General features: G+C 72.0%; 53 protein-coding genes (2 of these 53 running past the window's edge). 26 read left to right on the top strand and 27 right to left on the bottom strand.

Annotated features, from left to right (window positions below; translation table 11 throughout):
- The 7 genes in view from SPOPO_RS35045 to SPOPO_RS0106155 are tightly spaced (at most 28 nt apart) and all read left to right on the top strand, a layout consistent with a single transcriptional unit that may run on beyond the window.
- A protein-coding gene (locus SPOPO_RS35045) for a hypothetical protein (RefSeq protein WP_028984558.1) crosses the window boundary here: on the top strand, positions 1-290 show its 3' portion. The gene continues 76 nt to the left of window position 1, outside the view; 290 of the gene's 366 nt are visible here — the last part of the coding sequence; the start codon falls outside the window, past its left edge; the stop codon is at positions 288-290.
- Positions 287-553, top strand: a complete 267-nt coding sequence (locus SPOPO_RS0106180) for a hypothetical protein (protein ID WP_019873921.1) — start codon at positions 287-289, stop codon at positions 551-553. The genes SPOPO_RS35045 and SPOPO_RS0106180 overlap by 4 nt, the downstream gene beginning before the upstream one ends.
- Complete coding sequence (locus tag SPOPO_RS28045) at positions 550-2,532, top strand: branched-chain amino acid ABC transporter permease (protein WP_051098286.1); 1,983 nt, start codon at positions 550-552, stop codon at positions 2,530-2,532. Before SPOPO_RS0106180 ends, SPOPO_RS28045 begins: the two co-directional genes overlap by 4 nt.
- A gap of 25 nt (positions 2,533-2,557) precedes the next feature.
- A complete protein-coding gene (locus SPOPO_RS0106170) occupies positions 2,558-4,012 on the top strand; it encodes an ABC transporter substrate-binding protein (RefSeq protein WP_019873920.1) in 1,455 nt (484 codons plus the stop codon).
- A gap of 28 nt (positions 4,013-4,040) precedes the next feature.
- Positions 4,041-4,595 (top strand): hypothetical protein, encoded by a 555-nt coding sequence (locus SPOPO_RS0106165; RefSeq protein ID WP_019873919.1) that lies wholly within the window; start codon positions 4,041-4,043, stop codon positions 4,593-4,595.
- Positions 4,571-6,283: a nitric oxide reductase activation protein NorD gene (locus SPOPO_RS0106160; RefSeq protein WP_019873918.1), complete on the top strand. Its 1,713-nt coding sequence runs from the start codon at positions 4,571-4,573 to the stop codon at positions 6,281-6,283. Before SPOPO_RS0106165 ends, SPOPO_RS0106160 begins: the two co-directional genes overlap by 25 nt.
- The gene (locus SPOPO_RS0106155) at positions 6,280-7,107 is read left to right on the top strand and encodes a CbbQ/NirQ/NorQ/GpvN family protein (protein ID WP_019873917.1); all 828 of its coding nucleotides are present in this window, start codon (positions 6,280-6,282) and stop codon (positions 7,105-7,107) included. Before SPOPO_RS0106160 ends, SPOPO_RS0106155 begins: the two co-directional genes overlap by 4 nt.
- Here SPOPO_RS0106155 and SPOPO_RS35040 read toward each other — a convergent pair.
- The 4 genes from SPOPO_RS35040 to SPOPO_RS0106135 are packed head-to-tail and all read right to left on the bottom strand — an operon-like array spanning position 7,089 to position 11,039.
- A complete protein-coding gene (locus tag SPOPO_RS35040) occupies positions 7,089-7,757 on the bottom strand; it encodes a TetR/AcrR family transcriptional regulator (RefSeq protein WP_084670904.1) in 669 nt (222 codons plus the stop codon). The two genes, SPOPO_RS0106155 and SPOPO_RS35040, sit on opposite strands and share 19 nt — an antisense overlap.
- The gene (locus tag SPOPO_RS32445; RefSeq protein WP_019873915.1) at positions 7,754-8,389 is read right to left on the bottom strand and encodes a TetR/AcrR family transcriptional regulator; all 636 of its coding nucleotides are present in this window, start codon (positions 8,387-8,389) and stop codon (positions 7,754-7,756) included. The genes SPOPO_RS35040 and SPOPO_RS32445 overlap by 4 nt, the downstream gene beginning before the upstream one ends.
- The gene (locus tag SPOPO_RS0106140; RefSeq protein ID WP_019873914.1) at positions 8,386-9,432 is read right to left on the bottom strand and encodes a spirocyclase AveC family protein; all 1,047 of its coding nucleotides are present in this window, start codon (positions 9,430-9,432) and stop codon (positions 8,386-8,388) included. Before SPOPO_RS0106140 ends, SPOPO_RS32445 begins: the two co-directional genes overlap by 4 nt.
- Complete coding sequence (locus SPOPO_RS0106135; protein ID WP_019873913.1) at positions 9,429-11,039, bottom strand: phytoene desaturase family protein; 1,611 nt, start codon at positions 11,037-11,039, stop codon at positions 9,429-9,431. The genes SPOPO_RS0106140 and SPOPO_RS0106135 overlap by 4 nt, the downstream gene beginning before the upstream one ends.
- Positions 11,040-11,085: 46 nt before the next feature.
- Between SPOPO_RS0106135 and SPOPO_RS0106130 the strand changes: the two genes are divergently transcribed.
- The 7 genes from SPOPO_RS0106130 to SPOPO_RS0106100 all read left to right on the top strand — a co-directional run bounded on the left by SPOPO_RS0106130 (position 11,086) and on the right by SPOPO_RS0106100 (position 16,926).
- Entirely contained in the window at positions 11,086-11,904 is an 819-nt protein-coding gene (locus SPOPO_RS0106130; protein ID WP_019873912.1) for an ABC transporter ATP-binding protein, read from the top strand.
- On the top strand, positions 11,904-12,650 hold the full coding sequence (locus SPOPO_RS0106125) for an ABC transporter ATP-binding protein (RefSeq protein ID WP_019873911.1): 747 nt from the start codon (positions 11,904-11,906) through the stop codon (positions 12,648-12,650). The genes SPOPO_RS0106130 and SPOPO_RS0106125 overlap by 1 nt, the downstream gene beginning before the upstream one ends.
- 161 nt (positions 12,651-12,811) lie before the next feature.
- A complete protein-coding gene (locus tag SPOPO_RS0106120; RefSeq protein ID WP_019873910.1) occupies positions 12,812-14,530 on the top strand; it encodes a class I adenylate-forming enzyme family protein in 1,719 nt (572 codons plus the stop codon).
- Between the two features lie 119 nt (positions 14,531-14,649).
- Positions 14,650-15,456, top strand: a complete 807-nt coding sequence (locus tag SPOPO_RS0106115) for a class I SAM-dependent methyltransferase (protein WP_019873909.1) — start codon at positions 14,650-14,652, stop codon at positions 15,454-15,456.
- A 123-nt stretch (positions 15,457-15,579) separates the two neighbouring features.
- On the top strand, positions 15,580-15,888 hold the full coding sequence (locus SPOPO_RS0106110) for a hypothetical protein (protein WP_019873908.1): 309 nt from the start codon (positions 15,580-15,582) through the stop codon (positions 15,886-15,888).
- A gap of 28 nt (positions 15,889-15,916) precedes the next feature.
- Complete coding sequence (locus SPOPO_RS0106105) at positions 15,917-16,378, top strand: PPOX class F420-dependent oxidoreductase (RefSeq protein WP_019873907.1); 462 nt, start codon at positions 15,917-15,919, stop codon at positions 16,376-16,378.
- Positions 16,379-16,518: 140 nt separating this feature from the next.
- A complete protein-coding gene (locus SPOPO_RS0106100; protein WP_156869613.1) occupies positions 16,519-16,926 on the top strand; it encodes a hypothetical protein in 408 nt (135 codons plus the stop codon).
- Here SPOPO_RS0106100 and SPOPO_RS28030 read toward each other — a convergent pair.
- The 6 genes from SPOPO_RS28030 to SPOPO_RS0106070 are packed head-to-tail and all read right to left on the bottom strand — an operon-like array spanning position 16,841 to position 21,883.
- Entirely contained in the window at positions 16,841-18,271 is a 1,431-nt protein-coding gene (locus SPOPO_RS28030; protein ID WP_019873905.1) for a glycosyltransferase 87 family protein, read from the bottom strand. The two genes, SPOPO_RS0106100 and SPOPO_RS28030, sit on opposite strands and share 86 nt — an antisense overlap.
- A complete protein-coding gene (locus SPOPO_RS28025) occupies positions 18,268-18,723 on the bottom strand; it encodes a hypothetical protein (RefSeq protein WP_019873904.1) in 456 nt (151 codons plus the stop codon). Before SPOPO_RS28025 ends, SPOPO_RS28030 begins: the two co-directional genes overlap by 4 nt.
- On the bottom strand, positions 18,720-19,958 hold the full coding sequence (locus SPOPO_RS0106085) for a molybdopterin-dependent oxidoreductase (RefSeq protein ID WP_019873903.1): 1,239 nt from the start codon (positions 19,956-19,958) through the stop codon (positions 18,720-18,722). Before SPOPO_RS0106085 ends, SPOPO_RS28025 begins: the two co-directional genes overlap by 4 nt.
- Complete coding sequence (locus tag SPOPO_RS28020) at positions 19,955-20,623, bottom strand: methyltransferase domain-containing protein (RefSeq protein WP_156869611.1); 669 nt, start codon at positions 20,621-20,623, stop codon at positions 19,955-19,957. Before SPOPO_RS28020 ends, SPOPO_RS0106085 begins: the two co-directional genes overlap by 4 nt.
- On the bottom strand, positions 20,616-21,230 hold the full coding sequence (locus SPOPO_RS0106075; RefSeq protein ID WP_019873901.1) for a TIGR04282 family arsenosugar biosynthesis glycosyltransferase: 615 nt from the start codon (positions 21,228-21,230) through the stop codon (positions 20,616-20,618). Before SPOPO_RS0106075 ends, SPOPO_RS28020 begins: the two co-directional genes overlap by 8 nt.
- Positions 21,227-21,883, bottom strand: coding sequence for a glycosyltransferase family 2 protein (locus SPOPO_RS0106070; protein ID WP_019873900.1), 657 nt, complete (start codon positions 21,881-21,883; stop codon positions 21,227-21,229). The genes SPOPO_RS0106075 and SPOPO_RS0106070 overlap by 4 nt, the downstream gene beginning before the upstream one ends.
- 116 nt (positions 21,884-21,999) lie before the next feature.
- On the opposite strand from SPOPO_RS0106070, the gene SPOPO_RS0106065 reads away from it, so the two are divergent.
- Both SPOPO_RS0106065 and SPOPO_RS0106060 read left to right on the top strand, forming a co-directional pair.
- On the top strand, positions 22,000-22,728 hold the full coding sequence (locus SPOPO_RS0106065) for a response regulator transcription factor (RefSeq protein ID WP_019873899.1): 729 nt from the start codon (positions 22,000-22,002) through the stop codon (positions 22,726-22,728).
- Positions 22,725-23,858, top strand: coding sequence for a sensor histidine kinase (locus SPOPO_RS0106060; RefSeq protein ID WP_019873898.1), 1,134 nt, complete (start codon positions 22,725-22,727; stop codon positions 23,856-23,858). The genes SPOPO_RS0106065 and SPOPO_RS0106060 overlap by 4 nt, the downstream gene beginning before the upstream one ends.
- A 107-nt stretch (positions 23,859-23,965) precedes the next feature.
- Here the strand turns inward: SPOPO_RS0106060 and SPOPO_RS0106055 are convergent, their stop codons facing one another.
- Entirely contained in the window at positions 23,966-25,024 is a 1,059-nt protein-coding gene (locus tag SPOPO_RS0106055; protein WP_019873897.1) for an NAD-dependent epimerase/dehydratase family protein, read from the bottom strand.
- A gap of 168 nt (positions 25,025-25,192) precedes the next feature.
- Here SPOPO_RS0106055 and SPOPO_RS0106050 point away from each other — a divergent pair, with 168 nt between their 5' ends.
- From SPOPO_RS0106050 to SPOPO_RS0106040, 3 genes are all read left to right on the top strand, one after another.
- Positions 25,193-26,242 (top strand): class I SAM-dependent methyltransferase, encoded by a 1,050-nt coding sequence (locus SPOPO_RS0106050; RefSeq protein WP_019873896.1) that lies wholly within the window; start codon positions 25,193-25,195, stop codon positions 26,240-26,242.
- Between the two features lie 180 nt (positions 26,243-26,422).
- Positions 26,423-27,421, top strand: coding sequence for a fatty acid desaturase family protein (locus tag SPOPO_RS0106045; protein WP_019873895.1), 999 nt, complete (start codon positions 26,423-26,425; stop codon positions 27,419-27,421).
- A gap of 217 nt (positions 27,422-27,638) precedes the next feature.
- Positions 27,639-29,777, top strand: a complete 2,139-nt coding sequence (locus SPOPO_RS0106040) for a DEAD/DEAH box helicase (protein ID WP_028984555.1) — start codon at positions 27,639-27,641, stop codon at positions 29,775-29,777.
- A gap of 12 nt (positions 29,778-29,789) precedes the next feature.
- Here SPOPO_RS0106040 and mnhG read toward each other — a convergent pair whose 3' ends face one another.
- From mnhG to SPOPO_RS0106010, 6 genes are read right to left on the bottom strand one after another with little or no spacing between them, the layout of a single operon-like run.
- On the bottom strand, positions 29,790-30,161 hold the full coding sequence (gene mnhG, locus SPOPO_RS0106035) for a monovalent cation/H(+) antiporter subunit G (protein WP_019873893.1): 372 nt from the start codon (positions 30,159-30,161) through the stop codon (positions 29,790-29,792).
- Positions 30,158-30,436 carry an MrpF/PhaF family protein gene (locus SPOPO_RS0106030; RefSeq protein WP_019873892.1) on the bottom strand — a complete coding sequence of 93 codons (279 nt, stop codon included), beginning with the start codon at positions 30,434-30,436 and terminating at the stop codon, positions 30,158-30,160. The genes mnhG and SPOPO_RS0106030 overlap by 4 nt, the downstream gene beginning before the upstream one ends.
- On the bottom strand, positions 30,433-31,062 hold the full coding sequence (locus tag SPOPO_RS28015; RefSeq protein WP_019873891.1) for a Na+/H+ antiporter subunit E: 630 nt from the start codon (positions 31,060-31,062) through the stop codon (positions 30,433-30,435). Before SPOPO_RS28015 ends, SPOPO_RS0106030 begins: the two co-directional genes overlap by 4 nt.
- Positions 31,062-32,801: a Na+/H+ antiporter subunit D gene (locus SPOPO_RS28010; protein ID WP_019873890.1), complete on the bottom strand. Its 1,740-nt coding sequence runs from the start codon at positions 32,799-32,801 to the stop codon at positions 31,062-31,064. Before SPOPO_RS28010 ends, SPOPO_RS28015 begins: the two co-directional genes overlap by 1 nt.
- Complete coding sequence (locus SPOPO_RS0106015) at positions 32,798-33,250, bottom strand: Na(+)/H(+) antiporter subunit C (protein ID WP_019873889.1); 453 nt, start codon at positions 33,248-33,250, stop codon at positions 32,798-32,800. Before SPOPO_RS0106015 ends, SPOPO_RS28010 begins: the two co-directional genes overlap by 4 nt.
- Positions 33,247-36,117, bottom strand: a complete 2,871-nt coding sequence (locus SPOPO_RS0106010) for a Na+/H+ antiporter subunit A (RefSeq protein ID WP_019873888.1) — start codon at positions 36,115-36,117, stop codon at positions 33,247-33,249. Before SPOPO_RS0106010 ends, SPOPO_RS0106015 begins: the two co-directional genes overlap by 4 nt.
- 60 nt (positions 36,118-36,177) lie before the next feature.
- On the opposite strand from SPOPO_RS0106010, the gene SPOPO_RS0106005 reads away from it, so the two are divergent.
- On the top strand, positions 36,178-37,023 hold the full coding sequence (locus SPOPO_RS0106005) for a universal stress protein (RefSeq protein WP_028984554.1): 846 nt from the start codon (positions 36,178-36,180) through the stop codon (positions 37,021-37,023).
- 73 nt (positions 37,024-37,096) lie between these two features.
- Positions 37,097-38,452, top strand: a complete 1,356-nt coding sequence (gene gdhA / locus SPOPO_RS0106000; RefSeq protein ID WP_019873886.1) for an NADP-specific glutamate dehydrogenase — start codon at positions 37,097-37,099, stop codon at positions 38,450-38,452.
- Positions 38,453-38,530: 78 nt separating this feature from the next.
- Here gdhA and SPOPO_RS0105995 read toward each other — a convergent pair whose 3' ends face one another.
- Positions 38,531-39,409, bottom strand: a complete 879-nt coding sequence (locus SPOPO_RS0105995) for a TrmB family transcriptional regulator (protein WP_019873885.1) — start codon at positions 39,407-39,409, stop codon at positions 38,531-38,533.
- A gap of 77 nt (positions 39,410-39,486) precedes the next feature.
- On the bottom strand, positions 39,487-40,278 hold the full coding sequence (locus SPOPO_RS0105990; protein ID WP_019873884.1) for an SDR family NAD(P)-dependent oxidoreductase: 792 nt from the start codon (positions 40,276-40,278) through the stop codon (positions 39,487-39,489).
- A 291-nt stretch (positions 40,279-40,569) separates the two neighbouring features.
- Between SPOPO_RS0105990 and SPOPO_RS0105985 the strand changes: the two genes are divergently transcribed.
- Positions 40,570-40,800, top strand: coding sequence for a ferredoxin (locus SPOPO_RS0105985; RefSeq protein WP_019873883.1), 231 nt, complete (start codon positions 40,570-40,572; stop codon positions 40,798-40,800).
- A gap of 4 nt (positions 40,801-40,804) precedes the next feature.
- A complete protein-coding gene (locus SPOPO_RS0105980) occupies positions 40,805-41,554 on the top strand; it encodes an SDR family oxidoreductase (RefSeq protein ID WP_019873882.1) in 750 nt (249 codons plus the stop codon).
- Between the two features lie 465 nt (positions 41,555-42,019).
- On the opposite strand, the gene SPOPO_RS0105975 is transcribed toward SPOPO_RS0105980, so the two are convergent.
- From SPOPO_RS0105975 to SPOPO_RS0105960, 4 genes are read right to left on the bottom strand one after another with little or no spacing between them, the layout of a single operon-like run.
- A complete protein-coding gene (locus tag SPOPO_RS0105975; RefSeq protein ID WP_084670903.1) occupies positions 42,020-43,039 on the bottom strand; it encodes an amidohydrolase family protein in 1,020 nt (339 codons plus the stop codon).
- Positions 43,032-44,414 (bottom strand): metal-dependent hydrolase family protein, encoded by a 1,383-nt coding sequence (locus SPOPO_RS0105970; protein ID WP_019873880.1) that lies wholly within the window; start codon positions 44,412-44,414, stop codon positions 43,032-43,034. Before SPOPO_RS0105970 ends, SPOPO_RS0105975 begins: the two co-directional genes overlap by 8 nt.
- Positions 44,411-44,878, bottom strand: coding sequence for a (2Fe-2S)-binding protein (locus SPOPO_RS0105965; RefSeq protein WP_019873879.1), 468 nt, complete (start codon positions 44,876-44,878; stop codon positions 44,411-44,413). The genes SPOPO_RS0105970 and SPOPO_RS0105965 overlap by 4 nt, the downstream gene beginning before the upstream one ends.
- A 14-nt stretch (positions 44,879-44,892) precedes the next feature.
- Positions 44,893-47,226, bottom strand: coding sequence for a xanthine dehydrogenase family protein molybdopterin-binding subunit (locus SPOPO_RS0105960; RefSeq protein WP_019873878.1), 2,334 nt, complete (start codon positions 47,224-47,226; stop codon positions 44,893-44,895).
- Positions 47,227-47,422: 196 nt separating this feature from the next.
- Here SPOPO_RS0105960 and SPOPO_RS28005 point away from each other — a divergent pair, with 196 nt between their 5' ends.
- The gene (locus SPOPO_RS28005) at positions 47,423-47,857 is read left to right on the top strand and encodes a nuclear transport factor 2 family protein (protein ID WP_051098285.1); all 435 of its coding nucleotides are present in this window, start codon (positions 47,423-47,425) and stop codon (positions 47,855-47,857) included.
- Here SPOPO_RS28005 and SPOPO_RS0105945 read toward each other — a convergent pair.
- On the bottom strand, positions 47,776-51,234 hold the full coding sequence (locus tag SPOPO_RS0105945; RefSeq protein WP_019873875.1) for an indolepyruvate ferredoxin oxidoreductase family protein: 3,459 nt from the start codon (positions 51,232-51,234) through the stop codon (positions 47,776-47,778). The genes SPOPO_RS28005 and SPOPO_RS0105945 overlap by 82 nt on opposite strands.
- A 112-nt stretch (positions 51,235-51,346) precedes the next feature.
- Here SPOPO_RS0105945 and SPOPO_RS0105940 point away from each other — a divergent pair, with 112 nt between their 5' ends.
- Positions 51,347-51,868 (top strand): Lrp/AsnC family transcriptional regulator, encoded by a 522-nt coding sequence (locus SPOPO_RS0105940; protein WP_019873874.1) that lies wholly within the window; start codon positions 51,347-51,349, stop codon positions 51,866-51,868.
- Here SPOPO_RS0105940 and SPOPO_RS0105935 read toward each other — a convergent pair.
- Genes SPOPO_RS0105935 through SPOPO_RS0105925 form a run of 3 tightly spaced genes read right to left on the bottom strand, consistent with a single transcriptional unit; the run spans position 51,831 to position 54,594 of the window.
- The gene (locus tag SPOPO_RS0105935; protein ID WP_019873873.1) at positions 51,831-52,130 is read right to left on the bottom strand and encodes a Dabb family protein; all 300 of its coding nucleotides are present in this window, start codon (positions 52,128-52,130) and stop codon (positions 51,831-51,833) included. The two genes, SPOPO_RS0105940 and SPOPO_RS0105935, sit on opposite strands and share 38 nt — an antisense overlap.
- A complete protein-coding gene (locus tag SPOPO_RS0105930) occupies positions 52,127-53,374 on the bottom strand; it encodes a cytochrome P450 (RefSeq protein WP_019873872.1) in 1,248 nt (415 codons plus the stop codon). Before SPOPO_RS0105930 ends, SPOPO_RS0105935 begins: the two co-directional genes overlap by 4 nt.
- Positions 53,371-54,594: a cytochrome P450 gene (locus tag SPOPO_RS0105925; RefSeq protein ID WP_019873871.1), complete on the bottom strand. Its 1,224-nt coding sequence runs from the start codon at positions 54,592-54,594 to the stop codon at positions 53,371-53,373. The genes SPOPO_RS0105930 and SPOPO_RS0105925 overlap by 4 nt, the downstream gene beginning before the upstream one ends.
- Positions 54,595-54,807: 213 nt before the next feature.
- On the opposite strand from SPOPO_RS0105925, the gene SPOPO_RS0105920 reads away from it, so the two are divergent.
- Positions 54,808-55,339, top strand: the 5' portion of a protein-coding gene (locus SPOPO_RS0105920; protein WP_019873870.1) for a ThuA domain-containing protein. Its footprint extends 167 nt past the window's final position; only the first 532 of its 699 coding nucleotides appear in the window; it begins with the start codon at positions 54,808-54,810; its stop codon lies off the right edge, out of view.

Here is a 55,339-nt window from a genome sequence, read left to right as displayed (position 1 = left end):
TCCTGATCGCCGGGTGGATCGGCGCCAGCGGCGAGGTCTACATCGCCAACCAGTTGCCCTACTTGCTCTCCGGCGGGCTGGGCGGCCTCGCCCTGATCGGCGTCGGCGCCACGCTCTGGTTGTCCGCCGACCTCAGCGACGAGTGGCGGACGCTCGACCGCCTCGACCCCGCGCGCGGCACGGAGTCCGACGCGGCGCTGGCCGAGCGCGTGCGGGAGCTCGAGCTCCACGTCTCGCACCTGTCCGGCCTCCTGAACGGGGCGGCCCAGCACGAGCGGGTGCGTACGTGACCTCTCGGGACGGACGGCCGCGGCCGGCCCTGTTCGCCGGCCTGATCGCCGTGGGCCTGGTGCTGATCGGCCTGTCCTGGGTCACCGCGAGCGGTGAACTGCGGTACGAGGACCAGTTGACGGCGCTGAACGTCGGCATCGTCGGCGAGATCGTGGTGCTCGCATCCTGCGCGGGCTATCTCGTGCTGTACCGACGGACCGTGCGGCGACGCGTCCAGCGCGTCCAGCGGGTGCGAGGCGCCGACGTCGAGGCGCTCGGATGAACGAGTACCTGCCGTTCATCGTCATCGGCATCGTGTCCGGGTCGGTCTACGGCCTGGCCGGCGTCGGTCTCGTCCTGACCTACCGCACCTCCGGGGTGTTCAACTTCGCCCACGGGGCGATGGCGACCGCGGGTGCGTACCTGTTCTACGAACTGCAGGTCCGCAACGACATCCCGTGGCCGATCGCCATGGTCATCTGCGTCGTCGGGCTCGGTGCGACGCTCGGTGTCCTGCTGGAGTTGCTGGCCCGCCGCCTGACGCGGGCCCCCGTCGCGGTCGTGGTGGTCGCGACCATCGGTCCGCTGCTGATCATCCAGGCCATCGCCACGATCCGGTACGGCGCGGCGACGTTCACGACCGAGGACTTCCTGCCGACGAACACGTTCCACCTCGCGGTGGACATCGGCTACGACCAGCTGATCATCACCTGCGTCGGTGTGGCCGTCAGTGCCGGTCTCGCGGTGCTGCTCACGCGGACCCGACTCGGCATCGCGATGCGAGGGGTTGTCGACGACCCCGAGCTGATCGAGATGACCGGCTTCGACGCCGCGCAGGTGCGGCGCCTGGCCTGGATGATCGGCGGCGGCGTCGCGGTCCTGTCCGGCGTGCTCATCGCGCCGACGTTCGGCCTCGACCCGATCCGCCTCACGGCGCTCGTCGTCCAGGCCTTCGGAGCGGCGGCGATCGGGCGGTTCCGCAATCTGCCCTGGACCTTCGCCGGCGGCCTGATCATCGGCGTCCTCGCGGCGCTCGGGCAGAAGTACGCCGCGTCCCACCCGCAGTTCCAGGGTCTCCCGTCGAGTGTGCCGTTCATCGTGCTGTTCGGTGTCCTGCTCGTCGTCGGACGCCGCGGGCTGCCGACGGCCCCGCTGGTCCGCCGCCCCCAGTTGGAGCGGTTCACCGCCCCGCCGAAGGGTGTCAGCGTCACGGCCGGGATCGCCGCCCTCGCCGTGGTGATTGTTCTGCCGGACCTGGTGGGGACGAAGCTGCCGGTCTACATCAACGCCGTCGGCTTCACGATCATGTTCCTGTCGCTCGGTCTGCTGGTGAAGGTCGCCGGTCAGGTCTCCCTGTGCCACGCCGCGTTCGTCGCGGTCGGCGCGGTCGCATTCAGCCGCCTCAGCGTGGACGCCGGGCTGCCCTGGTTCCTCGCGCTGCTCGGCGCCGGCCTGATCACGCTGCCGATCGGGGTGATCCTCGCCCTGCCGGCGATCCGCCTGTCGGGGATCTATCTCGCCCTGGCGACCTTCGGCTTCGGCGTCCTGCTGGAGAACCTCGTCTACCGGTCCTCGTGGATGTTCGGGGTCAATGCCCGGCGCGACGCGCCGCGGCCGGACCTTCCGGGCGTCGGCGTGGCCGACGACCGGCAGTACTTCTACGTCGCGGTCGGGGTTCTGCTGGCCTGCATCGTGGCCATCGTCGTCCTCCAGAGGTCCCGGCTCGGCCGACTACTCCGCGCCCTCGCGGACTCGCCGCTGGCGCTGTCCACCTACGGCACCGGGACGACGACGACCCTCGTCCTGCTGTTCGCGATCTCCGCGTTCTTCGCCGGCGTTGCCGGTGCGGTCATCGCAACCGGCGCGCAGGCGGCGGGTGCGGGCGGCCTCGGCTCGCTGCAGTCGCTGCTGTGGGTCGCGGTCCTCGCCATCACCGGCAATCAGCTGATCCGGTCGTCGGTCCTCGCGGCCGGGCTGCTGACCGTCATGCCGTCCTACCTGCCCGACGACTCGGGCAACTACCAGACGGCCGCGTTCGGCGCGCTGGCCATCGTCGCGGCGTTGGTGGCGGCCAGTCAGATCGACGTCGTCGAGCGGATCAAGAGCAGCTTGATCGCTCCGGCCCGGCGCGCGGGATCAAATCGGCGCACGGTGCGCACCCTCGACCGGAACTGGCGTTCGCCGCGTTCCGCCCGGCGTGCCGACGCCCTACGTCCTCACCCTCAGCACGATCAGAAGGAGCTCGTCGATGTCTCGCAGTAGGTCCGGTCGCGTTTCGCGGAGCGCGGTGACGCTGCTCGCCCTGGCGCTGGCCGCCTCGCTCACCGGGTGCGGAAACCGCAACCCCGAGGCCGAGGTCGCTGCCGCCGCCGGCGTCGGCGCCGTCAGTGCACCGCCGGCCGTCGCGGACCCGGGTGCGGGCGTCTCGGGCGCGGCGGCCGACGCTCCCGCGGGTGGTGTCGCCGGCCCGGCCGCGGCGCCCGCTGCCGGCGCACCGGCGGCGGGTGGTGCGGCGGCCCCCGCGACCGCCGGGACGAACACCGGCACCAAGCCGGCCGCCGGTGCCGGTACGGCCGCAACGGCCGGCGCCGGCAACAGCGGCACCGCCAAGACCAACACCCCGAAGGTCGCCAACCTCAGCCCGATCAACGTCGGGCTCGTCGGCACCTTCTCCGGTCCGATCGGCGCGCTGGTCGGTGGGACCACCACCGGGGCGCGCGTCTGGGCCAGCCACGCGAACGCCAATGGCGGAGCGAACGGCCACCCGATCAACGTGCTGGTCGGTGACGACGGCGGCGACCCGGCCCGCTACAACTCGCTCGTCAAGGAGTTCGTGGAGCAGCGGAACGTCATCGCGTTCGTCCAGAACACCCTCGGCTTCGCTCCGGCGGGCAACAACGAGTACTTGAACGCGAAGAAGATCGTGACCTTCAGCTCCGAGGGCGGTCTCAACCAGTTCTACGAGAACCCCTACACGGTCACGGCGTTCCCGGCCGGCGACATGTTCGCCAAGGCCATCATCGGCGCGGTCGCGCAGGAGGCCGTGCGCGCCGGCAAGACGAAGGTCGCCTCGTTCGCGTGCAGTGACTTCAGCATCTGCGACCTGTTCGACGCGACGTGGAAGGACCCCGCCTACATGAAGTCCATCGGCCTCACGCCGATGATGGCGGCCCGGCCTTCGCTGACCCAGCCGGACTACACGGCCAACTGCCTCGCTGCCAAGCAAGCCGGCGCCGACCTGCTCGTCTTCGGGATGGACTCGGCCAGCATCGAGCGGTTCGCCTCGGACTGTGCGCGGCAGAACTACCGGCCGATGCTCGGCACGGGTGACATCGTCGTGAACGCCGGGCTGCCGAAGGCGGACGTCGTCGACGGCATCGTGATCGGCACGAAGATCGCGCCGTGGACGGCGACGAACGTCGAGGGCGTGCGGACCTTCATCGACGCGCTCGCTCGGTACGCCCCCGGTGTGGCGCCGGACGGCAGCAACATCCTCGGCTGGGCGGCCGGTGCCTTCTTCGGCGCGGCCGCGGTGAACCTGCCGGCGGAGAACCCCACCGCGGCGGACGTCTTCAAGGGCGTCTACCAGATCAAGGGGGAGTCGCTCGGTGGCATGACGTACCCCCTCGACTTCACCAAGGGCAAGAGCGCCCCGAAGAAGCTGTGCTTCGGGATCGTCGTCGTCAAGGGCAAGAAGTTCACCCAGGGCCCGGGCCCGGCGTTGAACTGCCCCAAGGGCTGATCGCGGCGCACGAACGGAAGGAGTCGTCATGAAGATCGCCACGCGGTGCGGTGTCACCGCCGGGATGCTCGGAGTACTGCTGGGCAGCGCTCCCGTGGTCGCGGGGAGCGCGCAGGCCGCCGAGTTGCCGAACACGCCGGTGCCGACGACGGCGGCCGGACCCTGCCCCGCGGCGCGGGTGACCGGGTTCTCCGCGCTGCTGGACGCACTCTCGACCGGCTCCGTCGCGGGCCCGTCCGTGGTGTACGGCATCGCGCTCGCCGCGCTCTCGCAGCCGCTGCCGGACCCGCTCGGCACGGCGCAGGCCCAGTTCCTCGCCCAGGGTGCACAGGGCGTGCAGCAACTGCGCACCGAGGCACCCGGGTACATCGACCAGGTCCGGGCCGTGATCGCACCGTTCGCGGCGGGCAACGAGATGGCCAATCAGGGCGTGGACGCGTTCGCGGACGGTCTCGACGCACTCGCGGACACGGGCGGCAAGGCGATCGCTCCGGGTGACCTAACCCTCCGTCAGATCGCTGTCCTCGTGCGAACCGCCCGCGAGAATCCATCGACGCCGTGCTCGACGAACTCGATCGACTGAACCTGCTCGCCTCCGCGGTCGCGGGTCGCTCCCTCACGGTGGCCCCCGCGACCGGCGAGCGGGCCTGGACCGACGGCCGGACGATCTTCGTCCCGCCGACGGATCCGGCGCTCGTCGAGGCGACCGTGCTGACCCAGGCGGCGCTGATCGCGGCGGGGGGTCTCGACCTCGCGATGGTCAAGCGGCTGGCCGGGCACCGTCGGCTGCACCCCCGGTACCTCGCCCTCGAGGTGGCGCGGGCGGCGACCACGGTTCCGGTCCTGCCGCCCCGCGTCGCTGCTCGAATCGCGGGTGCCGTCCCCGGCCCCTGCTCCGCCAGCGCGGCGGAGTCGCTGGCCTGGGCGCAGGAGCGGCGGCGTCCGATCGCCGGACCGCCCCCGTGGTTCGGGGAACTGAGGCCGGGTCAGGTCCGGCGAGCCGCAGTTGCGGACTCTGGTTCGACTCCGATCTCGCCGGCGGACGACCTCCGCCTCGACGGGGGCGTTCCCGAACTCGACCCCGACGAGGCCGAGTCCTCGCGGGTCCTGGAGATGTTCTCCATGCCGGGGTCCAGCCCGCTGTCCTCGGTCTTCCGCAAGCTGCTCGGCATGGGCCGGTCGCCCGGCGAGGGTGGCGGCGGGGGCGGGGACAACTCGACCGGCGAGGACCGCGGGCCCGGACGGCCGGGCGAGCACGCCCGACGGCTCGCCGTGGCGTTGCCGGGGCGGGTCGTCGACAGCCGACCCGTCCCGCGGGGATCGCACTATCCCGAATGGGACGTCCGGAGGCAGGTGCTCCGGCCCGACCGCTGCGTCGTCGCCGAGTTCGACCCTCCGGAGGTGGAGCTCGACGGGTGTCCGCTCGTCGTGGAGGACCGCGCGCTGCGCCGACAACTCGCCGCGTTGGGCCACGCCGCCGAGTACCGCACGGGCCACGAGTCCGGCGACGTTCTCGACCTGAACGCACTCGTCGACCTGGTCGCCGACCGCGCGGCCGGGGACACCCGCGAGGCGCGCGTCTATGCGCAGCCGCGGCGGACCGGACGCGACCTCGGCGTTCTCGTCCTGCTCGACGCGACCTCGTCCAGCGCCGACTCCGTCGACGGCCGTCGCCAGTACGACGAGCACCGCCGGATCGTGGACGCCCTGACCGGGGCACTCGACCGGCTGGGCAACCCCGTCGCCGCGTTCGGGTTCCTGTCGGCGGGGCGGCAGGACGTCCGCTTCCTGCGTGTGAAGTCTTTCGCCGACCGTTACGACTCCGGCGCCCGGAAACGCCTGGCTCGCATCGAACCGCACGGCTTCACCCGTCTGGGCGCCGCGGTGCGCCACGCCACCGCCGTCCTGGAGCGCGAGGCGGGAACGACTCGACGTCTGCTGGTGATGGTCGGGGACGGCTTCCCCTACGAGTCGGACTACGAGGGCGACTACGCCGAGGCCGATTGCCGTCACGCGCTCCACGCGGCGATCGCCCGCGGCGTCGGCTGTGTGCGCATCAGCGTGGACGCCGGCCACGGCCCCGATCCCGCCGTGGACCGGATCTGGCAGGAGCTCCCGCAGGCCCGACTCGTCGACGCCGGGGCGCTGCCCGCCCACATCCGTCCGCTGTTCGCCCGGGCCGTCCGCACCGCTGCGGCCAGCCGACGTTCCATCCGCTCGGCCGAGGCTCCGGTCCCGGCCCGGCGGCGAGGAGGAGGAGTACGCGCATGACCCTGACCACGACGACCCCCACGCCGGCCCTCATTGCGACCGGCGTACCCCGCTACGTGCCGGTCGGCAACGAGGTCGAGCTGTTCCGCGCGGCCCGACGCGAGGGTCTGCCGGTGATGCTCAAGGGGCCGACCGGGTGCGGCAAGACGCGTCTGGTCGAGCATGTCGCCGCCGAGGCGGGCGTGCCACTTTTCACCGTCTCCTGCCACGAGGACATGACCGCCTCCGACCTGCTCGGCCGTTACGTCCTCTCCGGTGGGGAGACCGTGTGGCAGGACGGTCCGCTCACGCGCGCCGTCCGCGAGGGCGGGATCTGCTACCTCGACGAGATCGTCGAGGCACGCCAGGACGCGACCGTCGCGATCCACTCGCTCGCCGACCACCGCCGCGAGCTGAACCTGGAACGGCGGGGCGGCGAGGTGCTCCGCGCCGCGGAGGGTTTCCAACTGGTCATCAGTTACAACCCCGGGTACCAGAGCGTCCTCAAGGACCTGAAGACGTCCACCCGCCAGCGCATGGTCGCCGTCGAGCTCACCTATCCCTCGCCCGAGGTGGAGCTGAACATCCTGCGCGGCGAGGTCGACGTCCGGGCGGAGGACGCGCAGGCGCTCATCCGCCTCGGCGCCGCCATCCGTCGTCTCGACGACGCCGGCCTGCGCGAAGTCGCCTCCACCCGCACACTCATCACGGCGGCCTGTCTCATCCGCGCGGGCATCGGGTTCGTCGACGCCGCCACCGCCGCGATCGCCGGCACCCTGACCGACGACGAAGGTCTGCGCGGCGGCCTGGTCGCGATGATCGCGTCCTACGCCCCGGACGCCTGAGTCGACCGGCCGGGTTCCGTCGCGGCGGCGAGGAGAGCGGTCGCGGCGAGCCGGACCAGCTCCGCCCGGCTGTCGACGTCGAGCGCGTCCGGGTCCGGCACGTCGAAGAGTGCCGCGTACGCGGACACCGAGACGAAGGTCGCGAAGGCGCTGCGGGCCGCGAGGGCGATCCCGACGCCCGGCGTCGCCCGCCCGACCGCGTCCCGCGCGCCGCGGTCGAGCACGCGGAAGAGCTCGCGCCGCACGGCCTGGACCTCCGCCGTGAGTTCCGGGTCGCCGGTGATCGGCAGGCCGTGGTTGAGCAGCCCGGCCAGCATCACCCGGTTGCCCTCGACGACCGTCAGGACATGGTTCGCCCAGTTCCGCGCGCTCGTCTCGGGCTCGACCTCGGGCCGGCGGGTCCATCGGAACTCGCGGATGAGCCAGGGAGACGACTCCAGGATCGCGACCCGGTAGAGCCCTGCCTTGGAACCGAAGTGACGGAAGATCAGTGTCTCCGCGACACCCGCCGCGGCGGCGATCCGCCGCGTGGCGGTGCCGTCGTACCCTTCGCCGGCGAAGGCGTCACGGGCGGCGGTGAGGATGCCGTGCTGCACCTCCGCCGAGGTCCGGCGCCGGGGTCCGCGTGGCGCCGGAGCCGCGGCGGTCATGCCCGGCCGCGAGGTGGCCGGTACTCGAACACGCGCCAGAGCACCTCCGAGATGGCGGCGATCACGGAGTCGCGGGCCGACCGGTCGCGCGTCAGCTGGTGCGCCGAGCGTTCGAACATCCAGGCCAGGACCTTGCCGAGGGTCTCCGGGTCGTCGTACGCGCCCGTCCCGCCGCCCCAGTGGGCGGACATCAGCTTCGCGCCCATCTCGCCGACCTCGTGGACCGCATCCATCCAGTTCTGGTTCACCGCCGCGTCCTGCTCGGCGAGTTCAATGAGCGCTTCGAGCAGGGGAGCGTCGTCGATCCAGCGGTCGACCATCTCGGTGACGACGGCGTTCACCGCGTCCCGGCTGATGTGGGGGTCAGCGAGGGGTTCGGCCCCGATCACGAACCGCTGCTCCACGATCTCGTGGGCCAGGCGGATCATGACCTCCTTCTTGTCCGCGAAGTGGAGGTAGAAGGTCGCGCGGGAGAGGCCGGCGGCACTCGCGATCTGCTCGACGGACAGTGTGGAGAACGGCTCGCCGGCCAGCAGCAGCGCGCGCATCGCGTCCACGATGGCGGTCTGCGTCGCCTCCCGACGGCGGGCGCCGGTCCGCGCCTGCACCGTCTCCGGAGCCTTCTTGCTCATTCAGTCGTGCCGTTCTGCAGTCGGTCGAGGTATTCGGACGCACACATCGGCTTGCCCTCGACGCCACAGTAGGCGGCCGGGGCGAGGTAGGAGGGGAGCTCGACGTAGGTGTCCGCCGACATCGAGGCGTACCCGTAGGGCAGGAAGTAGCTCAGCGCCGACGCCGTGCAGAAGCCGGTCACCGCGCAGAACGACATCGCGTGCCGCCGCCACTCGGCGATCGGGAGACGGTCGACGCCGCGCTCGACGGCGGAGCGCCCGGTCTCGTCGACCGAGTCGCGCAGCCAGGTGACCATCAGGCCGAACACGGCGGCGAACAGCGCCTGGTAGAACGGGTACTGGTACACCTCGCCGGTGAACACACTGAAGTTGCTCGGGACGCCGGGGAAAACGTAGAGCTGCGGCAGGACCAGGAAGATCATCTCGACGACGAACGCGAGCGGCGTGAACGCCACGAAGACGGTCGCGTAGAGGGTCGGGTTGCTCGCCCGGGGGCAGCGGCGCCGCAGCCACCGCAGCGCCACGCAACCGGCCATGGCGGCGAAGAGCCCGAAGTACATGTAGAGCTGCGGGGCCCACAGCAGGCCCTCGGCGAAGCGTTCCTCGTCGGCGCTCCAGCCCAGCGGGAGCCACGGGCCCCACGAGCCGTAACTGACCGAGTGGGCGTTCATTGCGAACGCGGAGTTGAAGACGTTCAGCGTCGGGTCGACGACGTAGGCGAACATCATCCCGAGCAAGATCTTGCCGTCGATCGGCACGTGCCGACTCCGGCGCCAGGGGCGGATCACCCAGCACCACAGCATGACCACGCCGGCCGCCGTGGCGGTGATCTCGAACGTCCGCAGGTACCAGAGATAGTCGTAGGAGTCCGTCCCCGTTTCGGCCCGGGTGAAGTTCCCGGAGAGGATCCACCGCGTCCAGCAGTAGGCCGTCAGCGCGATCGTGAGCGCACCGACCGCGGACCAGAAGGTCAGGGGGCCCGGACGCCGCTGCGGCGCCGGGCCGGCTGCGGTCGGCGTGGGATGCTCGTGCAGGGCGGTCACTTGTGCTGCTTCCGGCGGTCGCGGAGGAGTTCGCGGGCGACCATGTAGCCCGGTGCGCCGGTGATGCCGCCACTCGGGTGCGAGCCGGACCCCCCGAGGTACAGGCCGGGGACCGGGGAGCGGTAGCCGGCGAGGCCGCGGGCCGGGCGCCGCGGGCCGCCGCGGCTCAGCGTCATGTCGACGTGCGTGATGTTGCCGCCGCTCGCCCCGACCAGGGCCTCGAAGTCGGTGTTGGTGAGGACGCGGCGGCCGATCTCCAGCGTCTCGACGCCGTCGTAGAAGCGGCCGAGCTTCGCGACGACGGCGTCTCCTGCTCGCTGACGCATCGTCAGGCCGGCGCTGTCGGCGGTGTCCCAGCCACCCTCGACCTCGTAGGGCGCGACCGCGAGGTAGCAGTAGAAGTTGTCCTGTCCGGCGGGCGCCTGGGACGGGTCCACGCCGGTCGGGATCACGTTCCACATGCTGAAGTCGTCGGAGTGGGGCAGCAGGCCGGCGGCGGAGCGGGCGAATGCTCGCTCGATACCGTCCTCGGTCGCGAGCACGTGCATGGGGCGGCGCAGGTCGAGTCCGTCTCCGCGGCGCTTGGCGTAGCGGTCCAGGGAGAGTCGGCCCGAGAACGCGAGGTCGACCTTCATCTGCCCGTAGCCGCCGTTGCGCACCGCGATGTTGTCGACGCGCGAGCGGAGCTTCGCCGGGAGTGCGGATTCCGGCAGGAGCTTGCCGAGGGCGGTCTTGGGGTCGCAGCTCGCGACGACGGCCTCGGTCGCGGCGATCTCCCGGCCGTCACGGAGCTTGACGCCGACGGCGCGGCCGTCCCGGACCAAGATCTCCGCGACCGGGGCGTTGACCTCGACCCTCCCGCCGTGAGAGGTCAGGCGCTTCGCGAGGGCGTTGGGCAGTGACTGGATACCCCCAAGGGGGTGCTGGTGCGAGTGGCGGTGCTGGTTGGCGAGCCAGAGGAAGCCTGCGCCGCTGCCGTCGGCGGAGTTGGGGATCGTCGACCCGGCCGCGGCGTGCAGTGCGTTGCGGACGACGGGGTGGGTGAAGCGGTCGGCGATCGCCTCGGCCGCCGTCCCGGTGGCGAGGGCCGCGATGTCGCGCAGGTACTTGCGGTGCCGCAGCGCGTGCCGTGCCGTGCGGGCGAGGGGCCGGACGTCGAACCGCACCGGGTTCGCCACGAAGTACGCGAGGGCGATGTCACTGAAGGCGCGCAGCAGGCGGGCGAATTCCAGGTAGGACGCGGCGTCCACCTTGGAGTACCGCTCGATCTCGCGCGCCGTCTCCCGCGGGTCCTCCCAGAACGCGAGCGAGGCGTCGTCGGGGTCGAGGTACACCAGGCCGGGGTCGACACGCACCCGCCGAAGGCCGTAGCGGTCGAGGCCGAGCTCGGTCGCCGGTGGGAACGAGTCCCAGAAGAAGGGGTCGAACGAGTACGGGTGCGTCAGGTGGTCCGGCGCCGCCGGGATCGCACGCTGCGACGCGGTGAAGCCGCCGATCTCGGGGTTGGCCTCGACGACGAGCACCCGCCGGCCGGCGTCGGCGATGTAGTTCGCGGCCACGAGCCCGTTGTGGCCCGCCCCGATGACGATGACGTCGACGTTGTCCATGTGTGCACCCTCGCCAGAAATAGACAGGATGTCTATAATAGACACCATGACCATAACGGCAACCGAAGCCGCGGCGACCCGCGCGGCCCTGGCCGGGCTGCACATCGACGGCCTGGTGATCCGCTTCGGTGGGCACACCGCGGTGGACCACCTGACGATGAGTGCCCCGATCGGCCAGGTCACCGGCCTGATCGGACCGAACGGTGCCGGCAAGTCGACGACGTTCAACGCTTGTTCCGGCTCCCTCACCCCGTCGGAGGGGTCGATCACCTTCGACGGGGTCGATCTGACGAAGGCGCCGGAGTCCCGCCGCGCGCATTTGGGTATCGGGCGTACGTTCCAGCGGATCGAGCTGTTCGACAGTCTCTCGGTCGCCGAGAACGTCGCGCTGGGGCGCGAGGCACGCCTCGCCGGGGTCTCGCCGGTGACGCAGTTGCTGCCTCGCCGGGGTGAGCGCTCGTTGGTCATGGAGGCCGCGCAGCGTGCGATGGAGCAATGCGGGATCAGTGAACTCGCCTCGGCGCGGGCGGGCCGGCTCTCGACCGGTCAGCGGCGCCTGGTCGAGCTGGCCCGTGCGCTCGCGGGGGACTTCCGGCTGCTCCTGCTCGACGAGCCGTCCTCGGGTCTGGACCACTCCGAGAGTGATGCGTTCACCGAGTTGCTGCGACACGTGGTCGCCGAGAACGGAATCGGGATCCTGATTGTCGAGCACGACATGACGGTCATCAGCGGGCTGTGCGACTACGCCTACGTCCTGGACTTCGGTCAGCTGATCTTCGAAGGCGTCCCGAGCGAGGTCCTCACCAGCGACATCGTCCGCAAGGCGTACCTGGGCACGGAGGACATCGGAGTCGGAGGCCACTGATGGGTGCTCTGAACATTCTCGAGGCGCGGGGCGTCACGTCGGGGTACGGCGAGAAGACGGTCGTGCGGAACATGAGTCTGACGCTGCCGGCCGGCGGGTCGATGGCGATCCTGGGCCCGAACGGTGCCGGGAAGACCACGTTCCTCAAGACGTGCTCCGGTCTGCTCAAGCCGACGGCGGGTCAGATCCTCGTCGACGGCAAGGACATGACCAAGCGTTCCACGCACGAGCGGGTCAAGGCCGGGCTGTGCCACATCCCCGACCCCCGCGGGATCTTCCCGTCGCTGACGGTGAAGGAGAACCTGATCCTGCAGGCCCCGCGTGGGCAGGCCACGACGGCGATCGAGAAGGCCGCTTCGGCGTTCCCGCGTCTGGGTCAGCGCCTCTCGCAGGTCGCCGGGACCATGAGCGGTGGCGAGCAGCAGATGCTCGCGGTCGCGCGTTCCTACATCCAGTCCCCGAAGGTCGTCCTGCTCGACGAGGTCTCGATGGGCCTGGCGCCCAACCTCGTCGACGAGATCTTCGAGTTCCTGGCCACGCTCAAGGACGCGGGCGTGGCGCTCATCGTCGTCGAACAGTTCGTCCACCGTGCGCTCGCTCTCGCCGACAGCGTTGTCGTCGTCGCGCGCGGAACGATCCGCCTGGCCGGCCGCTCCGACCAGTTCAGCGAGGACGAGATCTTCGCCGCCTACGCCGGAACGAACACCGCCGGCACCGCCGGCGCTGCTGCCGCCCGCACCGCCTGATGTCGCGGTGCGCCCGCGAGACGCTGTGAAGAAAGGGTGACACCCCCTACTGCGGAGTAAGGGGTGTCACCCTTTCTTGACCGGGGGGGATGAGGGGCGAACCGGGGGAGCGGATCGACGAGCGCCGTCCGGGGCACGCCGGTCTTTGGCAGAGTGGAGAAATGTTCCCGACGAGCCCCCAGCAGCGACGTACGGCGCTCGCGGCCCGCTTCCCGATCTGGGAACCGCGGACCCTGGACGCCTTCCTCGACTCCTGCGCCGCCGAGTTCGGTGACCGCCCCCTGGTCCTCACCGACGACCGGGCGCTGAGCTACGCGGACGCGGCGGCCGAGTCCCGTCGCCTCGCCGACGGGCTCGCCGCGCTGGGTGTCCGCCCCGGCGACCGGGTGGGGATGCTGATGGCGAACCACCTCGAGTTCGTCCCGTGCAAGTTCGCGATCGCGCGGGTCGGCGCGGTGGCGATCCCGTTCAACTTCCTCTACCGCGTGGACGAGCTCGCGTACGTGCTGCGGCAGTCGCGCTGCAACGTGCTCGTGACGATGACCAGCTTCGGCGACCTCGACTACCTCGCGATGCTCGACGAGATCGCGCCCGGCTGGGAGAACGGCCCCACCGACGCGCTGCCCGACCTGCGTGCCGTCGTGGTGCTCTCGACCGACGGCCGGGAGCGGCCCGGGGTCCACACCGTCGGCAGTCTCGGCGAACTGGGCGACGCGAACCCGGGCGCCGCGACGCACGACGTCGATCCGTCCGACGTGGGCGACATCCTCTACACCTCCGGGACGACCGGCTCACCCAAGGGTGTGATGGTCAGTCACGACGCCGTGCAACGGACCGGCTACGCGTCCGCGCTGACCCGCGCGTTCGAGGACGGCCGCCGGGTGCTGTTCTCACTGCCCTGCTACCACATGTTCGGCTACGTCGAAGGTCTGATCGCGTCGATGTTCGTCGGCGGTGCCATCGTGCCGCGGCTGACGTTCACGCCCGCCGACTACTTCGCCGGCATCGAGCGCCACCGCGCGACCGACATTCTCTGCGTACCGACGATGACCGTCGCGCTCGTGGAGCACCCCGACCGCGCCACGCGTGACCTGTCGTCGGTGTTCGCGATCCTCTCCGGCGCGGCCCCGGCCCCGGTGTGGCTGTGGGAGAAGGTCCGCAGTGAACTCGGCATCACGGAGATCGTCACCGGTTACGGCATGACCGAGACCGGCGGGGCCATGACCCTGTCCGTGCCGGAGGACCCGCTCGAGCAGCACTCGACCACCGTCGGTCGTCCGAAGCTCGCCGGCGTCGCGGGCCTGCCCGGCCCCGACGGCGCGGTCGACCCCGTCGGCGGTGCGTTGTGCGAGTACCGCACCGTCGACCCGCTCACCGGCGATCCGCTGCCAGCCGGCGCCGAGGGCGAACTCGTCTCCCGCGGCCCGACGCACATGCGCGGGTTCTGGGACAAGCCCGAGGAGACCGCGCTCGCTCTCCGCGGCGGCTGGGTCCACTCCGGCGACCTCGGCCTCGTCCGCGACGACGGGTACCTGCAGTTGACGGGGCGCAGCAAGGAGCTCTACAAGAGCGGCGGCGAACTCGTGATGCCCAAGGAGATCGAGGAACTCGTCTCGGCGATGCCCGGGGTCAGCCAGGCGTACGCCGTCGGCGTCCCCGACGACCGCTGGGGCGAGGTCGGGTGCCTGTGGGTCGTCCCGGAGCCCGGGACGACCGTCGACCCCGAGGCCGTCCTGCAGTTGTGTCGGGACAAGCTCGCGCGGTTCAAGGTCCCCAAGCACGTCCTGCTTCTCGACGGCGCGGAGCTCCCCACCACCCCGACCGGCAAGGTGCAGAAGTTCGCGCTGGTCCGGCGGGCGGGCGAGGTCCTCGGCGGCTGACCCATCCGGACTGACGCGGCGTCACGGACTCGTAAGGGTTCCTGGGCGCGTCTCGGCTCGATACTGGCCGCGGAACCGCCGGCGCCCGGTGGTGCGCCGGCCCGCTGTGGAGGTGAGCCGTGAACAGTCCGTCGCTGGACCAGGTCAAGGCCATGGCGAAGGAAGCCTGGGCCGCCGGGAACTACGTCGAGCTCTCCCGGCACATCGAGCACGTCGGGGTGCGGGTGGTGGAGGCCGCGCAGGTGTCGCCGGGGGCGGCGGTCCTCGACGTCGCCTGCGGCGCGGGGAACGCGGCGCTCCCCGCCGCACGCGCCGGCGCGACGGTCACGGGCCTCGACCTCGTCCCAGCCCTGCTCGACGCGGGCCGCAAGAAGGCCGCCGACGCCGGGGTCGAGATCACCTGGGTCGAGGGCGACGCCGAGGCCCTGCCGTTCGACGACGACTCGTTCGACGTCGTCTTCTCGACCTTCGGCCACATGTTCGCGCCCCGCCACGACGTCGTGGCCGCCGAGATGGCGCGCGTGACCCGCCCCGGCGGGCTGATCGCGATCTGCTGCTGGACGCCGGAAGGCACGGTGGGCGAGGTCTTCGCGACCTCCGGCTCCTTCCTGCCCCCGCCCCCGCCCTTCGCCTCCCCGCCGGTGCTGTGGGGCACCCGCGACCACGTCCACGCGATGTTCCCTGGCGCCGCCGACGTCGAGTTCGCCGAGCTCACCGCCACCATCGAGTGGCGGTCACCGGAGGATTTCGCCGACTACTTTCTGGCGAACTTCCCGATGATGGTCGTGGCCGCCCGCATGCTCGGCGACCGCTTCGCCGACCTCCGCGCCGCCGTCCTCGACGTCTGGCGCCGCCGCAACGAGGCCAACGACGGGACCCTCGTCCTGCCTCAGGAGTATCTGCAGTCGCTGGTGCGCCTCGCCTGAAAGAGCTCCATGCACCCACTGGACGAGTTGCAACGGATGGGGCGGTTGCGCCGCCTCACGAGTGATCCCGAGTTGCAACTCGTCCACTCACTTCATGCGGCCCCGCCGGGGTAGCGGAGCAGCATGCCGCAGCCCAAGGTTCAGGCCGCCACCGCGTCGGTCGCCGCATCGGACACCTGGGTCGACCCGGACGGGTTCCGGGCTCCGGCGGGGGCGGTCCACGCCTGGGTGCCGGGGCTGAACCAGACGGTCTGCGGGCTGCCGCTCTCGCGGGCCCGCCTGAATCGCTTCTCCCACGTGACGTGGGACGACGTCCAGCCCGAGTCGGGGGGCCACGCCGACGCGGTGCGCTTCGTCTGCCCCGCGTGCACGGTGGCGACGCGGCGTTCCCGGGACCGCCGTTCCTGGCGTCGTACGGATCCGCGACCCTAGAGCCGGCACCGACGGGTACAGGAGCGGCATGGCACGGACGATCGCGACGAACACCGAGCTCGACCGGGACCAGCTGCTGGAGTTCGTACGGCCGCGGCACCGGATGATCCTGCTGACCACGCGGTCGGACGGGACGCCCCAGGCGTCGCCGGTGACCGGGGGCGTCGACACCGGCGGCCGGATCGTGATCGCGACCTACCCGGAGCGGGCGAAGACGCGGAACGCGCGGGCGCGGCCGCAGGTCAGCGTCGTGGTGCTCTCGGACGAATGGAACGGGGCCTGGGTCCAGGTCGACGGGACCGCCGAGGTGATCGACGTGACCGAGGACGTCGAGCCGTTCGTCGAGTACTTCCGCTGCATCTCCGGCGAGCACCCGGACTGGGACGAGTACCGCCAGGCGATGGTCGCGCAGAACAAATCCCTGCTCCGGATCACGCCCACGCGCTGGGGACCGGCCGCGACCGGGGGTTTTCCGCCCCGTCTGGCGTGACCGTCCGGCGCGAGAAGTGACCGTTCGGCGGCCAGGCGGAGCGTTGACTGCAATCTTGCTCACCCTTTCGTGTGAGAGCCCGATCCGGTGGGTAGTCGCCTCGCAGCCGCCCGCGAGGGCGTTCGTGGGAGGAGGCCGTCGTGAGCGCACGTGTGCTTGTGGCGTACGCCAGCGGAACCGGGTGCGACAGCGCCTGCGCGACCGACATCGCGAACCAGATCGCGGACGTCCCCGACCTCGAGGTCGACGTCAAGCCGCTCAGCCGGATCACCTCGATCGCGCCCTACGCGGCCACCTACATCGGATGGGCCCGGCCCTCCAGCGCCGGCCGGGTCGAGCTGGAGCGCTTCCTCAACGCGAACGCCGAACTGCTGCGCACGCGGCCGGTGTGGATCGTCCACCACCACCCCGACTGCCCCGACGGTTCGCCCGACCGGCACCTGAAGATGACGCGTCTGGTCTTCACGCCCGCGCCGGACGCGACGCCCGCTCCCGCGGAAGCGCCGAGCTGGGCCGCTCCGCCGGAGCGGACCCCCGCCGCCGTCTGACGGCTCCGCCGACCGCGGCCGCCGCGGCCGCCGTCAGGTAGCACCACTGCTGCATCGCCGTGTTGTCCACGCCCAGGTTCCCCGCCTGGTAGACGGGATACGCCGCGGCGGCGATCGCCAGCCACTCCGGTCGGTCCGCGAGCGCGACGAGCGCGACGATCAGCAACCCGTACCAGGGCTGACTCGGGCCGACGAGGACGAACGCGACACCTGCCAGCGTCAGCGCGTCCGCCGCCGACGGGTGCTCCTGCGCTCGCCGCCACACCCACACCGCCACCGCGACGCCCACCGCGACCGCCACCGCCGGCGCCGCCGCGTCCGGCACCAGCAGCCGGACCGCTCCGAACCGCTGCGCGCCCGAGTACCCCTCTTCCTCCAGATAGCCCGGCAGGTAGCCGAGGACGTTCGTGCCCACGGCGGCGACGTGCGGGACGTACCCCGCGAGGAACACCGCCGCCGCCGCGGCGAGCACCACGTGTCCCCGGCGCACCAGCAGCGCCGGCACCAGCAGCACGGGGACGAGCTTCACCGCGACGGCCGCGCCGAACAGCGCCCCACCCGCGACCAGTCGACGCCCGGCCAGCAGTCCGAGCGCGCCGACCAGCAGCAGCACCCCGAGCACGTCGATGTGCGCGTTGTTCGCACCCTCCAGCCACACCACCGGACACCACGCCCACCACACGGCCGCGCGGGGGTCACGCCCCGCCCGCTGCCGGGCCCACGCGAGCGCGGCCGTCACCGCGACCGCGAGCGCGCCGAGGGTCACCTGCAACGTCCGCACCCGGTGCTCGTCGGGGGACGCGACGTGGAGCAGCAGGAAGCCGCCCTCGGCCACCGGCGGGTAGATCGTGCGGACGTGCGGCCGGTTGATCCACGTGCAGTCGTGCGAGACGCCGCGGGTGGTGCAGACGTCGGTCCGGCCGAAGGCAGTCGCTTCGGCGGCCTGCTCGGGTGTCCGCGGGTCGGGCGGGAACAGTTCGTCGTCGCGCAGGTGGGCCAGCGCCGGGTCCAGCGGGACGTAGCGGTACGGGTCGATCCCGGCTGCCTGGACCTTGCCGTCCCACAGGTAGCGCCAGAAGTCGTCGGTCGTGGTCGGCGAGTACCCGACCGCGACCACCTGCAGCAGCGCGCCTCCCGCCAGGGTCGCACTCAGCGACGCGCGCAGCGGCAGGCTCCGTACCGCCCACCCCCCGACGGCGAACAGCACCGCCGCCGCGGCGTACCAGGCCAGCAGCCGCTCGACCGAGCCGGCGTCCGGCGCTCCTCCGCGCAGCGCGCCGACCTCGACGACCACCGAACCGGCGAACGCCAGGGCGGCGACGGCCGCGAGCTGACGGACCGTCATGTCGGGGCCGCCCGCCGGACGACCGCCACCCGCGTGAGGTACCAGAGCGCCGAGATCCCGGCGAGGATCGCGGTGACGAGCAGCCACCGGCCCGCGAACTCGTCGAGCGGTCGGCCGGTCTTCGCCTCGTAGGAGGAGGCCTGGCGCAGGATGGTCGGCGAGAACATCAGCAGCAGCATTCCCGAGACCGCGAGCGGTATCCGGACGAAGTTCAGCCAGGCCACCCGCCCGGGCCGCCGGCGCCAGGCGGCCACCGTGACCGCGTCGGCCACCACGTACGCCGGGAGCAGCAGCCCGTCGTGCAGGACGGCGCCGCCGATCAGCCAGGTCGCGACCTCGCGCGGCCGTTCGTCGAGCAGCTCACGCAGGGCCAGGGCGGCGGGGACGAACGACACCAGCAGCACGAGCGCGTGCCCCGGGTGCTCGCCATAGAGACGGCGCAGCGCGTTCATGACTCGAACGTGAGGCGGGCGACCCACTTCGTGTTCCGCACGCCCGGGTTGTTGGGGACGAGAATGCGCGCCGGGAAGCCGTGGTCGGACGAGAGGTCCGCCCCGTTGACCCGGAGCGTGAGCAGGCTGTCGGGGTGGCGGACCTGATTGCCCGCCAGGCGGCCCTGGCGGAACTCGCCGGCGCCCTGCAGGGACTGGACGAACAGCGACCGTGCGTCGGGCAGACCCGCCCGCACGGCGAGATCGCGCAGCCGGACGCCCTCCCAGCGTTGGTTGCCCGTCGACCACCCCTCGACGCAGGCGATCGGCAGGTCGGCGGCGTACTGCGGGAGCGCCAGCAGCTCGGCGCGGGTGAAGGCCAGCGTCCCGTCCGGTCCGACGAGCTCCAGGCGCCAGCCGAGCACGTCCCCGATGCCGGCCTCGGCCGCGGTCGTGTTGACGGCGAAGTCGTTCGGCCCGTCACCGGGGGAGTAGCCCCCGCGCGGGGAGAGCAGGCCGATCGGCCGCAGAGGCCCGCCGATCGACTGCGGCGCCATCATCACCAGCGCGGTCACCGACCCGGTCGCCACCAGCCCGAGCGCGCCGCGGCGGGAGATGGTCGGGGTCGCGGTGGGCGCGTCGTCCTCGGGCTCGGTGTGGGCGAGGTCGGTGGCGAGCTCGGCCCGCAGGGGACGCTCCCGCAGGGCCGCGCGCATCTGAGGCACCTTCAGAACCGCGTGGGCCGCGACCGAGGTCACGAACACCCACGCCGCGTAGAAGTGCAGGACGTAGAACGAGCCCGGGAACCGGTACCAGTACTGGATGTTGAGCAGCCCGGTCGCGAACGTCAGCACGCCGGAGGAGACCAGCAGAAACACCGACGCCCGCTCGATCGCCTGCGCCGGCGACGCGACCGGCGGCCAGACGAACAGCTTCGGGATCACCGACCACAGCTTCGCCAGCACGACCGGCACCAGCGCCGCCCCGAGCGTGACGTGCAGCCCCTGCGTGAACCGGTACCCCCACGCCGGCGCCGCCGGCCATCCGAACGGCACCGGCGTCAGCACGCCGCTGCCGTGGCGGGTGTCGTTGCCTTCCAGCCAGGGGTTGTAGGCGAGGTAGGACAGGTAGCCGGTCACGAACAGAATCGGGACGCCGACGAGCAGCACGACGCCGAGCACCGACGTCAGCCACCGGCCCCGGATCGGGGAGCGCCAGAATCCGGGGCGGAACGGGCCCGGCGGTGCGGCGATCATCGGCGCTCCAGGGCGACGAAGTGACGGTCGTGGCGGGTCCAGCGGTCGAGGGTCCGGAACCCCTGCGGCACCGCGAGGTCGATGAGCGCGAGCGCGCCGAGCTGGGCCCACGGGAAGGTCGCGACGGTCGCGCCGTCGGCGTCCGCCACCACCGCGGTGTACTCGGTCATGCCGTCGCGGTCGGCGACCTCGATCAGCGCCGTCCCGCCGGGGACGACGAGCTCGCGCACCCGCGTCAGCAACTGCCCGACGTTGCCGCCGATCCCGATGTTGCCGTCGGCGAGCAGCGCGACCTCCCACCGGCCGGAGCCGGGCAGGCGGTCGAACACCGACCGCCGCAGGACCGCCGCCCCGCAGGAGCGCGCGATCGCGACCGCTGCCGTCGCCACGTCGACGCCGAGCGCCGGCACCCCGCGGGCGGCCAGCGCGGCCGCGAGCCGGCCGGGGCCGCACCCGATGTCGAGCGTGGGTCCGGTGCACCGCGCCAGCAGGGTCTCGTCCGCCTCGTCGGGCTCGCGCAGCCAGCGCGCGACGTCGAAGGGCAGGACCGCGCCGTGGGCGTCGCGCACCCGCAGCGGTGCGCCGTCCCACAGTGCGCGGTCGTAGCGCGACAGCACCCCGGGCGTCCAAGCGCTCTCGGTCGGCCCCCACGCGGCCTCAGACACGGCCGGTCGCCAGAGCGAGCCGTGCGTGCAGGCGGGCGAAGCGGGTCGTGGGTCCGGCCGCCGCGACGGCGGTCGCGTCCGCGGCGGTGTCGACGTCGGTGAGCGTCGGGAGTTCCCCCACCCGCAGCCCGGTCAGACGGGCCCGCAGGTGGGCGCCGGTGTCGCCGCGGGACATCGGGACGCCGAGCACCCGCGCGGGGTCGGACTGCCGCAGCCCGAGCGCCCAGAAGCCGCCGTCAGCGGCGGGGCCGAACCAGGCGTCGTGGTTGTCCCAGCTCACCCGAAGGTGATGAGGCGTCAGTTGTGGGGTGTCCATGCCGACCAGCAGCACCGGCCCGGAGATCCCGGCCAGCGCGGCGGCGATGCGCTCGTCGAGGCCGCGACCGCGCTGGGGCACGACCTCCACCCCCGGCGGCAGCCACGGACCGGGAGCGCCCTCCAGTGCGAGGACCCGCCGCGTGGCCGGGGCGGCGCACACCGCGTCGAGGGTGTCTCGCAGGGCGGCTTCGGCCAGCGCCGCGGCCTCGTCCGGCGAGAACGGTGGCGTCAGGCGTGTCTTCACCCGGCCCGGGACGGGGGCCTTCGCGATCACCAGCAGCGTCGTCATCGGGCCAGCACCGCCCGCATGTCCCGCACGGTCCGGACGGTGCCGCGCACCGTCCCCGTCACCTTCGACTTCCCCACCCGAGGCCGGTAGTCGACGTCGCACTCGGTGATCCGCCACCCGGCGGCCGCCGCGGACAGGACCATCTCCAGCGGGTAGCCGAACCGCCGGTCGCGGAGGTCCAGCGCCAGCAGATCGGCGCGCCGAGCCGCCCGAAGCGGTCCGAGGTCGTGCAGCCGTACTCCGGCCTGACGGCTCGTCAGAACCGCGAGGGCCCCGTTCGCCACTCGCGCGTGCGCCGGCCACGCACCGCGCGCGGGGCGCCGGCGGCCGAGCGCCAGGTCCGCCGCCCCGGACCGGACCGGCGCGACCACGCGTTCGAGCTGGCGCGGGTCGAGCGAGGCGTCGCAGTCGCAGAACGCGACCACGTCGGCGGTCGCGGCCAGCAGCCCCGCGTGCGCGGCGGCGCCGAAGCCCCGCCGCGGCTCGGAGACCACCGTCGCCCCCAGCGACGCGGCGATCTGCGCCGAGCCGTCGGCCGACCCGTTGTCGACCACGATCGGCCGGGCCCAGTGCGGCATCCGTTCCAGTACCCAGGGCAGCGCGCCGGCCTCGTCCAGGCACGGGAGCACGACGTCGGCCTCGAAGTTCGTCACGTCCCGGACCGTAGGCGGGTTCGGGGCCCGGGAAACCGGGTCGGCGGGTTACGGAGTTCTGACGGCCCCGCATCGACCGGCGCGCGCGGAGCCTCGTGCTCCCTAGACTCCCGAACGTGACGGGCAATCGGGTGCTGGTCGTCGAGGACGACCCGACGGTGGCAGAGGTCGTGATCGCGTACCTCTCCCGGGACGGGCACGAGGTCGAGCACGCCGCCGACGGCCAGGCCGCGCTCGACGCGGCCGCCCGGCAGTGGCCGGATCTCGTCGTGCTGGACCTGATGCTGCCCGGCATCGACGGCCTCGAGGTCTGCCGCCGCCTGCGCGCCGTCGGCGAGGTTCCCGTGATCATGCTGACCGCCCTGGGATCCGAGGCCGACCGGGTGGTCGGGCTCGAGGTCGGCGCCGACGACTACGTCACCAAGCCGTTCAGCCCCCGCGAGCTCGCGTTGCGGGTGCGCTCGGTCCTGCGCCGCGCCGGAACCGCGCCTGCCCCCGCGACCGGCCCGACGGTGTTGGCGGCCGGCCCGATCCGCATGGACGTCGTCGGGCACCGCGTCACGCTGCGCGGCGAACCGCTGTCCCTGACGACCCGTGAGTTCGACCTGCTCGCGCACCTGCTCGCCCACCCGGGCCAGGCGTTCACCCGCGAGGAGCTCATGAAGACCGTGTGGGGCTGGGAGTTCGGCGACCAGTCGACGGTCACCGTCCACGTCCGCCGGCTGCGGGAGAAGATCGAGACCGACCCCGCGAACCCGACGCTGCTCGTCACCGTCTGGGGCGTCGGTTACCGGTTCGACCCGCCGGTGACGGCGGCGTCCGCGGACGTGGGCGCGCCGGCGTGAGCGACCGTGTCGAGATCGTCCTCATCGCGCTCGGCTGGTCGGGCGCGGTGGCGGTGGCGGGCGCCGGCCTGCTGCGTGTCCTGCGGGGTCGCTCGCTCCGCGCGTCCCTGCTCGCGCTGTGCCTGACGACGGTCGCCGCGGTGATCGCCGCGACCATCGGCACCGCGCACGCGATGTTCCTCTCCGACCACGACTTCGAGGTGCTGCTGCTCGTCAGCGTCGTCGTCGCGGTGCTCATGGCCGGGGTCTCGGGCCTGCTCGCGCACAACCTCGCCGAGGGCAGTCGCGCCCTGGCCGCGCGAACCCGCGCCATCGGTGACATCGCCGCCCTCGACCTCTCCGCCGACGAGACTCCCCACCGCGCCCCCGCCAGTGCCGAACTGGCCGCCCTCAGCCGGGAGCTCGACGCCGCGCGCACCCGGCTCGCCGAGTCCCGCGCCCGCGAGCAGGCGCTGGAGACCTCGCGGCGCGAGCTCGTCGCCTGGGTCTCCCACGACCTGCGCTCGCCGCTCGCCGGCATCCGGGCGATGGCCGAGGCGCTCGAGGACGGCGTCGCCGAGGACCCGGATCGCTACCGCAAGCAGATCCGCATGGAGGTCGACCGCCTCGCCGGGCTCGTCGACGACCTCTTCGAGCTGTCGGTCATCCAGGCCGGGGCGCTCAAGCTCTCGCTCGAGAAGATCTCCCTCTCCGACCTCGTCAGTGACACCCTCGCCGGCGCCGACGCCCTGGCCCGCGAGCGCGGCATCGCCCTGCACGGGCACGCCCCCGCCGACGTCGCCGTCCGCGCCGACAGCCGTGAACTCTCGCGGCTGATGAGCAATCTCGTCGTCAACGCGATCCGCCACACGCCGGCAGACGGGGCCGTCGAGATCAGCCTCGTCGAGCGCGACGGCCGCGCGACGATCGCCGTCACCGACGGGTGCGGTGGCATCCCCGAGGAGGACCTGCCGCGCGTCTTCGACGTCGCGTGGCGGGGCAACAACGCCCGGACCCCCGGCGCCGACGGCGGCGCCGGCCTCGGCCTCGCCATCGTCCGCGGGATCGTCGAGGCCCACGCGGGCGAGATCACCGTCGCGAACACCGGCCACGGCTGCCGGTTCGAGGTCTCGCTCCCCGCTCTCGCCTGATCCGGACGGCGCGCCTTCACCGGCCGTACCGGTCTTCACCGGCCCGGCCTGGCTGGTGAAGGTGGGGTTCAGCTGGTGAAGTGCGCGGCTCGGCTGGTGAAGGGGGGTCAGACGCGCATCGCCGCGGCGGCGAACTCGGCCATGCCGGCGTCGAAGTCCTCGCGGGGCGACCAGTCGAGCTCGGTGCGCAGCCGGAGCGAGGAGGCGGTGATGTGCCGGACGTCGCCGAGGCGGTAGCCACCGGTGACGACCGGCTCGGGGCCGCCGCACGCGCGGGACAGGGCGAGCGCGAGTTCGCCGACGGTCCGGACCGTCCCGCTCCCGACGTTGTAGGCGCGCAACGCCCCCGCCTCGACCGGCCCCGGGCCGGACACGGCGTCGAGCGAGGCGAGGTTCGCGGTCGCGACGTCGCGGACGTGGACGAAGTCGCGCCGCTGCGCCCCGTCCTCGAAGACCTTGGGCGGCTGGCCGGCGGCGAGGCTGGAGCGGAACAGGCTCGCGACGCCCGCGTACGGGGTGTCGCGCGGCATCCGCGGGCCGTAGACGTTGTGGTAGCGCAGCGCGGCGACGCGGGCCCCGGTCGCGCGGGCGAACGCGGCCGCGAGGTGCTCCTGCGCGAGCTTGGTCGCGGCGTAGACGTTGCGCGGGTCGGGTGGCGCGGTCTCGTCGACCAGCCCCGCCTCCAGATCGGCGCCGCACCGTGGGCACGGGGGCTCGAACCGCCCGTCGCGCAGGGCGCTCGGTGTCCGCGGGCCGGGCGCGACGACGCCGTCCTGCGGGCACTCGTACCGGCCCTCGCCGTAGACGACCATCGAGCTCGCCAGCACCAGCCGTCGGATCCCCGCGCGGGCCATGCCGGCGAGCAGCACCGCGGTGCCCCAGTCGTTGCTCGCGACGTAGTCGGGGGCGTCGTCGAAGTCGACGCCGAGCCCGACCATCGCCGCCTGGTGGCAGACGGCTTCGACGTTGTCGAGCGCCCGCTCGACGGCGTCGGCGTCGCGGACGTCCCCCGCAAGCACCTCCGCCTCGACGGGGAGCGCCGGTGTCGCGGAGTGCACCGCCGGTAGCAGCGCGTCGAGGACCCGCACCTCGTGACCGGCGGTCAGCAACGCCTCGACGACGTGGGACCCGATGAACCCGGCCCCGCCGGTGACCAGCACGCGCATGCGCGTCACGTTACCCACGTCCGAGGCATCTGACGCACCGTCGAACCCGGCAGGCAACGGGCCGTCAGAACCTGGTAATGGGCCACCGTCTTGTGGCCGTCCACCCGCGGGAGGAGAGTCGTCCCGTTCGTGCACCGCCAGACGAACCACACGGATCGGAGGCCGGAAATGCACATCGACGAGACCAAGCTCCACGACCTGCTCGGCAGCTTCGTGACCGACCTCGGCGGAAGCTTCCACGCCATCAGTGCCGTTATCGGCGATCGCCTCGGCCTGTACGCGGCGCTCGCCGAGACCATGCCCGCCACCGCCGCCGACGTCGCGAAGCGCGCGAACGTCGGCGAGCGCTACGTCCTGGAGTGGCTGCGCGGCCAGACCGCCGGCGGCTACGTCACCTACGACGCCGGGACGGAGAAGTTCTCCCTCACCCCGGAGCAGCACTTCGCCCTCGCCGACCCCGGCGGGATGCAGATCGCGTCGGCGTTCGCGCTGCCGGTCGCGGTGACGAAGAACATCGACACGATCGCCGAGGCGATCGCCCACGACGAGGGCTTCGGCTGGCACCAGCACGACGCCGGGCTGTTCGAGGGGACCGAGCGCTTCTTCCGCCCCGGCTACGTGATGAACCTCGTGTCCTCGTGGATCCCGGCGCTCGACGGCGTCGAGGAGAAGCTGCGCGCCGGCGCGAAGGTCGCCGACGTGGGCTGCGGTCACGGCGCCTCGACGATCCTGCTCGGGCAGTCGTACCCGAATTCGCAGATCACCGGCTTCGACTACCACGGGCCGTCGGTCGAGCGGGCTCGCACGCTCGCCGCCGAGGCGGGGGTCGACGTCGCGTTCGTCGAGGCCGCCGCCGCGGACTTCCCCGGCGAGAGCTACGACCTGGTGGCGATCTTCGACGCCCTGCACGACATGCCCGACCCGGTCGGAGCCGCGACGCACATCCGGCAGTCGCTCGTCCCGGACGGGACGTTCCTGCTCGTCGAGCCCATGGCCGGCGACGACCTGACCGACAACCAGCACCCCGTGGGCCGGCTGTTCTACACCGCGTCGACGGTCATCTGCGTCCCGCACTCCCTCACCGCACCGCCGCGTGCCGCGCTCGGGGCCCAGGCCGGGGAAGCGCGACTCACCGAGGTCCTGCACGCCGCCGGCTTCACTCGCGTTCGTCGGGCGACGGAGACCCCGTTCAACCTCATCCTCGAAGCCAAGCCCTGAAACCTGGAGGATCTGTCGTGGTCGACCTGGCACCGCTGAGCACCGCTGAGCACCGCTGAGCACCGCTGAGCGACGGCCAGCCCGGATCCCGCCCGATCGACTACCCTGGGGTACCGGGCAGCCCACGTCCGGCTCTGGCGGCACCCGGTCGCTGTACACCGATGGAACCCCGGTGCCCTGTTGACCGACGTCCTGATCGAACCGACCGCCCGTAGCGCCAGCGACTTCGCCCCGCTGCTCGACCAGGTGCGCCGCAGCGGCCTGCTGCGGCTGCGCCGCCGCCGCTACGCCGTGATGATCGCTGGTGACCTGCTGGCCCTGGCCGGGGTCTGGGCGATCATTCAGGTCGTCGGCAACACCTGGTGGCAACTCTTCCTGACGCTCCCGCTGGCGATCTTCACCGTCCGGATGATCTTCGTGGCCCACGACGTCGGCCACCGGCAGGTGGCGCGGACCTCCCGGGTGAACCGGATCGCGGGATACCTCGTCGGGGACGTCCTGCTCGGTCTGAGCGCCCGCTGGTGGATCGACAAGCACTCCCGGCACCACGCGAACCCGAATCAGGTCGGTCGGGACCCCGACGTGGGGACGGGCGCCCTGTGCTGGACGACGGACCAGGCGATGGGCCGCTCGCGCCTGATGACCTGGCTGGGCCGGCACCAGGGGCGGCTGTTCTTCCCGCTGCTGATGCTGGAGGCGCTGAACCTGCACGTCGGCAGCGCTCGGGTAGCGCGCAGTGCCCGGGAACTCGCGATGCTCAGCGCGCACGTCGCCGCCTATCTCGGCCTGCTCCTGTGGGCGATGGGACCGGGCAAGGCGGTCGTGTTCCTCCTCGTGCACCAGGCGCTCGTGGGACTCCACCTCGGCTGCGCGTTCGCGCCCGGGCACAAGGGCATGGTCATGCCGCCGCCCGGGTCGCGCTGGGACTTCCTGCGTAAGCAGGTCCTCACCACCCGCAACGTGCAGGGCGGGCCGGCCACGGACTGGTTCCTCGGGGGACTGAACTACCAGATCGAGCACCACCTGTTTCCGGGCATGCCGCGCCCGAACCTGCGCGCCGCGCGGCCGCTGGTCCGCGCGCACTGCTCTGACCTCGGACTTCCCTACGCCGAGGAACCGCTGGCGCGCTCGTTCGGGATCACGATCCGGCACCTCCAGCACGTCGGCCGACGCGCGTAGCGCAGGTCGCAGCGCGCGATCTCCCCCCGATGCGTCATACTGGGGGCACACGGTCCCCACCAGGACCGTCGGGCTTGATGATCCGGTGCGCCGCATTTTGGGCCGCGGAACTCGCCCGAAGTTCCACCAGTTGGGGAGCGGGTCGGTCCGGCAGACCGAATCGCCCGGGAGCCGGCTGGCGCATCGTGCCCGGGGCGCCCGGGCCAAGGAGGAGCGCGTGGCTCGACCTCGGCAGGCACCGTCGGGTGCTCGTCGCCCCGTCCCGCGGCCGGACCGCCGGCCGAAAGCACGCTCGGACGAGGGCATCATCCCGGTGCTGGCCCGTGCCGTACGGGCCGTCGAGGCGTCGGTGAACCGCGGGTCGATCTCGCCGTCCGTGCGCACGAAGTTCCAGAGCGTGGCCCTGCTGGTCCGCCAGGAGCGGGCGCGGGTCAAGAGCGACAGCTCGGCGGGCGAGGCCCAGAAGGCCGAGATGCTCAAGCGCCTGGACGGGATCGCGATGATCCTCGCCCAGACCTCGGTCCGGGAACCCTCGCTGCTCGCCCTGCTGGCCGACGACGCGGTCGTCCCCGCCGACACGCGGGCGATGGTCCGGTCGATGCTTACCGACGCCGGGCTCGAAGCCCCGCCGGAGGAGGAGCCCCGCCCCGCCCCCACTCCCGCCACGCCGGCCGCCGAGAAGCGCGTCGTGCCCCAGTCGGTGATGCAGCGGCAGCTGGCGAACCCGTTCCTCGCCCCCGACTTCTCCGCGGCCGCGGCGCAGCCGACCGCCCCGCGGACCCGTCACCTCGCGACCTGGGAGCTGCTCGAGCCGCTCTTCCGCTCGTTCGAGGAAGCCACGGGCGGGGACTCGGCGCTCATGCCGCTGCCCGAACCGGGCGACCTGCGGGTGTTCTCCGGCCGCGAGCTGATGCCGCACCAGTCCCGACTGATCGCCGCCGCGGCCGCCGGCCACCGGACCTTCCTGCTCGCCGACGAACCCGGTCTCGGCAAGACCGCCCAGGCGCTGCTCGCCGCCGAGGCCGCGAACGCGTTCCCGCTGCTCTGCGTCGTCCCGAACGTCGTCAAGACGAACTGGGCGCGTGAGGTCGGGATCTGGACGCCCAACCGCAAGCCCACCGTGATCCACGGCAACGGCGAGACCATCGACGGCTTCGCCGACGTCGTCATCGTCAACTACGAGGTGCTCGACCGGCACGTCGGCTGGATCGGCGACTTCGGCTTCCGCGGGATGGTCGTCGACGAGGCCCACTTCATCAAGAACAAGACCTCGCAGCGCTCCCAGCACGTCTTGGAGCTGGCCGAGCGGATCCGCAACCGCTCGGTCCGCCCGCTGCTGATGGCGCTGACCGGGACGCCGCTGATCAACGACATCGAGGACTTCCAGGCGATCTGGGAGTTCCTCGGCTGGATCGACGCGAAGAAACCGCGCAGCGAGCTGATGGCCCGCCTCGAGGAGACCGGCCTGACGCCGATCGATCGCGAGTTCTACCCCGCGGCCCGCCGCTGCGTCATCGACATGGGCATCGTCCGCCGCCGCAAGGTGGACGTCGCTGCCGACATCCCGGCCCGCCGCATCGCCGACCTGCCCGTCGAGCTCGAGGACAAGCTGGGCAAGTCGATCCGGCAGGCCGAGCAGCGTCTCGCGAAGCGGATGGTCTCGCGTTACGAGGCCGCGCTCGAGGCGCGCACGAGCGGCCACATCGCCGACGGCATCGACCACGACCTGGTCCGCCTCATCGCGACGCGTGAGCGCAAGGAGGCGACGAACAGCAAGACCGAGGGCAACGTGTTCGGCCTGATGCGCAAGATCGGCCAGTCCAAGGCCGTCCTCGCCGCCGACTACGCCGCCCAGCTGGCCCGCAGCGCCGGCAAGGTGGTGTTCTTCGCCAAGCACATCGACGTCATGGACGCCGCCGAGGAGACGTTCACCAAGGCCGGCATCACCTTCGCGTCGATCCGCGGCGACCAGACCTCCGCGGCGCGACAGAAGCAGGTCGACGCGTTCACCAACGACCCCGAGGTCTCGATCGCGGTCTGCTCCCTGACCGCGGCCGGTGTCGGCATCAACCTGCAGGTCGCGTCGAACATCGTCCTCGCCGAGCTGTCCTGGACCGACGCGGAGCAGACGCAGGCGATCGACCGCTGCCACCGCATCGGCCAGACCGAACCCGTCACCGCGTGGCGCATCATCGCCGCGCAGACCCTCGACGCCCGCATCGCGGAGCTCATCGACAGCAAGGCCGGCCTCGCCGCCCGCGCGCTCGACGGCTCCGACGACGAGGTCTCGTCCTCGGTCGACGTCCAGCTGGAGGCGCTGGTCTCGCTGCTGACCGACGCTCTGCAGAACCGCTGACGCAGAGCCGTGTTAGACCGGCCGGTCCGGGTCCGGGCCGGGGGCGGGGAGGACCGCGCGGAGGTCGTTGACCACCAGCAGGTCCTCGCGGACCTGACCGGCGCGAACCGAGGCGCGGCCGACCATGTGGTTCCCGATCGGGGACGTCATCATCTGGCAGACCCCGATCAGCACGAGGACGCCGATCGCGCCCGGCTCGAGGAGCCGAAAGCCCAGCCCGATCAGCACGAGGACCAGGCCCAGCACCTGCGGTTTGGTGGCGGCGTGCATCCGGCTGAGGAGGTCGGGCAGGCGCAGGACGCCGATGGCCGCGATCAGCGCGAGGGTCGCTCCGGTCAGCAGACAGGCGGCGGCGAGAACGTCGGCGACGTCGGTCCAGCTCATGACCGCTCCACCTCGATGTCGTCGCTGCCGCGGGTGAAGCGGGCGACACTGACCGAGCCGACGAAGCCCAGCAGCGTCAGGACGAGCAGGATCGGCAGCGTGTGCGAGTGCCGGTTCCAGGCGGCCTCGATCGCGAGGGAGCAGATCCCGATCGCGACCAACATGTCGAGTGCCACCGCGCGGTCGAGGACGGTCGGCCCCCGCACGATGCGGGCGAGCACGCACACCGCGGCCACGGCGAGCATCGCCAGGCACACGGACAGGACGGCGGTCATCGCTTCCCTCCGGCGGGGTCGTCGGGCGAGACGGGGAAGTCGGGGGAGGAGCTGGGGACGCCGCTGGAGAGGTCGTCGAGGTGCGCGATCTCCGCGCCGAGCGCGCGGACGACCCGGTCCTCCTGGGCGAGCACGCTCTGCCGGAACCGCTCCGCGCCCTCGGCGTCCCCGACGTCGAGCACGTGCAGGAACAGCGTGTGCGTCGAGCGGCGCGCCTCGACGACGAGGCTGCCCGGGATCAGGCAGGTCATCTCCGCGACGATCGTGAGCACGAACTCCGAGGGCGTCTTGAGGTTGACCTCGACGATCGCGTTGCGCAGCGGCCGCTGCGGACGCAGCACCACCCCCGCGACCTGGATGCTGGAGCGGACGACGTCGGTGAAGAATTTCGTGACGAGCCGGAGCAGTGCGAGCGGCCGGACCCGCAGGTTCAGCCGCACCGGCGGCAGGGGGAACACGATCGATGCGACGACCGCGACGGCGAGACCGCCCAGTGCGGTGAGCACCGAGAGCTGTCCCCACAGGATCATCCAGACGACCGTGAGCCAGAGCAGCATCGGCCACTCCAGCAGGCCGAAGCGCGCGCGGATCTTCGTCGCCCGTCGCGCCGGGGCCTGAGCGGGCATCACGAGTCGTCCCCGATGCCGCGAGCCCCGGAGTCGGGGTCACCGGGGGTGTCGTCCGGGTTCAGGGCCGCGTCGAGATAGGGCGAGCGCAAAAGCAGGTCCTCGGCGGCGCGGTCGGTGTAGGAGAACAACGGCCCGGCGAGGAACGTGAAGACCAGGCTCACCCCGACCAGCGCCGCGGCGGGCCCGACCATCGCCGCCGGCAGCCGGGAGGGCAGGTCGCCGTCGCGGAGCATCTGGTGGAGGTCGCGGTCGGAGGACTCGTCGTCGACGACGCGCCGCGCGGCCGCGATCTCCCGGTCCCCGAACGCCGTGGCGCCGACGTGGATGTGGCCGCGGTGGCGGATGATCCGAGCGCCGGAGTCGCCCGCGTCCTGCTCCGGGTCGGGCGCGGCGAGCGACTGCGCGATGTCGTGTGCCTGCTCCGGCGTCCGCCAGAACGCGGCCGACCAGGTCTTCGCGACCGCGTACAGCGTCAGCAGGCTCGTCACGGTCCCGCCGATCACGAGCGTGACCGCGAGCCAGCCGCCGACGTCGAGCCCGGCCTGCAGGAGGCCGACCTTGCCGAGGAACCCGGACATCGGCGGGATGCCCGCGAGGTTCATCGCGGGCACGAAGAACAGGATCCCGAGCAGGGGCGCGAGCCGCGCCAGCCCGCCGAGCCGGAGCAGGGCGGTGCTGCCGGCTCTTCGTTCGATGAGACCGACGACGAGGAACAACGCGGTCTGGATCGTGATGTGGTGCGCGACGTAGAAAATCGCGCCGGAGACGCCGGCCTCGGTCGCGAGCCCGATGCCGAAGATCATGTAGCCGATGTGGCTGACCAGCGTGAAGGACAGCATTCGCTTGATGTCCGACTGCGCGATCGCGCCGAGGATGCCGACGACCATCGTCACCAGCGCGGCCCACATCAACAGGTCGGAGAGCGGGTTCTCGGGGAACAACAGCGTCTGCGTCCGCAGGATCGCGTAGACGCCGACCTTCGTCAGCAACCCGGCGAAGACCGCGGTGACGGGGGCGGGCGCCGTCGGGTAGCTGTCGGGCAGCCAGAGCGAGAGCGGGAACACCGCCGCCTTGATGGCGAACGTCGTGAGCAGCAGCAACTGCAGCGTCAGGCTCACGCCGTCGGGCAGGTCGTCGAGCCGTCCGGCGAGCTGCGCGAAGTTCAGGCTCCCCGTCGCGGCGTACACGGCCGCGATCGAGATCAGGAACAGCGTCGAGGACAACATGTTCACGACGACGTAGATCGTCCCGGCGCGGATCCGCGTCGCCGTGCCGCCGAGCGTGAGCAACACGTAGCTCGCGAACAGCAGCATCTCGAAGCTGACGAACAGGTTGAACAGGTCGCCGGCGAGGAACGCGTTGGAGACGCCGGCGACGAGGACCAGGAACGTCGGGTGGTAGATCGAGACCGGTGACTCGGAGTCGTCGTCGGTGAGGCCCTGTCCGATCGAGTACAGGAGAACGGCGAGGGTCACGACCGCCGAGACGAGCAGCATCAGCGCCGAGAGCCGGTCTGCGACGAGGTTGATCCCCAACGGCGGGGTCCACGCACCGATCCAGGCGACCTGCGGGCCCTCCTGGTCGGCGCGGACCATCAGGGCCGCGGCGAGGACGACGATCGCCGACAGCACGACGACGGTGATCGCCCGCTGAATCTTCGGGTGCCGCGAGAGCGCGAGCGCGGCCCCGGCGCCGAACAGCGGCAGCAGGACCGGCAGGGGCACGAGGACGTTCACGCCGTCTCCTCCTCGCGCAGTCGTTCGAGATCGTCCTCGGGCAGGTCGACGCCCTGCGTCATGAGGTCGTGGCTGTCCGAGGCCTCGTCCGCCGCGGCGAGGCGGCGGATCGCGGCGTCCTCGACGTCGTCCTGGACGTCGTCGTTGCCGTAGAGCTGCCAGCTGCGGTGGGCCATCGCGAGCACGAAGGCCGTCGTGCCGAGGGCGATGACGATTGCCGTGAGCACGAGCGCCTGCGGGACCGGATCGGAGATCTCCGCCGGGGCGTACTCGTTGGCGATCGGCGCCTTCCCGGCGCGACCGCCCGCGACCAGGAACAGCATGTTGACGCCGTTGCCCATCACGAGCAGACCGACGAGCACCCGCGTCAGGCTGCGCTCGAGGATCAGGTAGACGCCGCAGCCGATGAGGACCGACGCGGTGAGGATCAGCGTGAGGTTGCCGCTCATCGCAGGGCCGCCTCCTGCTCCTCGGCGAGGATCTGGGTGTCGATGCGGGCGCCGACCGTGCGCAGCAGGTCGAGGATCAGGCCGACGACCACCAGGTAGACCCCGATGTCGAAGAACGTCGACGTGACGAAGTGGATGTCGCCGACCGCCGGGACGTGCAGGTCGACGATCGCGCTCTGCAGGATCGCGCCGTCGAACGCCAGCGGGGCGAGGGCGGACGCGGCCGCGACCGAGAGACCCAGGCCCATGAGGACACCGGCGTCGATGGGCGCGGCCTCGTCGAGCTCGTACCGGCCGCCCGCGAGGTAGCGGACCATCAGGGCGAGGCCGGTGACCATGCCGGCGGCGAAGCCGCCGCCGGGGAAGTTGTGGCCGGCGAACAGCAGGTAGATCGAGAACACAACCACGATCGGGAACAGCAACCGCGCGACGACCTCGAACAGGATCGAGCGGCGGTCGGGCGGCAGCGTCCGCGGGCCGGGCAGCCAGATGTGCGTGCCGGTGGCGTCGCGCACGCGCGCGACGACCTCGGTGTCCGCATCGACCATGCGGCGGATCCCGGAGCGCCGGGTGTTGAGGAACAACAGGCTCGCGACACCGGTCGCGGCGGCGACCAGCACGGAGATCTCTCCGATCGTGTCCCAGGCGCGGATGTCGACGAGGATGACGTTCACGATGTTGTAGCCCCCGCCGAACTCGACGGCCTCGGTCGGGTACGTCGCCGAGACCGGCTCCGCCGTCCGGGCGCCGGTGGTCACGAACATGACGACCGCGACGGTCGCGCCGACGAGCACGCCGAGCACCATGCGCAGGTAGCGGCGCGGGGACAGCGGCCGGTCGGTGAAGTACGGGGGCAGTCGGCGCAGCACGAGCACGAAGACGACCAGGCTCGAGGTCTCGACCAGAACCTGAGTGAGCGCCAGATCCGGGGCGCCGTGGAGCACGAACATCACTGCCGTCCCGTAGCCGGTGACGCCGACGAGCATCACCGCGCGGAGCCGGCGCCGCGACCGCGCCGCGGCGAGGGCGGCGAGGCAGGTGACGAGACCGACCAGCGCCTGCGCGGGCGTGTCCCACAGCTCGACGTCGACGGCGTCGTCGAGGGCGGTCATCACCGCGACGCCGGGCAGGAGCAGCACCACGAGCAGGATGACGACGAGGTACTCGGCGACCGAGCCGCGCTGCACGGCACTGGTGACCTCGACCGCCCAGCGGTCGACGGTCCGCATCCCGAAGCGGTAGGCGCCGTCCGCGGTCCAGCGGAAGCGCACCCGGTGCTGGAACCGGGCCATCGGGCGGCGCAACGTGAACAGCACGAGGCCGACGCCGACGGTGATCGCGGAGAACGCCAGCGGCAGGCCGAGCCCGTGCCAGAGCGCGAGTTCCGCGTGGTGCACGCCCTCGGGGAACTGCTCGGCGTGGGGCTCGAACGCTGTCGTCAACGGGTGCCCCGCGAACCCGAGCGCGACCGTCAGGCCGCTGAGCACCAGCGGGGCGCCGATGAAACCGAGCGGGACCGCCGGGAAGTCCGTCGGCTCCACCTCGGGCTTGGTCGCGAACACGCCCCAGAGGAACCGGGCGGTGTACGCGACGGTGAGCGCGGAGCCGACGATCACGCCGACGATCACCAGCCAGCCGGCGGTCGAGCTCAGGTCCGCGCGGTCGCCGTCCCGGGCGACGTCGAGCAGCGCGGCGAACACGCTCTCCTTCCCGACGAAGCCGAGCAGCGGCGGCAGCCCGGCCATCGAGACCCCGCCGATGAGCGCGACGACGAACAGCGCCGGGGCGCTGCGTCCGACTCCCGAGAGCACGCGGATGTCCCGCGTCCTCGCCTGGTGGTCGACGATGCCGACGACGAGGAACAGCGTCGCCTTGAACAGGGCGTGGGCGAGCAGGAGACCGAGGCCGGCGAGGGCGCTCGCCCGCGTCCCGACGCCGAAGACGACGATCAGGAAGCCAAGTTGGCTCACGGTCCCGTAGGCGAGCAGGAGCTTTGCGTCCTGCTGCCGGAGCGCCCGCCAGCCGCCGAGGATCATCGTCCCGACGCCGAGGGTCAGCACGGTTTCGTGCCACCACGGCGTCCCCGCGAACGCCGGCGCGAGCAGGGCGACGAGGAAGACGCCGGCCTTCACCATCGAGGCCGCGTGCAGGTACGCGCTGACCGGGGTCGGGGCGGCCATCGCGCCCGGGAGCCAGAAGTGGAAGGGGATCAGGGCGGACTTGCTCAACGCCCCGACGAGGAGCAGGAACACCGCGACGGTCGTCGGCGTCCCCGACGGCGGGTCGGCGAGGATCTCGCTGATGCGGAAGGTGTCCGCCTCCCGGCCGAGCAGCAGCATCCCGACGAACATCGCCAGGCCGCCGAACGTCGTCACCATCAGCGCCTGCATCGCGGCCTGCCGGCCGGCGCGTTTGGTCGGGTCGGTCCCGATCAGCAGGAACGAGAAGACCGTCGTCAGTTCCCAGAAGACGTAGAGGACCAGCAGGTCGTCGCACAGGACCAGACCGAGCATCGACCCCGCGAACGCGGTGAACGTGCCGGTGAACAGGGTGAGGCCGGGGTGGTCGTCGTCGAAGTACCAGGCGCAGTACGCGAGCACGAGCGCACCGACGCCGGTCACGACGAGCGCCAGGACCCAGGCGAGGGTGTCCATGCGCAACGCGATGTCGATGCTGAGGCTCGGCACCCAGTCGTACGTCTCCGTCGGCGGGTGGCTGTCGTGCACTGCGTCGGCCTGTGTGAGCAACCACACGAAGGAGATCAGCGGCACCACGGCGAGGACGACGAAGGCCCGGCGGCGCAGCAGGTGCACGAGCCACGGCGCGACCGCTGCGACGGCGAAGTGCGCAGCAATAATCGCGAGCAAAGGGGTACGCCTTCGATAGCCGGACGGACATGATCAGCCTAGGCGGGCGAAGGGAAGCGCATGGACGCACGGCCAGTGGTCGTCGGGTACCACGACCGCAAGGACTCCCGTGAGGCCCTTGCCTGGGCGGCGGACGAGGCATCGGCGAGTGGACTGCCGCTCCAGGTCCTGTTCGCGGCCAATTATCCCGGCATGATCACCCCGCCCGGTTCGAGCATCGAGCTGGAGCCCGGCGCGCTGGACGCCGCGAACGAGGTCACCACCCGGGGCGTCGCCGAGGCCCTCGTCCTGCAGCCCGGCCTGGCGGTCTCCGGCCGGACCGAGATCACCAGCCCGGCCCGGGCGCTGATGGAGGCCTCGGAGGACGCGTCGCTGCTCGTCATCGGGTCCCGGGGGTACGGCCCGGTGCTCGGGTCGCTGCTCGGCTCGATCTCGCTGATCGTCCCGGCCAAGGCGGCGTGCCCGGTCGTCGTCGTGAAGCCGGCGTGCGCGCAGACGCGTCCCGGCCCGGCCCGGCGGGTCGTCGTCGGCACCGACGGCTCCGAGCACGCGGCGGCCGCCGTGGAGTTCGCCGCCGGAGTCGCCGAGCGCCGCGGGGCGCCGCTGGAGGTGCTCTGCTCCACGGGGGAGCCCCCGCTCTACGGCGTCACGACCATGGACCCGCACGAGGCCGCCCGGCAGATCCTGGCCCTCGCCGAGGCGGCCGTCGCCGTGGCCCACCCGGTCGTCGAGGTCCGCACCCACTGCACCGAGGGGCCGGCCGCCGAGGCCCTGCTCGCCGCGTCGGCCGACGCGGGCATGGTCGTCGTCGGCTCGCGGGGCCGCGGGGCCTTCACCGGGATGATCGCGGGCTCGGTGAGCATGGCCGTCGTCCACGGGGCGGAGGCGCCCGTCGCGGTCGTCTGACCAGCCGGAGTGCGGGTCCGGAAACACGGTGTTTACCGTTGAGGGGCCCCCACCACCGGCATCAGGAGAGTTCGTGAAGGTCGACGTCGACGCTGAGGTCGCACGCATCTACGCCGACGTGATTCGTCGCAACCCCGCCGAGCCGGAGTTCCACCAGGCCGTCCGCGAGGTTCTGGAGTCCCTGGCGGTGGTGCTGGGCCGCCACCCGGAGTTCACCGCGCACAAGACCGTCGAGCGGATCTGCGAGCCCGAGCGGCAGATCATCTTCCGCGTCCCGTGGCAGGACGACCGCGGCGAGGTCCACATCGCCCGCGGCTTCCGCGTCGAGTACAACAGCGCGCTCGGCCCCTACAAGGGCGGCCTGCGCTTCCATCCGTCGGTGAACCTCGGGATCGTGAAGTTCCTCGGGTTCGAGCAGATCTTCAAGAACGCCCTGACCGGCATGCCCATCGGTGGTGGCAAGGGCGGGTCGGACTTCGACCCCAAGGGCCGCTCGGACTCCGAGGTCATGCGGTTCTGCCAGTCGTTCATGACCGAGCTCTACCGGCACCTCGGCGAGTACACCGACGTCCCGGCCGGCGACATCGGCGTCGGGGCCCGGGAGATCGGGTTCCTGTTCGGCCAGTACAAGCGCATCACCAACCGCTACGAGGCGGGTGTCCTGACCGGCAAGGGCCTCTCCTACGGCGGCGCGCTCGTCCGCACCGAGGCCACCGGCTACGGCGCGGTGTTCTTCGCGTCCGAGATGCTCGCGGTCCGCGGCGAGGAGTTCGAGGGCAAGACCGTCAGCGTCTCCGGCTCCGGGAACGTCGCGATCTACGCGGTCGAGAAGGCGCAGCAGTTCGGCGCGCACGTCGTGACCGTGTCGGACTCCAGCGGCTACGTCGTCGACGAGAAGGGCATCGACCTCGACCTGCTCAAGCAGGTGAAGCTGGTCGAGCGCGCCCGCATCAGCGAGTACGCCGCCCGCCGCCCGGGCGCGGTGTTCGTGCCCGCCGCCGGCGGCAGCATCTGGGACGTCCCGTGCGACGTCGCGATCCCGAGCGCGAGCCAGAACGAGCTCCCCGAGGACGGCGCCGTCGCGCTGGTCCGCAACGGGTGCCGGATCGTCGTCGAGGGCGCGAACATGCCCACGACCCCGAAGGCGGTCCGGGTGCTCCAGGAGGCCGGCGTCGGCTTCGGCCCCGGCAAGGCCGCGAACGCCGGCGGCGTTGCGACCTCAGCCCTCGAGATGCAGCAGAACGCCTCCCGCGACCGCTGGAGCTTCGAGCGCACCGAGACCCGACTGGAGGAGATCATGCGCGACATCCACCACCGCTGTCACGCCACCTCCACGGAGTACGGCGACCCCGGCAACCTCGTCCTCGGCGCCAACGTCGCCGGCTTCCTCCAGGTCGCCGAGGCCGTCCACGCCCACGGCCTGGTCTGACGCCGCCCCTGTCAAAAAAGGGTGACACCCCTTACTGCGCAGTAAGGGGTGTCACCCTTTCTTGACATCGGGATCGGTCTAGCGGCGGGGGCGGCGCGGCGGGGTGCCGGTGCCGGCGCCGCGCTTGAGGATCGCGGCGGGGGCGCCGTGGTCGGCGCGGAGGCGGCGGAGCCGGGGGTTCTCGGTCCAGAACGACTCGAACTCGTCCGGGGCGAAGCGCTCGGCGATCAGATGCATCGCGATGTCGTGCCGGACGTACTCGACGGCGACGAGGACGACGGCCGGGTCGTCGGTGTAGACGCCCCAGGCGTCGCCGTTGACGACGCCGCCGATGACGGCCTGCTCCCGGTCGCCGGAGACGACCAGCAGCCGGCAGCCGAGGTTCTCGAGGACGACCTCGGGCGAGGAGAAGCGGTGCGGGGTCGTGTTGCCGACCGGGTCCTTGTCCTCGCCGAAGGTGACGACGGAGACGTCGACGCCGTCGGCCTCGGCGCGGCGGGCCGCGGGCTTCAGCGGGTCGAGCTCGGCCGGGAAACCGGAGAGGAAGACGTCGGTGCGCGCGGCGGCGATGACGTCCTCGGCGCGGGCGAGCAGGGAGGAGCGGTCGGAGAGGCTGTGGACCAGGCGGACCTGCGTCGGCGAGGCGATCTCCGGGAGGGCCTCGCGCAGGGTGTCCATCGACTGGTCGAACTCGCGGCGCATCCGGTCGAGCAGCGCGGACGGCGGCAGCGAGATGTAGCCGACGTTGTCCTCACCGGCGCGAACCTCGTACGCGGCGCCCCGGGCGACGAGCTTCGCGAGCGTCTCGTAGACCGTGCTGCGGGGGACGCCGGAGCGCTTCGCCACCTCGTAGCCGTTGAGCGGGGCGCCGGCCGCGACGAGGGCGACGTACGCCTTCGCCTCGTAGCCGGACATGCCGAGTCGCTGCAGCTCCTCGATGACGTTCTGCTGCGACATTCCGCCATCATTCCACCCCGCGAACGCGTGCCGCGGGACGCGCCCCGCGGCCCACGGGGAGACGGACACCGGCTGCCCTAGGCCAGGGAGTCGTCGCCCGGGCCCACCGAGTCGACCGACTTCGGCCGGGGCAGGCTGGCGAGGGTGCTCTTGAGCAGGCCGCCGTCGACGGCCAGGACCTGGCCGGTGATGTACGTGGCCTTCTCCGAGGCGAGGAACAGGACGGTGTCGGCGATGTCCTCGCTCGACCCCAGACGGCCCAGCGGGACCCGTGCCTGGCGCAGGCGGCGCACCTCGGGGTCGGCGTAGATCGCGTCCGACATCCCGGCGTCGATGAGGCCGGGCGCGACGCAGTTGACGCGGATGCCGAGCGGCGCCCACTCCATCGCCTGGTGCTCGGACAGCCGGATGACGCCGGCCTTCGAGGCCGAGTAGGCGCCGGCGTTGGGGGCGGCCGCGACGCCGTTGACCGAGGCGATGTTGACGATCGCGCCGTCGCCGACGGTCGCCATGCGGCGGGCGACGGTGCGGCCGACGAGGAACGTGCCGGTCAGGTTGACGCGCAGGGCCTGCTCCCAGTCGGCGAGCGAGACCTCGAGCAGCGGGCCGAACCGCACGATGCCGGCGCTGTTGACGAGCAGGGAGGGGGCGTCGGGCAGGGAGGCGACGGCCGCCTCGACGGCCGCCTCGTCGACGACATCGACCTGGCGGGGCACGCAGATCTCGCCGAGCTCGGCGGCCAGTTCCTCCACGCCGGCGGCGTTCACGTCCCACGCCGCGATGCGGTAGCCGAGCTTCGCCGCCGACCGCGCGATGACGGTGCCGATGCCGTTCCCGGCGCCGGTGACCACCGCCCACTTCTCGGTCATGCGAGCCCCTCCTCACCCCGTGGGACCGCGACCGGTCCGGACGGCGCCCATGCGACGTTGTTCTTGTAACGACGCTACTTCCTCGCCGACCGATCGTCCAGCGTCGTCCCCCGCATTTGTCCGCTGATACATGCGTGTAACGCGGAATCTTGGCGTGCGGATGGGTTGCGCGTTCAAAGACGCTAAGCCTCTAGCTACTACCCCGCCCGGCGGCCTAGCCCGCCACCGCGCGGAGCGATTACAGTGCGAGCTCGCCGCCCCCGACCGTCCGCCCCCGAGGAGGTGCGTGGAATGAGCGCGAAGCTCTGGATCGACTCCGACATCTGCATGAGCTCGGGTCGCTGCGTCGCCGACCTGCCCCGCGTGTTCCGCTTCGACGACGAGGAGATCGCCGAACTCGTCCCCGACGCGGAGATCGACGCCGAGTTCGAGGCGCACCGCGACCGGCTGGTCGCCGCCGTGCGCAACTGCCCGGCCGGCGCGATCCACCTGCAGCAGAACGGCGTCGAGGTGGAAGCCTGACGTCATGGATCTCGGACTCTCCGGCCGCCGAGCGGCCGTCGGCGCCGCGAGCGCCGGACTCGGGTACGCCTGCGCCGAGGCCCTCGTCGCCGAGGGCGCGGAGGTCGTGATCTGCGGGTCGGACGCCGGCCGCGCCGAGGCCGCCGCGAACAAGCTCGGCGGCGGGACGCAGTGGCTCGTCGCCGATCTCGCCGACCCGCTCGGGGCCGAGCGCTTCGTGCTCGAGGCTCGGGACCGGCTCGGCGGGCTCGACGTCCTCGTCGTCAACGGCCCCGGCCCCGCGGCGGGCACCGCGCTCGACACCCCGGCCGACGCGTACCAGGCGGCGCTCGACCGCAGCCTGCTCGCGGTCGTGCGCCAGTGCCTCGCGGTCGTGCCCGACATGCGCGCGCAGCAGTGGGGCCGGATCGTCGCGATCACCTCGCTCGGGGTCCGCCAGCCCTACGCGAACCTCGCGCTCTCCAACGCCGCCCGCGCCGGCGCGACCGGCTTCCTGCGCACCCTCGCCACCGAGGTCGCGGCCGACGGCGTCACCGTGAACTCGGTCCAGCCCGGCGTTCACGCCACCGACCGCGTCCGCCGCGTGTTCGACGACAAGGCCCTCGCCGCCCAGCTCGCGGGGGTCCCCGCCGGCCGGCTCGGCGAACCGGCCGAGTTCGGCGCGCTCGTCGCGTTCCTGTGCTCGAACCTCGCCGCGTACGTCACCGGCGCCGCGATCCCCGTCGACGGCGGCGCCAACCGCGCCCTGCAGTAGTCCCCACCCACCCTGCACAAGAGATGTCATCTCCAGTGCAGTGGTGCGGGGCGGCAGCTCGCGGGCCCGCCTGCGCCGAGTGCGCAGATCAGCACCAGCCGGGGCGCCGGCACCCGTGCTCAACTGCGCACTCGGTGCAGATCGGCCCGCGCGGGCGACGGGGACGCGGCGCGCGGCCGGTCGAGGTACTTCCTTCTCCCGAAAGCGCAGCACAGCACGCGGGAACGGCCGTTCGGCGTGCTTCCTTCTCCCCAAAGCGCAAGACAGCACCTCCGGGCCCCCTGGGGGTGCCCACCTGCGCCGAGTGCGCAGATCAGCACCAGCCGAGGCGCGGGCACCCGTGCTCAACTGCGCACTCGGTGCACCTCGGCCCGCGGGCACCGAGGCAGCGGCGGCGCCAACCGCGCCCTCCAATGGTTTCGGCCGGCCCTGCACAAGAGATGTCATCTCCACTGCAGGGGTGGGTCAGGGGAGGCGGAGGAGCCGGGCCGCGTTGGCGGCGAGGGTGGGGGCGAGGGGGCCGGGGCCGTCGTGCGCGCCGGAGTCCCAACCCGCGAAGTTGGTGCCGAACACCAGGCGCTCGGTGCCGGCGTGGGAGGCGAGGAGCTCGAGCGAGCCCGCGTCGTGGACGTGGGTGTCGAACCACAGCTGCCGGTAGTAGTGCGCGAAACCGTTCTCCCGCAGGGCTTTCGAGGCCCACGGCCGGACCTCCACGGCGCGGGCGAGGCGGCCGGCGAGGAAGGCGGCGGCCCCGCCGCCGTGGCTGATGCACACGTCGAGACCGGGGTGCCGCTCCAGGATGCCGCCGCACACGAGCGCCGCGACGGCGAGCGTCTCGTCGCGGGCGAAGCCGAACAGCAGGTCGAGGTCGAACCGGCGCAGCCGCACGTCGTCCGGCGGGCCCTGCTCCCCGAGCGGCGTGGGGTGCACGAACAGCGGGACGTCGAGGTCGACCAGCGCCTCGTACAGCGGGTCGAGCGCGGGGTCGTCGAGCGTCCGTCCGGCGGGGTCGGTGTCGATGTACGCCGCGCGCAGTCCGAGGTCGCGAACGCTGCGCCGCAGCTCGGCGATCGCGGCCGGGACGTCCTGCATCGGCAATTGGGCCGCGCCGAGCAGGCGGTCGGAGTGCTTGCCGACGAGCGCGGCGAGCGCGTCGTTGTGCGTGCGCGCGAACCCGATCGCCGCGTCGGCGTCGAGCCGGCCGAAGTACGTCAGCGGGTTGGGGGAGAGCAGCTGGACGTCGATGCCGGCGGCGTCCATCGCCGCCAGCCGCACGTCGACGTCCATGAACGGCGAGCCGCGGTAGCGGACGCCGCGGAGCACGTACTCGCCGACGCGGTAGAACGGCGTGCCGTCCTCGGTGACGCCGAGCTCCGGCCCCGCCGCCCCCGCGGCGCCGAGGCTGACCTCGAGCACCGCGTGGGCGTGGACGTCGACGATCTTTGGAGCCGACCCTGCCGGCGAATCTGAGGCGACGTCAGACACGGGCGAGCTTCTCGAGCTGCTCCTCGGTGAGGGCGAGGCCACGGGTCAGGGGGCAGGAGGCGAGCATCCGGACCTGGTCGCTGCTGCGCATCTTCCGCTCGGGGATCGGCGTCGTGAGGTCGATGCGCCGGCCCTCCTTGATCACCTCGACGATCTTCGACCGGTCCTGGAGGATCGTGATGTCGGCCAACGGATTCCCGTCGAGAACGAGGACGTCGGCGATGCGGCCGACCTCGAGCGTGCCGAGCCGGCCCTCCATCCGCATGGCGAAGGCGCCGTTGCGGGTGGCCGCGACGATCGCGTCCATCGGGGTCATGCCCATGTACTGGACGAACATCTCCAGCTCGCGGGCGTGCCACTCACCGACCGGCGTGACGGCGAACCCGGTCTCGGACCCGGCGAGGAACGTGACGCCGAGCTCGTGGGCCTTGGCCATCTGATTGGCCGTCACCTCGACCTCGGCGCGGAACACGTCGAGTAGTTCGGGTGCGGTGCCGATCTTCAACCCGTAGTCGGCGAGATTGCCGAGCAGCGTGAAGGTCGGGCAGAGCGCGGCGCCGGACTCCAGCACCGCGTCGAGCGCACGGTCGTCCATGTAGGACGCGTGGTAGATCAGGTCGACCCCGGCCAGCGCGGCCTCGCGCGTGCTCTCGGAGTTGCGGCAGTGCGCGACGACCCTGGTGTTGAGCTCGTGCGCGGCGTCGCAGACGGTCCGGAGCTCGTCGAAGCTCCAGACCTTGACCTCGGGGCCCTTCATCGACGGGATCAGGCCGGTGACCATGATCTTGATCCAGTCGACGCCGTACTTGATCTGACGCCGGATCTCGTTGACCATCATGTCCCGGTTGTGGACGACGGTCGCGTACCCGGTGGTCCCCTCGTCCTTGATCATCCGGCCCGCGGTGCCGCCGAGCATCGTCATCAGCGCCTGGCCGCCGGCCCGCATGCGCGGGCCCTCGACGATGCCGGTCTCGATCGCGTCCCGGAGCTCGACGCCGATGTTCCACAGGCAGTCGGCGTCGAGGACGCTCGTCACGCCGGCGCGAAGCACCTTGCGCGCGTTGTACGCCGACAGCATCGAGCTGTAGGCCTCGGTGCGGTGGTGGAACAGCTCGTCGTTGCCGGTCGGCTCGCCGAACGTGAGGTGCGTGTGCGCGTCGATGAGGCCGGGCATGACGGTGCGGCCGGTCGCGTCGATGCGGACGTCCACACCGTTCGCGGCGGCCTCGTCGTCCGCGGCCCGTCCGAGGGCGGCGATCCGTCCGTCCCGGATGAGGACCGACTCGCCCGGGCGGGCCGCCGCCCCCGTCCCGTCGATCAGAGTTCCGCCGACGAGCAGAGTGGTGCTGGATCCTTGCGACAGTCCTTGCGTCACGACTTGGCGGCCATCTTTCGCGCTGCCGACTCGATCGCCTTGCGGATGCGAAAGTAGGTGCCGCAGCGGCAGACGTTCTGGATCGACCGGATCTGCGCGTCGGTCGGCTTCTTCGTCCGCTTGAGCAGCGCGACCGCGTTCATGATCTGGCCGGGCTGGCAGAACCCGCACTGCGGGACGTCCTGCTCGATCCAGGCCTCCTGAACCGGGTGCAGCTTGCCGCCCTTGGCCAGGCCTTCGATCGTCGTCACGGACTTGCCGGCGACCTCCGAGACCTTGACCGAGCACGGCGTGATCGCCTGGCCGTCGAGCAGAGAGGTGCAGGCCTTGCAGTCATTGATGCCGCAGCCGTACTTCGGGCCCGTGATGGCGAGCTTGTCCCGCAGCACCCACAGCAGAGGGAGGTCCCTCGGGGTGTCCACGGTGACGTTCTTGCCGTTCAGCCGGAAGGTGTACTTGGGCACGGAACACCCTTTCTCTACGAGAACGCCGGCGGGGGCAGCTGGCCGGGCGCGAACGGTTCGAAGTCGACCGGGTGGACGATCGGGAACTTCCGGGGGCGGATGCCGGTCACCTTGGTGTAGGCCTGGGCGATCGCGCCGGTCGGGGCGGCCATGCCGACCTCGCCGGTCCCACCGATCGGGTCACCCTTGTCGGGCATGACGATGACCTGGATGTCGGAGGGCATGTCCCGCATCCGCAGCCACTTGTACTGGGAGAAGCTGCCCTCCAGCGGCAGGCCGTCGACGATGTGCAGACCGGCCTTGAGCGTCAGCGAGATCGCCTCGGCGAGACCACCCTCCATCTGCGCGATGATGCCGAGCGGGTTGATCGGCTTGCCGCAGTCGATGGCGATGACGGCCTTGGTCACCCGCGGGATCTTCGGGTTGCGGGCGTCCAGCTCGATGAGCGCCGCGGTGTGCGAGCGGCTCTCCGAGTGGAAGGCGATGCCCTGGGCGTGGCCCTCCGGCATCTTCTTGCCCCACTGCCCGCGCTCGGCGACGGCGTCGAGGACGGCGCGCGAGCGGTCGGACTTGAGCAGGACCCGCCGGAACTCGTACGGGTCGACCTTGAGCTTCTCGGCGAGCTCGTCGATGAACATCTCCTCGCTGCCGCGCGCCGTCTGGCAGGGGACGCTGCGGTAGGAGGACGTCGGCATGCCGAGCGAGACCTCGAGCTGACGCTTGTCCTGGGCGCCGAGGTTGTACGGCGAGGACACCATCGTCGTGAAGACGCCCTGGCCGAACCCGTCGTTGACGATCGCCTGCTTCGCGCCCTGCGGCATCTCCGTGATGATCGCGGAGAAGATCTCGCCGAGGCCGTGCCGGTAGTCGGTGGAGACACCGGCGACCCGCTGCTCGGACGACACGACCTTGTTGTCGAGGATCGTCGCGCGGAACCGGTGCACGTTCTGCGGACGGTGCCGGCCGTGCCGGAAGTCGTCGGTGCGGGTCCACATCAGCTTGATCGGGCGGCCGACCTGCTGAGAGACCAGCGCCGCCTCCATCGCGGCGTCGAAGAACACGCGCCGGCCGAAACCACCGCCGACGGGGACGACGTGCGCCTTCACGGAGTCGATCGGAAGGCCGAGCGCCAACGCGACCTGCTGGCCCGCGACGATCGGGGCCTGGAAGCCGCTCCACAGGTCGGCGCCGTCGGAGCGGACGTCGGCGATCGCGCACTCGACCTCGAGGAAGCCGTGGGCGGCGGGCGCCCACTCGTACTCGGCCTCGACGGTGTTGGCGCCGGCCGGCGGGGCCATGAACGGCAGCATGCTGGCGCGCAGCTTCTGCCCGACGGTCTCGTTCGACTCGTTCGCGACCGGGCCGGAGTCGAACACGGCCTCGACCGCGGCGGCGCCGGCGCGGGCCTGCTCGAACGTCTCGGCGACGACCGCGACGCCGTTCTTGAGCAGGGCCGTGGCGATCACGCCCGGCATCTTCTCGACCTGCGCCTTGTTCCGAAACTCCTGGAGTTCGGCGTTCAGCGTCGGGGCCCGGCGCACCATGGTCGGCAGCGCGCCGGGGACCTGCAGGTCCATCGTGAACTTCTTGCGCCCGGTGACGATGTCGAGCGCGTCGACGCGTCGGGTCGGCTTGCCGACGATCTTGTACTGGCTCGCCTCCTTGAGGCGGACCGCGCCGATCTTGAGGTTCGGGTCGGCGGCGGCGCGGCTCAGCTCACCGAAGGTGGCGGTGCGGCCGTCACCGGAGACGATCACGCCGTCGTGGACCGACAGCGTCGAGGGGTCGACGCCCCACTGCTGCGCGGCGGCGGCCGTCATCCGCATCTTGGCGGTGGCGGCGAGCACGCGGAGCGGGTCGTGGAACTGCCGGTGGCTGCAGGAGCCGGCGGTCATCTGGTTGCAGGCGAGCTCCGGGCGGGCGTCGGCGCAGGTGACCTTGACCTGCTCCAGCGGGCAGTCGAGCTCCTCCGCGATGAGCATGGCCATCGCGGTGGTCATGCCCTGACCCATCTCGATGCGCGGGATGTCGAAGCGCACGATGCCGTCGGTGCCGATGTCCAGTTGCAGCAGCGGCATGGTGGGCGCGCCCGCCATGATGATGGCGTCGGCGATGTCGAACGTTTCCTCGATCGACTGACCGGACGGAACCGCCTGCGTGCTGCCGGTGGCCGCCTCCGCGACGTCCCCGAGGAAGCCGTCCAGCGTCACCGACGTCGCCAGTGACAGTGCGGGGACACCGACGAGGAAGGTCAGGAACGTGCGGCGGCCCAGCCGGACCTCACCGGCGGCGGGTTCCGCGGGCGCACTGCTGGGGGCAGCACCGATGGTGCTCTGTGCGTCGACCATGACCTCGACTCTCCTGTGTGCCGGGCGAAAGCACCCCTGTGGTCTACGTCTCTCACCGAAGACCCTGCCTGAGCGGAAAAGGCGGAGTCAAGGTTCTAGCGACGATATGGGCCAGGGTTTTGCATCGGAGCGTAGGACAAGGGAATCTGGGCGTCGCTAGAACCACAACTCCCCCTCGTGTTCAAGGGTGGCGACGATGACAATTTCCGCCGAGTCGGGTCCCGCATTTGCGACCGTGTCCCGCTTCCTGGCTGCCGTAGCTGCGAGGGATGCGGCGGCGGCAGGAGCCTGCTTCGCGCCGACGGCCACGTACGCCAACATGCCGCACCCGCCCGTGGTGGGTCCGGCGGGGGTCGCGGGGCTGCTTGCGCCGATTTTGAATCGTTCGGAACGTGTCCGCTGGGACCTGGTCTCGGCGTCCTACGCCGCGGACCGGGCCTGGCTCGAACGCGTCGACCGGTTCTGGATTGACGGCCGCGAGTACGCGATCGAGTGCAACGGCGTCGCCGAGATCGACCCGGCGGCCGGGCTGATCACGGCGTTCCGCGACTACGTGGACCTGGCCACCTGGCGGGAGCGGCTCGGGGACGTCCTCTCGTCCCCGGCCGGCCCGGGGGCCGCGGGCGGGTAGGCCGCGAGCGCACCGGCGAGGCGCTCCCGGTAGCGCGCGACGTTCGCGAGCTTGATCTCCTCGTAGCCGCGGACCTCGTCGGGCAGGCCGGCGATCTCGACCGCTGCGGCGAGCGCGGCGGGGGAGAGTCCGCTCAGGAGCCGCTCGATTCCCGTGCGGTACTCCGCGACGAGTTCGCGCTCGACGCGGCGCACCTCGGCCCGCCCGAACGGGTCCCACCGGGTGCCGCGCAGACGGCGGGCGCGGACCAGCGCCCGGAACGCGGGGTCGGCGACGCGCTCGGGGACGGGGATCTTCCGCTGCAGGCCGAGCGCCCGTAACGCCGGCGGGTGCAGGTGGCGGGTGACCCGGGCCCCGGGCCCGAACTCGCGGGCCAGCGCAGCCCGGTTCGCCGGGTCGAGGGCGAGCCGCGCGACCTCGTACTCGTCCTTGTAGGCCATCAGCTTGTGCAGGTTCCGGGCGACGGCCGCCGCCAGGGCGGTGCTGCCCGGGACCACCGCGGCCTCCGCGGTGCGGACCCGTTCGACGACCGCCGCGTACTCCGCGGCGTACTCCGGTCCCGAGTACCCGGTCAGGTCGGCGGTTCGCACGGCGAGCAGGGCGTCGAGGTCGTCGGTCTCCGGTTCGGTCTCCGGCGCGCCGCCCAGGGCTCGGGTGAGACCGGCCGGGTCGGCGACGGCCTGACGGCCGCGGCGGAACGCCTGGACGTTGGCCGTGACCGCGACGCCGTTCAGTTCCAGGGCCCGCTCGATCGCCGCCGGCGGCAGCGGCAACGCGCCGGACTGGCAGGCGACGCCGACGAGCAGGATCGCGGCGTACTGGTCGCTGCCGAGCAGCCGCGCGGACAGGCCGTGGGCGTCGAGCGTCAGTTGCGTCCGGGTCGCGGCGGCGATCCGGCTCAGGACCTCGTCGACGACCGGGAACTCCACCGTCGGGTCGACGACCATCGACCCGGTCGGGATCTGAGCCGTCGAGACCACGGCGGCGGTCCGGGCCGGGTCGGCGGCGGCCAGACGCCCCGGGTCCGCGGCGACGAGCAGGTCGGCCGCGATCAGGACGTCGGCCTCACCCGCGCAGAGGCGGCCCGGGACGTCGATCGGCGCGGTGCTCAGCGTGAGGTCGGAGACGACCGCGCCGCCCTTCTGGGCCAGGCCGGTCTGGTCGAGGCCGCGGACGTGGCGGCCGTCGATCACTGCGGCGGTGGCGAGAACCTGAGCCACCGTCACCACGCCGGCGCCGCCGACCCCGGCGAGCCGGACGCGTACCTCGTCCGGCCGCTGCGCCGGCGGGGCGGGGAGGTCGGCGTCGTCGAGCGCCGGGGCGCGGCGCGGCTTCGCCTCCGCGTCGGGTGCCACCGTCACGAACGACGGGCAGTCGCCGGCCAGGCAGGTGGCGTCGAGGTTGCACGAACCCTGGTGGATGCGGGTCTTGCGACCGTACTCCGTCGGGACCGGGTGCACCGACAGGCAGCCGGACTTCGCCCCGCAGTCGCCGCAGCCCTCGCAGATCCGCTCGTCGATGACCACGCGCTTCGCCGGCGTCGGCGCGAGTCCGCGCTTGCGGGCGCGGCGCAGTTCGGTCGCGCACTCCTGGTCGTGGATGAGCACGGTGACTCCCGGCGTCGCCGCGAGCGTCCGCTGCGCCTCGTCGAGGCGCTTCCGGCTCCAGACCTGGACGCCCGGCGCGAGGCGGGTGCGGCGGTACCGCCGCGGGTTCTCGGTCGTGATGATCGTGCGCGCGACACCCTCGGCCGCGAGCAGCCGCGTCAGGGCGGGGACCGACAGCTGACCGACGGCGTCCTGACCCCCCGTCATGGCGACGGTGCCGTTGTAGAGCAGCTTGTAGGTGATCGAGACGCCCGCGGCGACGGCCGCGCGGATCGCGAGGCTGCCGGAGTGGAAGAACGTGCCGTCGCCGAGGTTCTGCACCAGGTGCGGGGTGTCGACGAAGGGCGCCATCCCGATCCACTGCGCGCCCTCGCCGCCCATCTGCGTCAGGCCGACGACGTCCCCGACCTGGCGCGGGTCCATGAGCAGGACCATCGCGTGGCAGCCAATGCCGGCGCCGACCAGGGAGCCCTCCGTCGGCCGCGTCGAGCTGTTGTGCGGGCACCCGGAGCAGAACGACGGCGTGCGCGGCAGGAGCGGCAACGGCGTCGGGCCGGACTTCGTCCGCACGGGGGCGGGCACGGTCAGGCGGAGTCGCTCCGCGAGTGCGGACGCGATGCTCTCGGGGTCGAGCTCGCCGTGCGGCGGAAGCAGCGGCGCGCCGTCCGGAGTCGTCTTGCCCGAGACCGCCGGGGCGTTCGGGACGCCGTAGAGCACGTCCTTGATCGCGGACTCGAGGAACGCACGCTTCTCCTCGACCACGACGATCTCCCGCAGCCCCTGCGCGAACGTCCGCACGGTGCCCGGCTCGAGCGGGTGGACCATGCCGAGCTTGAGCAGTCGGATCCCGCGACGGCGCAGGTCGGTCTCGTCGAGACCGAGCCGGGCGAGGGCGTGGCGGAGGTCGAGCCAGGTCTTGCCCGCCGCGACCAACCCGATCGTGTCGTCGGTGGAGCGCACGACGATCTCGTTGATCCGGTTGGCCGCGGCGTACCGACGGGCGATCTCCAGCCGGGCCCGGTGCAGGTCACGCTCGAGCGGGCCGAGTGTGGGCTGCAGAAGCCGGCCGGTGACGGTGTGGGTGAACGGCCGGCCGTCGATCGTCCGGTCCGGTGCGACGAAGCGGAACGGCTCGACCGCGACCGTGGCCGAGCCGTCCGCGACGGCGGTGGCCATCTTCAGTGCGGCCCACAGCCCGGAGGCGCGGGAGAGCTCGATGCCGTGCAGGCCGAAGGTGATCACCTCGCCCGGGTCGGCGGGGTAGAGCGTCGGGATCGCGAGGTCGGCGAGGGCGAACTCCGACGCGCACGGGACGCTGGAGGACTTCGCCGCCGGGTCGTCACCGACCACCGCGAGGACACCTCCCGTGGAGTGAGTACCCATCAGATTCGCGTGGCGGATCGCGTCGGTCGCGCGGTCGAGGCCGGGGGCCTTGCCGTACCAGACCCCGACGACCCCGTCGGGGCGCATCCCGCCGGCGACGGCGGCGAGCTGGCTCCCCTGCACCGCGGTGGCCGCGGCCTCCTCGTTCAGTCCGGGGGTGAAGACGACGTCGTGCGCGTCGAGGAGCTCGCGCCGGCGACCGAGTTCGAGGTCGAAGCCGGCGAGCGGCGACCCCTCGTAGCCCGAGACGAAGGTCTGCGTGTTCAGACCACGGGCGCGGTCGGCGCGACGCTGGTCGAGCAGCATCCGGACCAGGGCCGCGATGCCCGTCAGGTGGACGACGTTCCGCGTGGCGACGTACCGGTCGGAGAGGGCGAGTTTCGACATCGTGCTCCGGACGCTAGGCACCGGCCGGGCACTCGTCCAGATACAGTTTTTTGTACTGGGCCAATGGCTCAGTCCGCGCCCGCGCCGACCGTGCCGAACGGAGCACCTGTCCATGTCCGTCGACGACCTCGACCGCGCCCTGCTGCTGGAACTGCTGGAGCGCCCCCGCGCCGGGCTGCGCGAGTACGCGCGGGTGCTGGGCGTCGCGCGCGGCACGGTGGCCGCACGGTTCCTGCGGCTGCAGGAGACCGGGGTGATTTCCGACCTGGCGCCGCAGGTCTCCACGCGCGCGCTCGGCTACCCCGTCGCGGCGTTCGTGCAGCTCGACCTGGCGCAGGGTCACCTCGACTCGGTGGTCGAGGCGCTCACCGAGATCGGTGAGGTCATCGAGGCGCACACCGTCACCGGGGACGGCGATCTGCTCTGCCAGGTCGTCGCGCGCGACACCCCGGAGCTCGAGCACGTGGTGCAGCGCATCATCGCGATCCCGGGCGTCGTGCGGACGCGCTCGCAGGTCGCGCTGACCCAGCGCATCCCACGGCGGGTCCTGCCGCTGGTGCGGCAGGCCGCCGGCAAGGGCGCAGCGCGGGGGAGCGTCAGAGCTCGTACTGCAGCGCCACGCGCTCCGCGATGATCGGGCGGAGGTACTCGGTGACGACCTTGGTGTGCCGCGGGTCCGACTGGTACGCCAGGTAGGCCTCGGAGTTCGGGAAGTCGCCGACCACGACGACGTCCGCGTTGCCCTCGGCCAGCCCGGCGTCGAGCCCGACGGACAGGCGGCCGAGGTCCGCGACCTCGTCCTTCAGGCGGGCGAGGGCGGAGATCGCCGCCTCGCGCTGCTCCGTCGTCGACTCCGGCTGCCACCGGAACATCACGACGTGCCGGAACCCGCTCACGCCGACTCGTCCGGCGCGGCGTCGCCGAGCAGCACCGGGTAGCTGCCCCAGTACGGGCGCAGGGTGTTCTTGTCGCGCTCCGGCGGGTTCTCCGGGTCGCGGCGGACGCCCGCGGTGAGCACGGCCTGGATCGAGCCGGTCAGCAGACCGAACAGGTGGTTGTCGGCGTCGAAGTCCGCGCGGGGGACGACGCCGGCGGCGAGGTCCTGGCCGATGCACACGTGCATGCCGCCGCCGAAGCTCAGACCGAACGGCGCGACGCCCGGAGGCAGCGGCCGGCGCGGGTTGAACTCGGCCGCGTCCTCGCCGAACACCTCGGGGTCGCGGTTGATGTTCTGCAGGTCGAGGATGACGAAGTCGCCCTCGTTCACCTCGCCGGAGGACAGCGACACCGGTGCCAGCGCGCGGCGCTTGCCGATCGGGCTCGACGGGTTCAGCCGCACGGTCTCGTGGATGCAGCGCTGCACGAACAGCTGGTCGGTCCGGATGACCTCGAGGTCCTCGGGGTGCTTCTCGACCCAGCTCAGGATGTGGTCGATCGAGCGCACGAACGCGGTTGCGGTCGTGTGGGCGCCGGCGAGGAGGAAGAACGCGATCTCGCGGCGGAGCACCTCGTGCGTGAGCTCGAGCTCGTCCCAGTTCTCCAGCAGCGTCGTGAGCACGTCGCGCGGGAGTTCGACGTCCTCACCCGCGGCCTTGCGCTCGAGCAGTGCGCGCCGGCGCTCGACCGAGGGCGCGAGGAAGTCGCGGTCCCAGTCGAGCAGGCCGGCGTAGATGCACTTGCGCTGCTCGTCCTTGTCACCGGTCGAGTGCGCCAGCGTCGCGCCCTCGATGAACAGCATCATGTAGCTGTAGAGGTGGTGCGTCTCCTCGGCCGTGCCCTTCGGCCGGTCGACGCCGGCGGTCAGGGCGGCGAGGTTCAGCAGGAGCTCGTGACCGAGCTTCACCAGGTCGACGCGCCCGGCCTCGACGTACGGGGCGAGGGTGCGCTCGATGACCTGCGGGAATAGCTCGCGCTCGTAGCGCTCGAAGACCTCGCGCCGGAACATCTTGTTCTCCGCGCGACGGCGCGCGCGGTGCTCGGCGCCGTGGAGGTTGACGAGGACGTCGCCCATGACGACCTCGCCCTCGTCGTAGAGCGCCTGCCGCAGGTCCTTGGCGCGGTAGACCTCCTTCGCCTCGGCGAACGTGCTCACCACCAGCGGCTCTTTGGCCTCGGGCGTGGACGGAGCGGTGACGGTCATCGGAGGGCCTCCTCGAACACGACCGGGTAGCTGGCGAAGTTGTGACGCTTGGAGTCGGAGTCCAGCCGCGGCGGGTTCGCCGGGTCCGGACGGGCCCCGTTCTGCAGCAGGGCGTGGATCATGAGCGTGACGGTGCCGAAGACGGGCTCGTGGTCGTCCGGCGCACCGGTGTTCTGAACGCCGCCGTCGAGCTCCATGCCGATGCAGGCGTGCATGCCGCCGCCGAAGGAGTGGCCCCACGGCGGGACGCCGTCGGGGAGCTCGCGGTCCGGGTCGAAGAGCTCGCCGTTCGTGCCCCACACGGTGGGGTCGGTGTTCGCGGACCTGAGGTCGAGCTCGACGAGCGACCCGGCCGGGATCTCCATCCCGTTCCGCAGCGTGATGTCCTCGACCGCGGTCCGCCAGGCGACGGGGGACGCGGGGTTCAGGCGCAGCGTCTCCAGCACGCACCGCTGCAGGAAGCGGCGGTCGTCGAGCCGGGAGGCGAACGCGGGGTCGTCGATCCGCGTGAAGACCTGGTGCGCGGAGTGCGTGAACAGGTTCGCGGTGCTGTGCGACCCGGCCTGCAGGTAGAACGCCACCTCGCGGCGGATCTGGCCGTCGTCGACGCCCAGCTCGGCGCGGTTGCGCAGCAGTGCGGTGAGGACGTCGCGGGGGAGGTCCTCCTCGGCGATGCGGCCGGCGGCGAGGTCGGCGAGCAGTGCCTCGCGGCGCTCGCGGGACGGGCGGAGGAACTCGGCCTCGAAGGTCTCCATCGCCGCGGTGACCTCGGCGTGGAGTTCGGCCGGGTCGCGGGTGGAGTGGATCGCGGTCGCGCCGGCGCTGAAGACCCGGGCGAGGTCCTCGAGCCGGTCGGCGCGGTCGGTGTCCTCCGGCGGGTCGATCCCGGCGACCAGCGCGGTCAGGTACATGATCGTCCGCCGCCCGAGGTGGACCAGGTCCGTCGAGCCCGCGGCCAGGACCGGCGCGTAGCTCTGCTCGATCGTCCCCGGGACCAGCGTCAGCTCCCAGTACCGGAAGGTGCCCCGGCGGAACAGCCGGTTCTCGACCCGGCGCCGCAGCTTGTGCTCGTCCCCGTGCAGGGTGATGAGCGCGCCCGACATCACCGCGCCGCCGGCGTCGTAGAGCGCCTGCTTGAGGTCGCGGGAGCGCAGGGCCTCCCGCACGTCGGCGTACGTGCTCAGCACGATCGGCCGCGACACCTCTGCGGTGACGCTCATTCGTCCGCCTTTCGCCGTACCGCTGGACTAGTCGTTACGAAGGTAGCCACTATGAGGCCCATCACTCAAGGGTTGAGCCTTCCCTGAGCTGAACCTGGACGGGTTTGGGGGCTCCTTGTCCCGGTCCGGGGTCGTCGCTAGCGTCATCCTGACGTCCGCGCGCTGATCGAGAGAAACGTTCGGCATCACCGTAAGAGTTCCAGGAGTTGCTTCGTGCGAGCGGTCGTACTGTCCGGTGGTCTGACCCACGACTTCCCCGCCACGACGGCCTGCCTGGCGGACCTGCTCGCCTCCGAGGGCGTTCCCGCGGACGTCCACACCGACGTCGAGGCCGCCTTCGCGGCGCTGCCCGGGGCGGGGTTGTTCGTCGTCAACGCGCTGCGGTGGACGATGACCGGCGCCACGCCCGAGCGCTACCGCGTACTCGCCGAGGTCGAGGGCCGGACGGTCTCGCCCGCGGCGCGCGAGGCGCTCGCGAACCACCTGGCCGCCGGCGGCGGCCTGCTCGGGATGCACACCGCCTCGATCTGCTTCGACGACTGGCCCGAATGGGGCGACATCCTCGGCGGCACGTGGGTGTGGGGCACCTCCTGGCACCCCCCGATCGGGCCGGAGATCACGGTGCGGCCCGTCGAGCGGGCGGCGGACGAGCACGGACTGATCGCCGACATCGACCCGTTCGACCTCGTCGACGAGGTCTACGGCGAGCTCGACCTGCGGCCCGACGTCGACGGACTGCTGACCG

Origin of the sequence: Sporichthya polymorpha DSM 43042 (assembly GCF_000384115.1) — a bacterium.
Classification (GTDB): domain Bacteria; phylum Actinomycetota; class Actinomycetes; order Sporichthyales; family Sporichthyaceae; genus Sporichthya; species Sporichthya polymorpha.
Note: the sequence above shows the minus strand (reverse complement) of the source record. Positions and strands in the feature narration are given on the sequence as shown.

Coding starts and splice junctions, on each gene's coding strand:
- SPOPO_RS28045 (WP_051098286.1), top strand. CDS start 550: ATGAACGAGTACCTGCCGTTCATCGTCATCGGCATCGTGTCCGGGTCG.
- SPOPO_RS0106165 (WP_019873919.1), top strand. CDS start 4,041: ATGAAGATCGCCACGCGGTGCGGTGTCACCGCCGGGATGCTCGGAGTA.
- SPOPO_RS0106155 (WP_019873917.1), top strand. CDS start 6,280: ATGACCCTGACCACGACGACCCCCACGCCGGCCCTCATTGCGACCGGC.
- SPOPO_RS35040 (WP_084670904.1), bottom strand. CDS start 7,757: ATGACCGCCGCGGCTCCGGCGCCACGCGGACCCCGGCGCCGGACCTCG.
- SPOPO_RS32445 (WP_019873915.1), bottom strand. CDS start 8,389: ATGAGCAAGAAGGCTCCGGAGACGGTGCAGGCGCGGACCGGCGCCCGC.
- SPOPO_RS0106135 (WP_019873913.1), bottom strand. CDS start 11,039: ATGGACAACGTCGACGTCATCGTCATCGGGGCGGGCCACAACGGGCTC.
- SPOPO_RS0106130 (WP_019873912.1), top strand. CDS start 11,086: ATGACCATAACGGCAACCGAAGCCGCGGCGACCCGCGCGGCCCTGGCC.
- SPOPO_RS0106125 (WP_019873911.1), top strand. CDS start 11,904: ATGGGTGCTCTGAACATTCTCGAGGCGCGGGGCGTCACGTCGGGGTAC.
- SPOPO_RS0106120 (WP_019873910.1), top strand. CDS start 12,812: ATGTTCCCGACGAGCCCCCAGCAGCGACGTACGGCGCTCGCGGCCCGC.
- SPOPO_RS0106110 (WP_019873908.1), top strand. CDS start 15,580: ATGCCGCAGCCCAAGGTTCAGGCCGCCACCGCGTCGGTCGCCGCATCG.
- SPOPO_RS0106105 (WP_019873907.1), top strand. CDS start 15,917: ATGGCACGGACGATCGCGACGAACACCGAGCTCGACCGGGACCAGCTG.
- SPOPO_RS28030 (WP_019873905.1), bottom strand. CDS start 18,271: ATGACGGTCCGTCAGCTCGCGGCCGTCGCCGCCCTGGCGTTCGCCGGT.
- SPOPO_RS28025 (WP_019873904.1), bottom strand. CDS start 18,723: ATGAACGCGCTGCGCCGTCTCTATGGCGAGCACCCGGGGCACGCGCTC.
- SPOPO_RS0106085 (WP_019873903.1), bottom strand. CDS start 19,958: ATGATCGCCGCACCGCCGGGCCCGTTCCGCCCCGGATTCTGGCGCTCC.
- SPOPO_RS0106075 (WP_019873901.1), bottom strand. CDS start 21,230: ATGACGACGCTGCTGGTGATCGCGAAGGCCCCCGTCCCGGGCCGGGTG.
- SPOPO_RS0106055 (WP_019873897.1), bottom strand. CDS start 25,024: ATGCGCGTGCTGGTCACCGGCGGGGCCGGGTTCATCGGGTCCCACGTC.
- SPOPO_RS0106050 (WP_019873896.1), top strand. CDS start 25,193: ATGCACATCGACGAGACCAAGCTCCACGACCTGCTCGGCAGCTTCGTG.
- mnhG (WP_019873893.1), bottom strand. CDS start 30,161: ATGAGCTGGACCGACGTCGCCGACGTTCTCGCCGCCGCCTGTCTGCTG.
- SPOPO_RS0106030 (WP_019873892.1), bottom strand. CDS start 30,436: ATGACCGCCGTCCTGTCCGTGTGCCTGGCGATGCTCGCCGTGGCCGCG.
- SPOPO_RS28015 (WP_019873891.1), bottom strand. CDS start 31,062: ATGCCCGCTCAGGCCCCGGCGCGACGGGCGACGAAGATCCGCGCGCGC.
- SPOPO_RS0106015 (WP_019873889.1), bottom strand. CDS start 33,250: ATGAGCGGCAACCTCACGCTGATCCTCACCGCGTCGGTCCTCATCGGC.
- SPOPO_RS0106005 (WP_028984554.1), top strand. CDS start 36,178: ATGGACGCACGGCCAGTGGTCGTCGGGTACCACGACCGCAAGGACTCC.
- SPOPO_RS0105995 (WP_019873885.1), bottom strand. CDS start 39,409: ATGTCGCAGCAGAACGTCATCGAGGAGCTGCAGCGACTCGGCATGTCC.
- SPOPO_RS0105990 (WP_019873884.1), bottom strand. CDS start 40,278: ATGACCGAGAAGTGGGCGGTGGTCACCGGCGCCGGGAACGGCATCGGC.
- SPOPO_RS0105985 (WP_019873883.1), top strand. CDS start 40,570: ATGAGCGCGAAGCTCTGGATCGACTCCGACATCTGCATGAGCTCGGGT.
- SPOPO_RS0105980 (WP_019873882.1), top strand. CDS start 40,805: ATGGATCTCGGACTCTCCGGCCGCCGAGCGGCCGTCGGCGCCGCGAGC.
- SPOPO_RS0105960 (WP_019873878.1), bottom strand. CDS start 47,226: ATGGTCGACGCACAGAGCACCATCGGTGCTGCCCCCAGCAGTGCGCCC.
- SPOPO_RS28005 (WP_051098285.1), top strand. CDS start 47,423: ATGACAATTTCCGCCGAGTCGGGTCCCGCATTTGCGACCGTGTCCCGC.
- SPOPO_RS0105945 (WP_019873875.1), bottom strand. CDS start 51,234: ATGTCGAAACTCGCCCTCTCCGACCGGTACGTCGCCACGCGGAACGTC.
- SPOPO_RS0105940 (WP_019873874.1), top strand. CDS start 51,347: ATGTCCGTCGACGACCTCGACCGCGCCCTGCTGCTGGAACTGCTGGAG.
- SPOPO_RS0105930 (WP_019873872.1), bottom strand. CDS start 53,374: ATGACCGTCACCGCTCCGTCCACGCCCGAGGCCAAAGAGCCGCTGGTG.
- SPOPO_RS0105925 (WP_019873871.1), bottom strand. CDS start 54,594: ATGAGCGTCACCGCAGAGGTGTCGCGGCCGATCGTGCTGAGCACGTAC.